Genomic DNA, 55,983 nt, shown 5'->3' on the forward strand with positions numbered 1-55,983 from the left:
CAGGGCAGCGCCAGGCCGATGCGCGTCGTACATCGCCCATTTCAAGCGGGTGTTGCCGATGTCTATGGCCAAAAAAGTCATGGGCGGGATTATCGGAGTTTTCCGGAGGATAGCGTCAGCCATGGACGACAACTGAGTGAGGACGTGAACGCAAGAATGGCGCAAATGTCAAAAATCCGGGAGCGCTCCTGCCCGGCAGCGCGCGCTGCCACTGTTAGGCGTTACATTGGCCTTTCCGTTTTTCCACCCACCAACAGGAGTCACCCATGGGACTTTTCAGTTTCATCAAGGAAGCCGGCGAAAAGCTGTTCGGCGGCAGCGCCGCACAGGCAGCCGAGCCTGCGCAAGACCTGAATGCCAAGGCGGCCAAGGCCATCGAGACCTATATCGGCACGCAGAACCTGGGCGTCAGTGACGTGAAGGTGCAGTTCGACGGCTCGCAGGGCAAGGTCACGGTGCTGGGCACGGCACCTACCCAGGCGGCCAAGGAAAAGGTGACGCTGTGCTGCGGCAACGTCTCCAGCGTGCAGTCCGTGGACAACCAGATGACGGTGACCAACCCCGAGCCCGAAGCCCAGTACCACGACGTGGTGCGCGGCGACACGCTGTCGGCCATTGCCAAGAAGTTCTATGGCGATGCCAACAAGTACCCGGTGATCTTCGAGGCCAACAAGCCCATGCTGAGCCACCCCGACAAGATCTACCCCGGCCAGAAGCTGCGCATTCCGGCAATCTAAGCCCCCCCTGAGCGGCGTCGCCGCTTCCCCCTGAGGGGGACGACACCCTCGCGGCGGGGCGGCCCTTGCTCGGTGTCTCTGACCTGGCTCATGCCAGTTCTGGATGCCGCGAATTAGACCTACCCCGCTCCGAGAAAGGCCGCAATAGCGGCCTTTCTCAAGGAAAGATTCAGTATTTACCGCTCAACAGCGCACCGAACCCCGGAACGGCTGTCGGCAAGCCCAGGCGCTTGAGCATCATGAACGTCGTGGCCACCGAGGAAGACAGTACCGGCAGGCCCACGCGGTCCTCGATGGGCTGCACCGAGGCCAGCGAGGGCATCTGCACGCAGGCCGAGGCGATGACCGCGTCGGCATTGGCCGTGTTCAGGCGCCGCGTGATTTCGATGGGTGCGCGCGCATCCTGGGCGCCCACCTGCAGGTTGTCGGCAATCTCCAGCGAGATGCTGTCCACCACTTCGATGCCTTCGTTCTCTATGTAGTCGATGACCAGCTGCGTCAGCGGCTTCATGTAGGGCGCCAGCAGCGCCACCTTCTTCGCGCCGATGGCGTGCAGGCCATCGACCAGGGCGCCGGCGCTGGTGACCACAGGCGCGGGGCCGCCGTTGTCCACGGTGCGCTGGTGCAGGCGCGTCTCGGAGACACGGTGGTAGCCGCGCCCCATGCTCATGATGGCCACCAGGCAGGCATAGCCGAGCACATCGACACGCGCATCCGACAGTTCCAGCGCGCAGCGGTCGCTGTCGCCGTCCATGGCAGCCAGCTCCTCCTTGGTCACATGCTTCATGCGCATGCGGCTGGAGTGAAAGGTGAAACGCTCGGGAGCCAGGGCCTCGCGGGCCCGCAGGATGGCGGGGATCTCGGTCTCCATCGTGGTGTTGGAGCTGGGCACGATCTGCCCGATACGGAAATGGGTTTTGGCTGTCATGTCAATCCATCGTGATGTGGTTGGCCTTGATGACCTTGCCCCAGTGGTCCGTCTCGCGCTGGACCAGGGCGGCCAGCGCCTGCGGGCCGAGGAATCGCGGCTCCACGCCCTGCAGGGCCGCGCGCTTTTGCACGTCGGGCGACTCCAGGGAGGTCTTGAGCGCGTCCGACAGCCTGGCGATGGCGTCGGGCGGTGTGCCCGCAGGCGCGAACAGGCCGACCCAGGCCTCCAGCTCGAAGCCCGGCAGGCCCGCTTCTGCGGTGGTGGGCACATCGGGCAGCATGGGATGGCGCGTCTTGCTGGTCACGGCCAGGGCCCTGAGCTTGCCCGTCTGCACATGGCCCAGCACCGAAGGCGGCGTGGTGATGAACATCTGCACCTGGCCGCCCAGCACGTCCTGGATGGCCGGGCCGGACCCCTTGTAGGGCACATGCGTGATCTGGGTCTGGGTCACCTGGGCGAACACGGCCGTGCCCACGTGCGACAGCGAGCCATTGCCCTGCGACGCATAGTTGACCTTGCCCGGGTTCTTGCGCAGGTAGGCAATGAACTCCTGCAGATTGTTCGCCGGCACCGAAGGATGGACGGCGATCACATTGGTGGCGGCCACGATCAGTCCCACGGGCACCAGCTCGGACTGGGCCCAGGGCAGCTTGGGAAACAGCGCCGGATTGCCCACGTGGTAGGCCGAATACGAAGCCAGCAGCGTGTAGCCGTCCTTGGGTGCCCTGGCCACCATCTGGTAGGCAATGTTGCCGCTGGCCCCGCCCCGGTTGTCCACCACGACCGACTGCCCCAGCAGGCGCGACATCGGATCGGACGCCAGGCGTGCCGCCGTGTCCACCACGCCTCCGGGCGGATTGGGGACCACGAGGGTGATGGACTTGGCTGGAAAGGCCTGGGCCTGGACGGTTCCTGCGCCCAGCAGGGCGGCCGCTGCCAGGCCGGCGGCCTGCAGCACAATGCGTCGATTCATGCTTGTCTCCATGTTCTCTTTGTACCGGCGCATTCTTGCGGGCCTGCTCGCGGTCGAACAGCCGTATCTCGTTGATCCATCCTTCGTCTCTGGTGGAGGATGGGAATGATCAACCTCCACCGCTTCGATCTGCTGACACTGCGCCTGTATGTGGCCGTGGTCGATGCCGGCAGCCTGACGGCGGGCTCGCGCACGCTGGGGCTGTCACTGGCAGCCGCCAGCAAGCGCGTGGCCGAGCTGGAGCAGCACTGCGGCGTGACCCTGCTGGTGCGCAGCAAGCGCGGCGTCACGCCCACGCCCGCCGGCCAGAGCATGTACCACCATGCCGTGGACGTGGTGGCCCGGCTGGAACATCTGGCCCTGGCCATGGACGACTTTCGCAGCGGCGCCACGGGCCAGTTGCGCCTGTGGGCCAACAACTCGGCGTTCGCAGGCTTTCTGCCCCGGCTGCTGGCCGACTTCATGGCGGCCCACCCGGGTGTCTCGGTGGACCTGGAAGACGCGCTCAGCGAGGAATCCGTGCGCGCCGTGCTCAGCGGCGTGGCCGAGCTGGCCATCATCGGGGAGAACACGCCCCTGGAAGGGCTGAGCACCCAGGTCTGCGATGTGGACGAGCTGGTGCTGGTCATGCCGCGCGGCCATGCGCTGGACACGGACGACGACTCCCCCGTGCCCCTGGCCACCGTGCTGGACCACGACTTCGTGAGCCTGGCCCGCTCCACCTCGCTGATGCGGCGCATTGCGGCTGAGGCCGAATCCATCAACCGGCCCGTGCGGATCCGCATCCAGGTGCGCAGCTTCGATGCCATGTGCCACATGGTCTCGGTGGGCCTGGGCCTGGCCATCCTGCCGCGCGCGGCCACCGCGCCGCACCTGGCCGCGCGGGCACTGCGGCTGCGCCCGCTGGGGGCGCTCAACACCCGGCGCCGGCTGCTGCTGGCCATGCGCTCGCAGGCCACGCTGTCGGGACCGGCCCAGGCCCTGGTGGACATGGTGGCCGCCCGGGCGGCGGCGCTGGGGTTCGCGCAGCCGCAGCTCTGAGCGACGACAGGCTGGCGCCGGCTTACTGGCGCCAGGGCAGGCCGCGCAGGCGCCAGCCGCCGACATGGCCGCGCTGGCCGTTGGCGTCCACATCGCCCTCGAAGCCTTCGAGGATGTTGTAGGCCTCGATGCCCAGTTGCGCTGCGCGCTGGGCAGCGGCCACCGAGCGCACGCCGCTGCGGCACAGCAGGACCACCTTGCCGCCTTCAGGCACGGCGGCGCGCAGCTGGCTGTCGAAATCGGGGTTCATGGCCATGGACGGCCACTGCTTCCAGGCCACGGCCACGGCGCCGGGTACGCGGCCCACCCACTCGCGCTCGGCATCGGTGCGCACGTCCACCAGCGCGGCTTCGCCGGATTGCAGCCATTGCCAGGCAAGTTCGGGAGGAATGTCGCCGGCATAGCCCTGTGCGGGCTGGACGGTCAGGGGAATGGCTGCGGGAACGGGAGCGTTTGCGGACATGGATGGGCTTTCTTGATAGGACGCGGTTGTGTGCCCGGCAAGAATAACCGTCCAGCCCGACCGGCGCCGCCTCGCCGGTGCCCGAGTCGCCTATTCCCAGGGCGGCAGCAGCCTGTCGCGCAGCACCTGGCGCTGCGCCTCCCAGCCCGGCATCACGCTGGCCACCGTGGCCCAGAAGCGCGGACTGTGGTCCATGTGGCGCAGGTGGGACAGCTCGTGCACGACCACGTAGTCGATGACCTCGGGCGTGTGCTGCATGAGCCGCCAGTTCAGGCGGATGGCCCCTGCGGTGTTGGCGCTGCCCCAGCGCGTGCGCGCGCTGGTCAGGCGCAGGCTGGTCCATTGCACGCCCAGCAGCGGCGCATGGCGCTGCAGGCTGGCCGTGAACCAGGAGCGGGCCTCGCGCAGCATCCAGGCCTGCACGCAGGCACGCACCTCGGCAGCTGATGCGTCTGGCGCCAGGGGCAGGTGCAGGGACTGGCTGCCGTCGGCCGCCTGTTCGCGGTGGACCTGGCGGGTGCGCAGCGGCTGGGCTTCGCCACCGGTGAGAAGCAGTGCCAGGGGACGCCCCAGATAGTCGATCTCGCCGCCGTGCTCCCACCGGATGCGTGCCGACTGCTGGGCCCGCTGGCGCTGCCCGGCCTCCTGGAGCTTGCGCAGTATCCAGCCCGACTTCGCATCCAGTGCCTGCCCGATGGCCGTCATGCTCACCCATGCGGGCGCGCTGACCACCAGCCCCTGCGCGCCGATGGTGAAGCCTATGGTGCGCCGGCGCGACCGCTGCAACCGAAAGTGCAGCACCTGCCCCTGGAGAACCGCCTGCTGGTTGGCTTGCGGATGAACGAAGGAACTGTGCACGGAGCCGGCGGGCGGGGTGGGTGCAGGTGCAGGTGCAGGCAAAGCCTGCGGCGCTTCGGGTTGAGCGGATCGCTCACGGCGCGGCCTCAGCCCGCCGTCCTGTCTTTCCACGGCGGGCGGCACCAACCAGTCCCAGGAACGCTGTGCCGTGTCCGCCATGCCGACTCCTGCCTCAGGCGCGGTAGGCCTCGGGGTCGAGGCGCTGCATCTCGGATTCGATCCAGTTTTCGACTTCCACCATCAGCTCCTCGTGCTTGCGGCCCACGGAAGGGATGGGCTTGCCTATGGAGACATCGACCACGCCCGGGGTCTTGATGAAGGCCTTGCGCGGCCAGCACTTGGCCGAGGTGACGGCAATGGGCACCACGGGCACGCCGGTCATGATGGCCAGGCGCGTGGCGCCGGTCTTGTACTCGCCGCGTTCGCCGCGCGGGATGCGCGTGCCTTCGGGGAACATGATGACCCAGGTGCCCTGGGCCAGCAGGCGCCGGCCCTGCTCCACGACCTTGTGGAATGCGCGCGACCCGTGCTTTCGGTCGATATGGATCATGTCCATGCTGCCGATGGACCAGCCGAAGAAGGGCACCATGAGCAGTTCCTTCTTGAACACATAGGCCAGCGGGCGCGGCATGATCGCCGGCATGAGGAAGGTTTCGTAGGTGGACTGGTGCTTGACCAGCAGCACCACGCCCTGCTTGGGGTCGGTGGGCAGGTTCTCCATGCCCTGCACGCGGTGGCGCACGCCCATGATCACGCGGGCGCTGTCCACCGACAGCTTGAGCCAGGCGCGCGCCACGGCATAGACGCGGCGCGGCCCGCCGCCCAGCCAGCGCGTGAGCAGCACGGCCAGGGTGTAGGGGATCACGGTGATGCCCATCCAGAGCATGTGGAGGGTGGAGCGGATCAGGGACATGGCGGCAGTGTGGTGCAGAAAGCGGCGCAGCGGCCGGGCGGCTGGCCCGGGCCTTGCGCCCTCAGGAATCGGAATTCACAAAGATAGCATTGTGCGCAGGACAGCAGGCCGGCGGCGCATGGACAAAGCGCCGTTCAGGCGTTCAGGGAGCCGGTGCGGCATCTGCCGGAACCAGCGCATCGGCCAGCGCGGCCAGGCTGGCATGGCGCCGGGTGCCGGCAGGCAATCCGGGCGGAAGTTCGCCGTCCAGAGACACTCCGGCGCTGACGCCCGTGCAGACCAGGTGCAGGCGTGCGCCCATGGCCGCTCCGGCCTGCAGGTGGGCCACGCAGGAACCTATGACCCACAGCTGCTGCCCCTCGACGCCGAAGCGCTCGGCAATCTGCTCGAACAGCGCCGTGCCGGGCTTGCGGCAATGGCATTCCTCGTCCGGCGCATGGGGGCAGTAGAAAACCGCATCGACGCGCGCGCCTGCCGCCGCCATTTCGCGGTGCATGCGCGCGTGCACGGCATTGAGCTCGGTCACGTCGAACAGGCCCCGACCCAGGCCCGGCTGGTTGGTGGCGACCACCACATGCCAGCCGGCCCGGTTCAGGCGCGCCACGGCTTCCAGCGCACCGCGCTGGGCCTTCCAGGCCTCGGCCGAGCCGATGAACCCCTCTTCACCGATCTGGTTGAGGGTTCCGTCACGGTCCAGGATCGCAATTTTCATGGTCGGGTCCCAAGAATGTCAGAACTCAATTGCGCGCGTCCCAAGACGAGGGACACCGAGGAAGGGCCTAGGCCGGCCGCGCCGCCCCGCACCGAGGGTGTCGTCCCCCTCCCTTGCGAAGCAAGTAGAGAGGCGCCGTGCCACGGGGGGAAGGCGCGAAGCGCCTCAGGGGGTGCTCCATTTACGCCAGTCGCGAAAGGTCCGCCACGCGGTTCATGGCTTCGTGCAACGTGGCCAGCAGGCCCAGGCGGTTGGCCTTGAGCGCCGGGTCTTCGGCGTTGACCATCACATGCTCGAAGAAGGCATCGACCGGGGCGCGCAGCGCGGCCAGGGTCTGCAGGCTGGCCGTGTAGTCGCCGGCAGCAAACTGCTGCTGCGCCTTGGGCGCCACCGATTGCAGGGCTGCGTACAGGTCCTTCTCGGCCACCTCGGCCAGCACGGCCGCGTCGACCTGGGCCTGCACGGCTTGGTCGGCCTTCTTGAGGATGTTGCCCACGCGCTTGTTGGCGGCGGCCAGGGACGGTGCCTCGGGCAGCTCGCCGAAGGCGCGCACGGCTTCCAGGCGCTTTTGCACGTCGGACAGGCGCTGCGGGCGCAGGGCCAGCACGGAGTCCACTTCCTGGGCCGAGAAGCCCTGCTCGCGCAGGTTGCCGGCCAGGCGGTCGTAGATGAAGTCGGCCAGCTGGGGCGTGGCGTCCTCGATCTTGTCGCCGAAGGCGGGCAGCACGCTGACCAGCAGGGTTTCCAGATCCAGCGCCAGGTCCTTCTCGACCAGCATGCGGATCACGCCCAGGGCGTGGCGGCGCAGCGCGAACGGGTCGCGGTCGCCCGTGGGCAGGTTGCCGATGCCGAACATGCCGACCAGGGTTTCCAGCTTGTCGGCCAGGGCCACAACCACGCCGGCGTTGCCGCGCGGCAGTTCGTCGCCCGCAAAGCGGGGCTTATAGTGGTCCTCGATGGCATCGGCCACGGCCACGTCCAGGCCATCGTTGAGCGCGTAGTAGCGGCCCATGGTGCCCTGCAGTTCGGGGAACTCGCCCACCATGTCGGTCACGAGGTCGGTCTTGGCCAGTTGCGCGGCCAGGTCGGCCTGCTGGGCCAGGCCCGTATCGCCCAGCTGGCGGGCAATGCTCTTGGCGATGGAGCGCACGCGCTCCACGCGCTCGCCCTGGGTGCCGAGCTTGTTGTGGTAGACCACCTTGCCCAGCCCGTCCACGCGCGAGGCCAGGGTCTTCTTGCGGTCCTGGTCGAAGAAGAACTTGGCGTCGGCCAGGCGCGGACGCACCACGCGTTCGTTGCCGCCGATGACGGCGCTGGCATCCTGGGGGCTGATGTTGCTGACCACCAGGAACTGGTGGGTGAGCCGGCCGGCGGCGTCCAGCAGCGGGAAGTACTTCTGGTTGGCCTTCATGGTGAGGATCAGGCATTCCTGCGGCACGTCGAGGAATTCCTTCTCGAACTCGCAGACCAGCACATTGGGGCGCTCGACCAGGGCCGTGACTTCGTCCAGCAGGGCCTCGTCCTCGATGGGACGGACACCGCCGCCCAGGCGCTCGGCAGCGGCCTGCAGCTGGCGCGCGATCTCGGCACGGCGCTCGGCGAAGCTGGCGATGACGGCGCCTTCCTCGCGCAGCTGCGCGGCGTAGTCATCGGCGGAGCGGATGACCACGGGATCGACCGCCGCCTCGAAGCGGTGGCCATGCGTGGCCGTGCCGGCCGTCAGGCCCAGGGCCTTGACGCCGATCAGCACCTCGGTGCCGTGCAGCACCACCAGGCCGTGGGCCGGGCGCACGAAATGGACGCTGCTCCAGCCGTCGGCCAGCTGGTAGCGCATGACCTTGGGGATGGGCAGCTTGGCAATGGCTTCGTCCAGCGCCTTTTGCACGCCATCGGCCAGCATCACGCCGCGCACGGTGGAGGCGTGGAACAGGGCTTCGGCCTTGCCTTCGCCCTGGCGGGTCAGGCCGGCAACGGCTTCTTCGCCGGCACCCAGGGCGGCCAGCTTCTTGATCAGGGCGGGCGTGGGCTTGCCGTCGGCGTCCAGGCCCACGGAGACGGGCATGAGCTTTTGCGACACGGCCTTGTCCTCGGCCTGAGGCAAGACTTCGGTGATGTGGGCGGCCAGGCGGCGCGGCGAGGCATAGGCCGTCAGGCGCGCTTCGCTGGAGGCCAGCAGGCCCTGGGCCTTGAGCTGCTCGAACAGCACGCCGGCAAAGGCGTCGCCCAGCTTTTGCAGCGCCTTCGGGGGCAGCTCTTCGACAAACAGTTCAACAAGAAGATTCGATGCGTTCATGGTCTGATGTTCTCTCGGTGCAGCGGTGTCCGCCTCAGGCGGCCTTCTTGCCCTGTTGTTCGGCGGCCTTGGCTAGCTCGGCCAGCACTTCGTCGGCATGGGCCTTGGGCGCCATGGGGAAGCCCAGGCGCGCACGGCTGTCCATATAGGCCTTGGCCACGGCGCGGGCCAGGTTGCGGATACGGCCGATGTAGGCGGCACGCTCCGTCACGCTGATGGCGCCGCGCGCATCGAGCAGGTTGAAGGTGTGGGCGGCCTTGAGCACCTGCTCGTAGGCCGGCAGCGCCAGCTGTTCGCCGATCAGGTGGTTGGCCTGCTTTTCGTGGGCGCTGAAGGCGGTGAACAGGAAGTCGGCGTCCGAGTGCTCGAAGTTGTAGGTGGACTGCTCCACCTCGTTCTGGTGGTAGACGTCGCCGTAGCTCAGGCCGTCGGTCCAGGTCAGGTTGTAGACGTTGTCCACGCCCTGCAGGTACATGGCCAGGCGCTCCAGACCATAGGTGATCTCGCCGGTGGCGGGCTTGCAGTCGATGCCGCCGACCTGCTGGAAGTAGGTGAACTGAGTCACCTCCATGCCGTTGAGCCAGACTTCCCAGCCCAGGCCCCAGGCGCCCAGCGTGGGGTTTTCCCAGTCGTCCTCGACAAAGCGGATGTCGTTCTTCTTGAGATCGAAGCCCAGGGCCTCGAGCGAGCCCAGGTACAGCTCCAGGATGTTGTCGGGCGCGGGCTTGAGCACGACCTGGAACTGGTAGTAGTGCTGCAGGCGGTTGGGGTTGTCGCCGTAGCGGCCGTCCTTGGGGCGGCGGCTGGGCTGCACGTAGGCGGCCTTCCAGGGCTCGGGGCCCAGGGCGCGCAGGAAGGTGGCGGTATGCGAGGTGCCCGCGCCCACTTCCATGTCATAGGGCTGGAGCAGCGCGCAGCCCTGGTCGGCCCAGTAGGACTGCAGCTTGAGGATGATTTGTTGGAAAGTGAGCATGACTTGTTTCAGGCGTCGCACGCAGGCCGGGGCCGCGCCGGTGAATGAGAGGCGGCTCGCGCCGCGCAAACGACGATTTTAAGGCGCCGCCCGGCCCTGCGCCGTGGCGCGGGCCTGCGGCCCCACGGCAGACGCTCCACAGGGCGATCTGCATCAAAAAACGGAGCAGGCGACACATGCCGGCAAAGGCCGTGGCGCGCGAAGCCCCGAAAGCCCGCCTTGCACGACGCATCCGGATCATTTTTTGACAATTCACCGGGGCAGCGGCCGGTGGCCGTTCTCCCCGCCGCCATGCACGCCGCCTAGAATGGCCCATTGACCTTTTTTGTCGTGGACCACCACCGTTTCGGAGCCTGCCATGAACCTGATGAACATCATCACCAAGCAACTGATAGAGATCATCGAGTGGACCGATGACTCGCGCGACACGCTCTCCTACCGCTGGCCCGACGACGACAAGGAAATCAAGAACGGCGCCCAGCTCATCGTGCGTGAGTCGCAGCAGGTGCAGTTTGTCTCGGCCGGCCAGTACGCCGACCTGTTCAGCCCCGGCAAGCACACGCTGACCACGCAGAACATTCCCATCCTGTCCACCATCCAGGGCTGGAAGTACGGCTTCAACTCGCCGTTCAAGTGCGATGTCTACTTCATCAACACGCGCCTGTTCACGGGCAACAAGTGGGGCACCTCCAACCCCGTGATGGTGCGCGACAAGGACTTCGGCGCCGTGCGCCTGCGCGCCTTCGGCACCTATGACTTCCGCATCGTCGAGCCGGCCAAGTTCCTCAAGGAAGTGGCGGGCACGGACCAGAACTTCCGCATCGACGAGTTCGCCGACACCATGCGCTCGCGCATCATCAGCGTGTTCACCGAGTCGCTGGCCAAGGCCCAGGTGCCTGTGCTGGACGTGGCCCAGCGCTATGGCGAGCTGGGCGATGCGCTGCTGCCGCTGATCAACCCGGCCATGACGGACAAGTACGGCCTGGAGATCACCAGCTTCGTGCTGGAGAACGTGTCCGTGCCGCCCGAGGTGGAGCAGGCCATCGACAAGCGCTCCAGCATGACGGCCATCGGCAACCTCAACGACTACGTCAAATACCAGATGGGCCAGGCCATGACCACGGGCGGCGAAGGCGCTGCCGCAGCCACCCTGCCCGCCACCATGGCCATGGGCTTCGGCATGGCGCAGGAGATGATGAAGAGCATGCAAAGCGGCGGCGGTGCCGGTGGCGCACCGGCCGGCCAGGGCCAGGCGTCCGACCCGTTCTCGCCCGCTGCCGCACAGGCGGCCCAGGCCCCCGCAGCGCCCGCCGCCGGTGGACTGCAGGTGCTGACCCCGGCACAGGCGGCCCAAGTGCTGGGTGTGAGCGAGGCCGATGTGCTGGCCGAGATCCAGGCCGGCAACCTCAAGGCACGCCAGATCGGCAGCCAGTGGCGCATTGCGCAAGCCGCACTCGATGACTTCCTGCGCGGCTGACATTTCCGTGTCTTGACCCTTTGCGGCGCCAGGCCCTGCCTGACGCCGCGTCCCGTTTTCCAGGACCGATGCCGTGAGCGCGCCCTCCTCCAGTTCCTCCAGCACCTCGACTTCCCCCGCCTCCGGTTCCTGGGAGGCCGCAGCCGCCGCGCCGGCCATGGTGCGCAAGCACCCCTGCCCCGAATGCGGCGCCAACCTCGAATGGAATGCCCAGGCCCAGGCGCTCAAGTGCCCGTACTGCGGCACCACGGTGCCCTGGAGCGAGGAAACGCGCGAGGAACTGGGCCGCGATGTGGTCGAGCAGGACCTGGCCGAGGCGCTGCGCAACCCCAAGTCCGGCCGGGGCTGGGGCACGGAGGACCGCTACGAGGTCCAGTGCCAGAACTGCCGCGCGATCTCGGTCTTCGTGAACCGCACCGTGGCCCAGCGCTGCGACTTCTGCGGCTCGCCCTCCATCGTCGCCCATGAGGACCAGGGCGATGCCATCACACCGCAGAGCATCCTGCCCTTCAAGATCAGCGACGGCCAGATCCGCGACCGCATCCGCCAGTGGTACGGCAGCCGCTGGTTCGCGCCCAACCGCCTGAAGTCCGCCGCGCTGACCGACACGCTGCACGGCGTCTACCTGCCCTACTGGACCTTCGACGCCCACGCCAGCGCCGACTGGCAGGCCGAGGCGGGCTTCTACTACTACACCACCGAGTCCTACCGCGACAGCAACGGCAACGTGCAGACGCGCCAGGTGCGCCATGTGCGCTGGGAGCCGGCCTCGGGCAGCCTCGCCCATTTCTTCGACGACGAGCTGGTGCCCGGCACCGTGGGCGTGCACGCCAACCTGCTGCGCCAGGTGGAGCCCTTTCCCACGACCACCGACCTCAAGCCCTACACGCCCGAGTTCGTGCGCGGATGGACCGTGGAGCGCTACCAGATCGACTTGGGCAAGGCCGCCCAGGTCAACGTGCAGGACATGGACGAGCAGCTGCGCGCCCTGTGCGCGCGCCAGGTGCCCGGCGACACCTACCGCAACCTGCAGATGCAGCGCGAGTACCAGGGCCGCACCTTCAAGCACATCCTCGTGCCGGTCTGGCTGGTGGGCTACACCTACGGCAGCAAGACCTTCCAGATCATCGCCAACGGCTACACGGGCCAGATTGCGGGCGAGCGCCCCTACAGCGCCCTCAAGATCACGCTGGCCGTGCTGGCCACGATCATGGTGCTGGCGCTGCTGTGGGTGATGTTCGGCAAGTAGGCCGGCTGCCGCTCACCACGCGCTCCAGACCTCCTCGGCCAGACCGAACGCCGTGCTGGCGCCGGACCCGCCCGTGACAGCGACCACGCGCGTGGCCTCGTCGGGCGCATGCACCACGCAGGGCGCGTCCTGCGCACTCGGGTAGACGCCCACCCAGCGCTCCACCACCTGCGCATCGCGCAGGTTGAGGGCCTCGTTCATGTGGCGCAGCATCAGCCGGTCCACGGCTTCGCTGGCAAAAGGCGGGGGCGCTGCGCCGTAGTGGTGGGAGTCGCCCACCACCAGACTGCCGTCGGCGCTTTGCACGGCGATCAGGTGGATGCCGTGGGCCAGGCTTTCGCCCTCCTCCCGCTCCAGTTCGGCGCGCAGCGCGGCGGCTTCGGGCAGGGCGCTGTAGCCCTCGTATCTGACCATGCTCAGGTCACCCATGACCGAGCCCTTGAGCCGAAAGCCCGGCTGCGGCCGCACGCGCAGCATCTGCAGCTGGCACAGCTGGATGCGATGCGGCGCCCACAGGCCGGCGAACAGGCCGCCCGGGTCGGCGTTGTTGCAGACCACCACGCGTTCGCCGTGGTAGCTGGCGCGCGTGCTGCGCACCCGGGGCGCGGCCACCTCGAGCACGGCCTCGCCAAAGCGGAAATCCACGCCCATGGCCTGCTCCAGCCACTGCGCCAGCCGGGCAATGGCCGTGCGCGACTCCACGCGCAGTTCATGCGGGCTGTAGAGCACAGCGGACAAATCCCCAGTACGCAGTGCAGGATGGCGCTCGGCGGCCTGGGCCGGCGTGAGCAGCTCGCAGCGCTCGCCCATCGCCGTGCTCAGGAAGGCATGGAGCACGGCCTCGGCGCTGGGGCGGCGCGCCGTCAGCCACAGGCCGCGGTGCACGACCTCGATGCCGGCCTGCGGCGCAATCTCGGCCCAGGTGTCGCGCGAGCGCATGGCACGCCGCCAGTGGGCACCGGCCTGCTGCCCCGTGACGGTCACAAAGCCGAAGTTGCGGATGGAGGCGGAGATGCAGGCCGCGTCGCGCTCGATGACGAGCACGCTGCGGCCACGGCGCGCAGCCGCATAGGCGTGGGCCAGGCCGACAATGCCGGCCCCCACCACGATCAGGTCGTAGTTCTTCATGAGAAAAAAACGGAGGGAGGAAGAGAGAGGGAATCAGCGCTGGCGCCAGCGCTGCGTGCGCCGCTGCACCCAGGCATCCAGCGCCGCGATCAGCAGCCGGCCCGTGGCGGCGGTAGCAAAGATCAGCGTGGCCATGGCGGCGGCGGGCGCGGTGTCGCCCGCGTCGTCCATGGCCAGCACGGCCACCGAGGCCAGCGTGGTTTCGGGCGAGTAGAGGAACACCACGGCCGACACCGTGGTCATGGCGTTGACGAAGAAGTAACCGGCCACCTGCATCACTACGGGCAGGCATACCGGCAGGTGCACGCGCCACAGCAGCGTCCAGAAGGCCACGCCCAGAGAATCGGCCACGCGCTCGTATTCGGCATCGAGCTGCTGCAGCGCGGCCAGTTGCGTGATGTGCGCCACCGAGAAGAAATGCGCCACCGAGCACAGCACCAGGATGGCCATGCTGCCGTACAGGAAGTGCAGCGGATTGCCCTGGGCATTGAAGAACAGGATGTAGCCCAGGCCCAGCGCCAGCCCCGGCACGGCCATGGGCAGCGTGGCCACGGCATGCAGCCACTGGCGCGTGCGCGCCCAGCGCTGTGGCTTGGCGACCAGGTAGGCGGTCACAAAACTCAGCACCGCCCCCACCACCGCCGTGGCCAGCGCCATGGACAGCGAGTTGCCATAGCTGGCCCAGCCGCCGCCGTCCATCATGTCGAAGCGGTAGTTCTTGAACGTCAGCGTGAGGTTGTAGGGCCAGTAGCTGACCAGGGAGGCCAGCACGGCCGTACCCATGACGGCCAGCAGCGCCAGCGCCACCAGCGCGCAGTACGCAAGCAGCGCGCGGTCCAGCGGCGCATGGGGCTGGGGCACCAGCGGCACGGAGCGCACGCCCATGGTCGCCGCCTGGCGCGCACGCAAATGGCGCTCTGCCGCAAAGGCCAGGCCGGCCGGCACCAGCAGCAGCATGGCCACCACGGCACCCATGGACAGCTTTTGCTGGCCTATGACCTGCTTGTAGATATCGGTGGCCAGCATGGCCGTGTTGCCGCCAATGACCTTGGGCACGCCGAAGTCGGTCACCACGAGCACGAAGACCACGATCCACGAAATCATCAGCCCGTAGCGGCTGGCCGGCAGCGTGACCTGGCGGAAGCTGCGCCAGCGGCTGGCGCCCAGCGTGGCGGCCGCCTCGTACAGGCGCGCATCGCCCGAGGCCAGCGTGGTGCACAGGATCATCAGCGCATGCGGAAAGGTCCAGAGCACCGAGCCCACGATGATGCCGAAGGGCCCGTAGGCCGAGCCCCCCTGCAGCCAGCCCTTGAGCAGGCCCTGGCTGCCGAACAGGTAGATCAGGCTGATGGCCATGAGCAACGAAGGCGCCAGGAGCGGCACCAGGGCCAGGCCCCGGAACCAGCGCGCCAGCGGCATGCAGCTGCGCACCACGCCATAGGCATAGACATAGGCCAGCAGCACGCAGACCGTGCTGCTCACGGCCGACAGCCACAGGCTGTTGAACAGCGATTGCGCCACGCCCGGCATGCGCGCATAGGTGATGAACTGGGCCAGGCCCGTGAAGCGGCCCGTGTCGTCCCAGAAACTCCTGCCCAGCAGGCTGGCGACCGGCAGGGCGATGGTGGCCAGCAGCCAGGCCAGTGCGCCCAGCACCAGGGCGCCCAGCCACCAGCGCTCCCAGCCTGCGCTGCGCCCCCGCGGACGCACGGGCCCTGCAGGCGCGCTGCGGCGGGCGGAAACGGAGCGGTCCACCGGCACGGGCACGGAAATGGCCGTGTCCATGGGATGCGCGCTCATGCGGCCTTCCTCACGTCTGGCGCCGCCAACGGCTGCAGCGCAGCGGCGGGCAGCTCCATCAGCACCTCGCCCTGCAGCCAGTCGGGCAGGCCCACGTCGTGGCGCAGCGGCCACTGGGCGTCAACCTGGCATTGCAGCGTGGGGCTGAACAGGCGCACCAGGGCCATCGATCCCAGGAACGAGGTCTCCACCACGCGGGCGCGGAACAGGTTGGCCAATGCCGTGGGCTGGGCCGGGTGCAGCACCACGCTCTCGGGCCGCACGCCCACTAGCAGCGCGTCGCCACGCTCGAAGCCGGCCAGCGCACAGCGCAGGCTGGCCTCGCCGATGCGCACCTGGTCCGCCGATTGGGCCGTGGCCGGCAGCAGGTTCATGCGGCCCACGAAGCCGGCCGCGAACTGGCTCACGGGCCGGGCATAGAGCTGCTCGGGCGAGCCCTGCTGCTCGATGCGGCCCTGGTGCATGAGCACCACGCGGTCGGCCATGGACAAGGCCTCTTCCTGGTCGTGCGTGACCATGATGGAGGCAATGCCCAGCTGGCGCTGCAACTGGCGGATCTCGCTGCGCAGCTCGGTGCGCACCTGGGCATCGAGCGCGGACAGCGGCTCGTCCAGCAGCAGCAGGCGCGGCCGGGGCGCCAGCGCACGGGCCAGCGCCACGCGCTGCTGCTGGCCGCCCGACAGCTGGGCCGGGTAGCGCTGGGCCTGCGCGCCCAGGCCCACCAGGGACAGCATCTCGGCCACACGCTCGCGCGCCTGCGTCGCAGGCTGCCCGTTCAGCCCGAAGGCCACGTTCTGCGCGGCCGTGAGATTGGGAAACAGCGCATAGCTCTGGAACACCACGCCAAAGCCACGGCGTGCGGCCGGCCAGCGCGTGATGTCATCGCCCTGGAACAGCACCCTGCCCTCGTCAGGCATGTCGATACCGCAGACGATGCGCAGCAGCGTGGTCTTGCCGCAGCCCGAAGGGCCGAGCAGGCTGACGAACTCGCCCGCCTCCACGTTCAGGTCAATGCCGCGCAGCACCTGCTGCTCGCGGTAGCGCTTGGCGATATGGTCTATGCGCAGCATGGCGTGGCTCCGGCTTACTTTTTCTCTGCCTTGGCTTCGTAGCGGCGGCTCCACTCGGCCAGGATGCGGTCGCGGTTATCGGCGGCCCAGTTGAAATCGTTCTTCGCCAACCGTTTTTCCAGATCGGCGGGAATGAACTCCAGCTTCTCCTGCGCCTCGGGCAGGGCCAGCACGGCGAAGTTGGCGGCGTACAGCTTGTTGGCCTCTGGCGTGACGGCCCAGTCGGCCAGCGCCTTGGCGGCTTCCTGCTTCTTGCTGGTCTTGAGGATGGCCGTGGCCTCCACGTCCCAGCCCAGGCCTTCCTGCGGGAAGACGATGTCGATGGGCGCACCGTCCTTCTTGGTCTTGCTGGCGCGGTACTCGAAGCTCAGGCCCACGGGAAACTCGCCGGCCCCCGCCTGGCGGCAGGGCTTGGAGCCGCTGTGCGTGTACACGCCCATGTTCTGGTGCAGGCCGTCCATGTAGGCCCAGCCTTTTTCCTCGCCCATGATCTGCAGCCAGGCCGCGACCATCAGGTAGCCCGTGCCGCTGGAGGCCGGGTGGGGCATGGTGATCGTGCCCTTGAACTCGGGCCTGACCAGGTCGGCCCAGCTGGCGGGCACGGGCAGCTTGCGCTTGCCGGCCTCCACGGTGTTGAAGCAGATGGCCGAGGACCACAGGTCCATGCCCACCCAGGTCGGCTGGGCGCGCGGATCGCGCATGTTGGCGCGCACCTTGTCCAGGCCCTTGGGCGCATAGGGCTGCAGCATGCCCTGCTTGTCCAGCAGCATCAGCGAGGTGGCGGCCACGCCCCAGATCACGTCGGCCTGGGGATTGGCCTTCTCGGCCAGCAGGCGGGCCGTGATGATGCCCGTGCTGTCACGCACGAACTTGAGTTCGATCTCGGGATGGGCCTTCTCGAAGCCGCTCTTGTAGGCCTTGATCTGGTCGGCCTCCAGCGCGCTGTAGACCAGCAGCTCGGTCTTGGCCGCGTGGGCCAGGGAGGCGAAGGAGGCGACGGTCAGCGCCGCAGAGGCAATGGCGAGGCGGCGGCCCAGGGAGGCAAGGGTGTGGCGCATGGCGTGGCAGTTCCGTTGTGGGTTCGTGGACAGGTGGCAGGTTCACCACCTCTGACACCCACTTTAGGAAGCGCAGGTGAAACGCCCGTGTCACACAACGGAAATTTGGCGAAGCGGGTATTGGCGGATTTGGGTGCCCTCCGCCCCCTCGGCGCCCCCCCGCCCCGCTCCCATTTTCTTCAGCGGCGCAGCTTTACCCTGCCCGGGCGCTCAGCCTGGGCCGTCTGCGGCTGCAGTGCATCCAGCAGCCGGTCCTGCAGGCGCGCGCGGTGGGCAAGGTTCTCATCCAGCCGCGCGGCCAGCGCGTCGATGTGCTCGCGCATCAGTTGCTCGGCGCGCGCCATGTCGCCGGCCGCCAGCGCATCGACGATGGCCTCGTGGTCGGCATTGGAGTGCTGGGCCTCGGTCTGCGACTGGTACAGCGCAGACACCAGGGTGGTGCGCGCCGACAGGTCGGCCATCATGGCCGTGAGAAAGCGGTTGCCCATCTGCTCGGCCAGGCAGACGTGGAAGTCGGCCAGCAGCACGCTGCGCTGGCCGGCGTTGTCGGCCTCGGCGATGGCGCCCCGCTCCTGTGCCACATGCTCGCGCAGCGTGCGTATGGCCGCCTGCAGCGGCCGGCCCGCGTCGCGCAGCATGCCGGACTCCAGCACGCGGCGCGCGGCATAGGTTTCCTGGGCTTCCTCGAACGAGGGCTCGACCACGTACCAGCCCTGGCGCGAGCGCACCTCGACGAAGCCGCGCGCCTGCAGCTGCATCAGCGCCTCGCGCACCATGGTGCGGCTCACGCCGAAGACCTCGGCCAGTTCCTTTTCGCCCAGGCGTTCGCCAGGGCGCAGCTTGCGCTCGACGATGGAGCGCATCACGCGCTCGGCGATCAAGGCCGGCCCGGTGGCCGGCACATCCTGTGGCTCGGACATGGCAGCCTGCTCAGGCCGCGGCCGGAATGCGGCGCGGGCGCAGCGTGGCCATCACCCAGTACACGCTGCCGCCGATCAGCACGCCGAAGAACCAGCCGTAGGTGCCCCACCAGACCGGCAGCAGGCTGGTGAAGTTGGGCAGGATGGTGGAGAACACGCTGCCGATGCCCGTGGCGATGAGCGCGTTGACGTTCCAGCCGCCCTCGTAGCGGTACTCGCCATGTTCGTCATACAGCGCGGCCACGTTGATGTTGCCCTTGGCCACCAGGTAGTAGTCCACCAGGATGATGCCCAGCAGCGGCCCCATGGTGGCGCCGATGGCGTTCACGAAGTGGGCAGCGCCGCCCTCCCATGGTGCAAAGGGGTAGAGAGCCAGGGCGATCAGTGCGGCGATGTATCCGCCGCGCTTGAAGTCGATGCGCTTGGGAAACACGTTGGAAATATCGAAGGCCGCCGAGACGAAGTTGGCCACCACGTTGATGCCCAGCGTGGCCACGGCAAAGGTGACGGCGGCCAGCAGGGCCAGCACCCAGCTGTCGAACTTGGCCGAGATCTGCTCGGGGTGCAGCAGCACCTCGCCATAGACCTTGAAGGCCGCAATCGTGGTGATGCCGGCCACCAGCGAGAAAGCGATCAGGTTCACGGGCAGGCCCCAGAGGTTGCCCTTGGCGACCGCTTCCTTGTTCTTCGCATAGCGCGAGAAGTCGCAGAAGTTCAGGTACAGCGCCGCAAAGTAGGTGATCCAGGTCGCGCCCACCGCCATCAGCGCCCAGAAGCTGCCCGGCGCGCCGCTCACCCCCGCATCCTTGGTCTTGTCCAGCAGCACATCCATGGGAATGCCATGGTCGAAGCTGAAGCCGCCGGCCTTCACGCACAGGCCGATGGCCAGCACCAGCATGGCGATCCACACGGCAGGCCCCGCCCAGTCCTGGAATCGCCGCACGGTCTCCATGCCCCTTTGGATGATCAGCAGCTGCAAGGCCCAGATGACCACGTAGCAGATCACCTCCAGCCCCGAATGGCCCAGCCAGTGCGTGGTCTGGTGGAAGGACAGCAGGGCGTCATTGCGCACCATCAGCGCCACCATGGCGCCCGAGGCCGCCGCCGTCTGCGCGCCATACCAGAAGCAGGCCACGATGGCGCGCACCAGTGCAGCCAGATTCGCCCCCCAGACCCCGAACGAGGCACGCGCCAGCACCGGGTAGGGCACGCCGGTCTTCTCGCCCGCATAGCCCACCAGGTTCATCAGAAAAAAGATGACCAGGGAGCTGATGCCGATGGCGATCAGAAAATTGACGAAGCTGCCGCACAGCAGAAACAGGCTGGCCGCCAGGTAGTAGCCCCAGAGGCTGTGCACGTCCGAAGTCCAGACGTTGAAGATGCTGAAGGCGCCCCAGCGGCGGTCCCTGGTGGGCGCCAGATCTTCGTTGTAGAGACCTGGCGAGGGGTTGCGGATGTCCATTGATGCGCTCCTTGACCACGAGTAATCACTGACACAAGACCAGCCGAAAACCATGATCAGCTGGCACACAAACTGGCACGCAAACTGGTATGCAAGAAGTGTGCCTTTGGGCGCAGGAGTTTTTTCCCGGGACATACCCGGCCACCGCAGGCCTTCGGGCTGCGGCGACATGGTGAAATATGGAGCCGGACCTACCCTCCCTCCAACCCCGCCATGTTCGTCACGCAGCTCAAGTCCTTTTTCTGGGTCGCCCGCCTTGGCAGCATCACGCAAGCCGCGCGCCAGCTCGCACTAAGCCAGCCCACCGTGACCACCCAGATCCGCGCACTGGAAGAGCACTACGGCGTGGAGCTGTTCCACCGCCAGGGCGGGCGCCTGTCCATCACCGATGCCGGGCTGCGCCTGCTGCCCCAGGTCGAGCAATTGCTGCTGCAGACCATCCAGCTGGAGTCGGCGCTGCGCCATTCGGGCGATGCCAGCCAGGGCCAGCTGCGCATCGGTGCGACGGCGCCCTACTACGTGCTGGACATCGTCAAGCGCTACCAGCAGCGCTTCGAGCGGGTGGAAGTGGCCATCGTGGGCGGCAACTCGCGCCAGATGGTGCAGGCGCTGGTGGACTACCAGGTGGACCTGGCGACCTCATCGCACCTGGAAGGTGATCCGCGCCTGCTGCGCGTGGAACTGGGCCAGGACCCGCTGGCCCTGCTGGTGCACCGCAGCCACCGGCTGGCGCAGCGCACCATGGTGCAGGCGTCCGATCTGGTGCAAGACACGCTGATCCTGCGCGAGCGCGGCTCCATGACGCGCCAGCTCACCGAACAGATGCTGGCCGCCGCCGGCCTGGCACCGCGCCACGTCATGGAAATCGCCAGCCGCGAAGCCATCCGCGAGGCCGTGATCCGCGACATGGGCATCAGCGTCTTCGCCCGGCATGAAGCCTCGGCCCACCCCGACATCGTCGTCCTGCCCTTCGCAGGCCCCGTGCCGCGCCTGCCCGAGTACCTGTACTGCCTGCGCGAACGCCGCCAGGCCCGGCTGATCGCCGGCTTTCTGGAGGAGGCCGTGCCGGGCGGGGTGCTGCCGGACCAGATGTGAACCGGCTCAGGCCAGCTCGGCATCCGCCAGCAGCGGCTGCCTGAGGTCCTTGTCAGACAGCGACAGCTCCACATCGAGCTGCGGCCATTGCACGCCGATGGTCGGGTCGTCCCAGGCAATGCCGCGATCGGCCTGGGGCGCGTAGAAGGCCGTGGCCTTGTAGAGGAAGTCGGCGCTGTCGCTGAGCACCATGAAGCCGTGGGCAAAGCCTGGGGGCACCCACAGCTGGCGGTGGTTGTCTTCCGTCAGCTCGGCGCCCACCCATTGGCCGAAGGTCGGCGAGCCCTTGCGGATGTCCACGGCCACGTCGAACACGGCGCCGCGCACCACGCGCACGAGCTTGCCCTGGGCATGGGGCGGCAGCTGGTAGTGCAGGCCGCGCAGCACGCCTTTCTTGCTGCGGCTGTGGTTGTCCTGCACGAACTGGTGGTCCGTGCCCGTGGCCTGGTTGAAGGCCTGCTGGTTGAAGCTTTCGAGGAAGAAGCCGCGATCGTCACCAAACACCTTGGGCTCGATCAGCATCACCTCGGGGATGGCCAGGGGTGTTGCCTTCATGCGTGCACCTTTTCCTTGAGGATCTGCAGCAGGTACTGGCCGTAGCCATTCTTGGCCAAGGCCTGGCCCAGCGTCTCGAGCTGGGCGCGATCTATCCAGCCCTGGCGGAAGGCGATCTCCTCGGGGCATGACACCTTCAGGCCCTGGCGCTGCTGCAGCGTGGCGATGAACTGGCCTGCCTCCAGCAGGCTGTCGTGCGTGCCCGTGTCCAGCCAGGCATAGCCACGGCCCATGAGCTCCACATTGAGCTGGCCCTTGTCCAGATACAGGCGGTTGAGGTCGGTGATTTCCAGCTCGCCGCGCGCCGAGGGCTTGATGGACTTGGCCAGCTCAACGACCTGGTTGTCGTAGAAATACAGGCCCGTGACCGCGTAGTTGCTCCTGGGCTGCTTGGGCTTTTCCTCCAGGGAAAGAACCCGGCCCTGGGCATCGAACTCGGCCACGCCATAGCGTTCCGGGTCCTGCACATGGTAGGCAAACACCGTGGCGCCTTCGCTGCGCGCGTCAGCGCGTTCGAGCAGGCGGGGGAAATCGTGTCCGTAGTAGATGTTGTCGCCCAGCACCAGGGCGCTGGGGGCGCCGGCCAGGAAGTCTTCGGCAATCAAAAAGGCCTGGGCCAGGCCATCCGGGCTGGGCTGGACGGCGTACTCCAGCTTCAGGCCCCACTGCGAGCCGTCGCCCAGCAATTGCTCGAAGCGCGGCGTGTCCTGCGGGGTGCTGATCACGAGGATTTCGCGGATGCCCGCGAGCATGAGGGCGCTCAGCGGGTAGTAGATCATGGGCTTGTCGTAGACCGGCAGCAGTTGCTTGCTGATGGCCAGCGTGGCCGGGTGCAGGCGGGTGCCGGAGCCGCCCGCGAGGATGATGCCTTTGCGTGTCTGGTTCATGTCCTGGATCCTGGGGTTCTTGCTGAAGCGCGCAGCCACGCTCAGATGATTTCCTGCAGCATGCGGTCCACGCCGGCCTGCCAGTGCGGCAGGCGCAGGCCGAAGGTCTGCTGCAACCGGTCGGTGTTCAGCCGGGAATTGTGCGGACGCTGCGCCGGGGTGGGAAAGGCGCTGGTGGGCACGGCAGCTATGCGCTGCACCTTCCAGGGCCGGTCGGGCGCGAGTTCGCGGGCGCGGGCGATCACGTGGCTGGCATAGGCGTGCCAGGTGGTCTCGCCACCGGCAACCAGGTGGTACAGGCCCTGGTCGCCGGGTTGGCGCTGCAGCTGGCGAATGGCATGGGCCGTGACGTCGGCGATGAGGTCCGCGCCCGTCGGTGCGCCCCATTGGTCGTCGATCACGCTCAGCGCCTCACGCTCCTGGGCCAGGCGCAGCATGGTCTTGGCGAAGTTGCCGCCGCGCGCCGCATAGACCCAGCTGGTGCGAAAGATCAGGTGGCGGCAGCCCGAAGCCTGGATCAGTTGCTCGCCTTCGAGCTTGCTGCTGCCATAGACGGACAGCGGCGCCGTGGCCTCGGTCTCCGTGCGCGCGGCGCTGCCGCTGCCGTCGAAGACGTAGTCCGTGCTGTAGTGCACCAGCAGCGCACCGGTCTGCGCCGCCTCGCGGGCCAGCACCTGGGGTGCCAGCGCGTTGAGCAGCCGCGCCTGGTCAGGCTCGCTTTCGGCCTTGTCCACGGCCGTGTGGGCGGCGGCATTGACGATGACATCGGGACGCAGAGCGCGCACGGTGCGTGCAAGCTCATCGAGGCGCGAGAGATCGCCGCACAGGCCCTGGCCACCGGCGTCGCCCTGGCGGTCCAGCGCAATCAGTTCGCCCAGTGGCGCCAGGCTGCGCTGCAGCTCCCAGCCCACCTGGCCATTGCGGCCCAGCAGCAGCAGCTTCATGCGCCGGCTCCCTCCGTGTACTGGCGGCTGACCCATTCGCGGTAGGCGCCAGACTGCACATCAGCCACCCATTCGGGGTTGTCCAGGTACCACTGCACGGTCTTGCGGATGCCGGTCTCGAAGGTCTCGGCGGGCTTCCAGCCCAGTTCGCGCTCGAGCTTGCGCGCGTCGATGGCATAGCGCCGGTCATGGCCGGGCCGGTCCTTCACATAGGTGATCTGTGCGCTGTAGCTGGTGCCATCGGCCTTGGGGCGCAGCTCGTCGAGCAGCGCGCAGACCGTGTTCACGATCTCGACGTTGGGCTTCTCGTTCCAGCCGCCCACGTTGTAGGTGTCGCCCAGCTTGCCGGCCTCCAGCACGCGGCGGATGGCGCTGCAGTGGTCGCGCACATAGAGCCAGTCGCGCACCTGCATGCCGTCGCCATAGATGGGCAAAGGCTTGCCGGCCAGGGCGTTGACGATCATCAGCGGGATCAGCTTCTCGGGAAAATGCAGCGGGCCGTAGTTGTTGCTGCAGTTGGTCGTCAGCACGGGCAGGCCGTAGGTGTGATGCCAGGCGCGCACCAGGTGGTCGCTGGCGGCCTTGCTGGCCGAGTACGGGCTGTTGGGCTCGTAGAGGTGGTCTTCGGTGAAGGCCGGTGCCGCAGGCGCCAGGCTGCCGTAGACCTCGTCGGTGGACACATGCAGGAAGCGGAAGGCCGCCTTGGCCTCGGCATCCAGCGCGCTCCAGTAGCCACGCACGGCTTCGAGCAGGCGGAAGGTGCCGACCACGTTGGTCTGGATGAAGTCCTCGGGGCCATGGATGGAGCGGTCCACATGGCTCTCGGCCGCGAAGTTGACCACGGCGCGCGGCCTGTGCTCGGCCAGCAGACGGGCCAGGGTCTGGCCGTCGCCGATGTCGGCCTGCACGAAGACATGGCGCGCATCGCCTTGCAGGCTCTCCAGGCTTTTGAGGTTGCCGGCGTAGGTGAGCTTGTCCACGTTGAGCACCGGCTCATCGCCGGCAGCCAGCCAGTCCAGCACGAAATTGGCGCCGATGAAGCCAGCGCCGCCTGTGACAAGAATCATGGTTCAACCTTGCAAAATTTCATTGTTCTTGGGGCGGGGATCCGGCAGCAGCTTGGGGTGCTGCCTCCCGCCCAGCCTGGGCATTGTCGGCGCTCACCAGTAAAAAAGCCCGCAGGAGGCGGGCTTTTTCCTTCAGGACACGCCTTTTACACACCAGGGCGTGTTCACTGGCCCTGCCAGCGGCGCAGCACCAGCGAGGCGTTCGTGCCGCCAAAGCCGAAGCTGTTGGACAGCACGGTGTTCAACTGGGCATCGCGCGTGCGGGTGACCAGGGGCATGTCGCCCAGTGCCGGATCGGGCGTGTCCACGTTGACCGAGCCTGCGATGAAGCCCTTGTTCATCATGATCATGCAGTAGATGGCTTCCTGCACGCCGGTCGCGCCCAGCGAGTGGCCGGTCAGCGACTTGGTGGAGGAGAACGGCGGCACCTGGTCGCCGAACAGCGCGCGCATGGCGCGCACTTCCTGCATGTCGCCCACAGGCGTGGAGGTGCCGTGGGTGTTGATGTAGTCCACGCCGCCTTCGATGCCTTCAAGGGCCTGCTGCATGCAGGCGATGGCGCCGTCGCCCGAGGGCGCGACCATGTCCTCGCCATCGCTGGTGGCGCCAAAGCCCACGACTTCGGCCAGGATGTTCGCACCCCGGGCCTGGGCATGCTCCAGGCTTTCCAGCACCACGGCACCGCCGCCGCCTGCGATCACGAAACCGTCGCGGTTGGCGTCATAGGCGCGCGAAGCCTTTTCGGGTTGGTCGTTGTGCTTGCTGGACATGGCACCCATGCCGTCGAACAGCAGGGCCATGCCCCAGGACAGCTCTTCGCCGCCACCAGCAAACATCACATCCTGCATGCCCCAGGCAATCTGCTGTGCCGCAGCACCGATGCAGTGCGCCGAGGTGGAGCAGGCCGAGGTGATGGAGTAGTTGATGCCCTTGACCTTGAAATTGGTCGCCAGGCAGGCGGACACCGTGGAGCTCATGCAGCGCGTGACCTGGTAGGGCCCGACGCGGCGAATGCCCTTTTCGCGCAGCGTGTCGGCCGCCTCGATCTGGTTGGCCGGCGACCCGCCGCCCGAGCCCATGATCAGGCCGGTACGCGGATGGCTGACCTGCTCGGGAGCCAGGCCGGCCTGGGCGATGGCATCTTCCAGCGCGATCTGCGCATAGGCAGCGGCATCGCCCATGAAGCGCAGCTGCTTGCGATCGATACGTGCCTCGACGTCGATCTCCGGCACACCGGCCACCTGGCTGCGCATGCCCAGTTCGGTGAACTTCGGCATGGCCTTGATGCCCGTGCGCCCCTCGCGCAGCGAGGTCTCCACGGTATCGAGGTCGTTGCCGATGCACGAGACAATGCCCGCGCCGGTGATGACTACGCGACGTTTGGTCATGCTGCCGTTCCCTGGCCTTCACCCTCGCGCAGGAACAGGCCCACGCGCAGGTCATTGGCGACGTAGATTTCCTTGCCGTCGGCCAGCAGGCGTGCATCGCCGATGGCCATGTTGAGCTTGCGCTTGATCACGCGCTTGATGTCGATTTCGTAGGTCACGAGCTTGACGTCAGGACCCACTTCGCCCGTGAACTTGACTTCGCCGGCGCCCAGCGCACGGCCCCGGCCCGGAAGGCGCAGCCAGGTCAGGTAAAAGCCGATCAGTTGCCACATGGCGTCCAGACCCAGGCAGCCGGGCATGACGGGGTCGCCCCGGAAATGGCAGTCGAAGAACCAGAGATCAGGCTTGATGTCGAGTTCGGCGACGATCTTGCCCAGGCCGTGGGCGCCACCATCCGTGTCGATGTGCGTGATGCGGTCGAACATCAGCATGGGAGGCAGTGGCAGACGCCCGCTGTCTGCGGAAAACAGCTTGCCTTCGCCCGAAGCGATCAGTTGCTCATACGAAAAAGAATCGGCCATTGTCTAACTTGCTCCACGGCGGCACTGACGCCACCTCTATCTCTGAATGGGTGCGGCCCGCAGCGGACCATGCAGCCGCGCATTATCGGGGCTGAACGTTGCCAGACTGCAACAAAACCCCGAGGCCGCATCAAAACTCTGCCACAAAAGCCACGCCGACCCAGGTCGCGGGACTTGGCTACAGCCCCTGAACCGAGGCCCTGCGGCGGCCGATCCAGGCCACCAGCAGCACCGCCGCAGCAGCGGCGCACAGCGGGACCAGGCCTGCTGCATTCACCCAGCGCGCAAACGGTGTCAAGGCCTCGCGGCCCTGCACACTGGCCTCAAGCACCGCGCGCTCGTAAGGCACCAGCGCGTGCGTCACCACGCCCCGGTGGTCGATGGCCACCGTGGCGCCGGTATTGGTGGCGCGCAGCATGGGGCGCTCGAACTCCAGCGCCCGCATGCGGCTGATGGCCAGATGCTGGTCGATCGCCACGCTGTCGCCAAACCAGCCGATGTTGCTGAAATTCACCAGCACCGTGGGCGCCGTCGCTGCATTGCCGAAATGTGCACCCAGCTCTTCGCCAAACAAATCCTCGTAGCAGATGTTGGGTGACAGCCGCTCGCCAGCCCAGGCCATGGAAGGCTGGCCCAGCGCGCCGCGGTTGAAGTCGCCCAGCGGTATGTTCATCATCTGCGTGAACCAGCGAAACAGCGGCGGGATGAACTCCCCGAAGGGCACCAGATGGTGCTTGTCGTATTGGTAGTCCTGGATCTGGCCAGGCTGCCAGCCCACGACCGAGTTCGTATAGCCGGCCTCTTCCGAGCCCAGCGGAATGCCCAGCAGCGCCGCCTGCCGGCCTCCCTTCTTCAGATACGGTTCGCGCAGCAGGTCCAGGTATTCCTCGGGCAACTGCTGGGGCAGCAGGGGCACGGCCGTCTCGGGTGCGACCACCAGCTGCGCCGTGGCCGCGCGCAGCTCCCGCCCGTACCAGCCCAGGGCCAGCGGAATGCCGCTGCCGGCCTCGAACTTCTCATCCTGCGGGATATTGCCCTGCAGCATGGCCACGCTCAGCGCTGGCCGTTCGGCCGATGGTGCATTGATGGCGGCATCGCGAAGCCACCACAGCCCGCCCCAGGCCAGAACCAGGGCCGCCACAGTGGCCGCGCACCGTGCAGGCCGAAGGGCTTGTCCGCCCCGCGAACCGGCCGCCAAGGCGGCCAGCCAATATGCCAGCCAGGACGCCACCGCCCCCGTGCCGTAGACGCCGATCCAGCGCGGCAGCACCGACAGGGGCCCTTCGACGTGGGCATAGCCCCCCGCGCCCCAGGGAAAGCCGGTCCACAGCCAGCCACGCGCCAATTCGGCCAGCAGCCAGACGGCGGCGAACAGCAAGGCGCCGCCCGCCGTGCTGGTGGGGCGCAGCTTGTGCCAGCCCCAGGCGGCCACCGCGTAGTAGCTGCCCAGGAAGGCCGCAAGCGCCAGCACGGCGGCAACGGCCAGCGGCGCAGGCAGGCCGCCATAGACATGCATGGAGATGAACAGCCACCAGAAGGTGGCCACCAGCCAGGCGGTGGCATAGAGCATGGCCCGCCCCGCCGCCTGGGCCGGGCGCTGTGCCGTCTGCAGGGCGCGTGCCAGCACGGCCAGCGACAGAATCTGCAGCCACCACAGCGGGCGGCCATAGCCGCCGACCAGGCTCAGCGGCCCGTCGCCCTGGCCGCGCGCCCAGGGCCAGGCCAGCGACAGGGCCTGGGCTGCACCCGCAAGCAGCAGCAGCACGCCCACGGCGAGCCGGCCCATGCGCCGGCCGTCTTGCGAAAAAGCGGAAGAACTGGACAGGGGCATCGGCCAGGTACGGGAGAGATGTCGGTGGGGATAGAAAGGGGCAGCCTCAGCTGCGCAGCAGACTGTCGGCTGCGGGATCGCGCACCACCTTGAACCAGCGCACGGCGCCGCCCTTGGTGTGCAGCACGGTGAATTCCAGGCCGGCCAGATGGATCTGCTCGCCGCGCTTGGGCACATGGCCCATTTCGTGGGCGATCAGGCCTCCGATGGTGTCGAACTCATCTTCGGGATCGCGGGCATGCAGGGCGACCTCGAAGGCTTCGTTCACATGCTCGATGGTGGTGTCGCCCGCCACGCGGTAGCTGTTGTCGGCCAGGGCGAAGATGTCGCCCTCGTCCTCGGGGATGTCGAACTCGTCCTCGATCTCGCCGACGATTTCCTCCAGCACATCCTCGATGGTCACCAGGCCTGCCACGCGGCCGAACTCGTCGATGACCACGGCCAGATGGTTGCGGTTGCCCCGGAACTCGCGCAGCAGATCATTCAGGCCCTTGCTCTCCGGCACGAAGGCGGCGGGGCGCAGCAGGGCGCGGATGTTCAGGTCCGGTGAACGCTGCAGCTTGAGCAGGTCCTTGGCCAGAAGGATGCCGATGATGTTCTCGCGCTCGCCCTGGTAGACCGGGAAACGCGAATGTGCAGTGGTGATGACCTGGTGCAGCAGTTCATCGAACGGAGCGTCGATGTTGACCAGGTCCATGCGAGGGGCTGCGACCATGACGTCGCCGGCCGTCATGTCGGCCATGCGTATCACGCGTTCGAGCATGACGCGGGACTCGGGGCCGATGACCTGGTTGTCCTCGGCGTCGGCCAGGGTCTCGATCAGCTCGTCAGGAGAATCAGGGGCCGGGTGGATGAACTCGGCCACCTTTTGCAGGAAGCTTCGCTTGCTTTCCTTCTCGGAAGAGCGCGCAGGATGGGGGTCGGACACTGTCTTGGAGTGCAGGACGTGCGGTAGTGAAACAAGCCGCAAGGATAGCGGATTGCTCCGTCACCCCTGCATGCGCTGCGCCAATTCCCTTTGCGGCGTTTTGCGCCTATTCGCCGGCCTGGTGGCGGCCATCCTGCACGCCACGGCGGATTTCCTGCACGTCGGCCAGGAAATCCCAGAACTGCTTGGCCTGCTTCTTGAGCTGGTAGTCCACCTCGCCGATGTGCTCGGTCATCAGCGACGCCATGTGCGTGTCGATGCCGGCGGGCGGCAGCTGCAGGTAGGCCTCGGACTCGGAGCCATCGCGCTTGATGGTGGCGCCAGCCTTGCGCGCAATCTTGAGCATGGCCGTGTTCTCCGACAGCGCGTGGATGAACATCATGGACACGCCCTTGGTGCGTGCATGGATCACCGCGCGGTTGAACAGGCGCCCGCCGTAGCCGCGGCCGCGTGCCTGCTTGAGCACGGAAACGCCGAATTCGGCGCAGCTCTTGTGCTCGGGATGCGAGGCAAAGGCCAGATGCGCCATGGCGATCAGCTCGAGCCGGCGGTTGTAGATGCCGAAGATGTCGTCGCGCTCGAAATCAAGCTGCATCGCATAGCGGCGAACCTGCTCGTCGCTGGCGGCATAGCCGAAGCGCAGGTAGCGGTCGCCGTCATCGAGCTTGAGCAAATGCGCCACCACGCGTTCGCGGTGGGACGGGCCCAGCGAACGAATGGGCACCATGGACGCGGAGCGCCCATCGGGACGGTGCGGCTGGCCTGCGCTCGCACGCAACATGTCCCGGCCGGCCTGCCAGGACGCCTTCAACCAGTCTTTGGATGCATTCATGGCTCAAATATAGGTAAAAACCCGAGGTCGAGCAACGAAGATATTGCAATGCAACAAAACCGTAAGGTTTTGGCATGCAAACCAATTTCCCCTCCCTGCAACACCCGACGGCCTGGCGCCTGTCGAGCCCGAAGGCTACAAAGGCACGGCCGTGGTCACCTTGACGCGATCCATCACGAAGCTGGTCTTGCAATCCTGCACGCTGGGATGCTTGAGCAAGGTGTCCATGACGAAGCGCGTGTAGTGCTGCATGTCGGCCACGACCACACGCATCAGATAGTCCATCTCCCCGGTCAGCGACACGCACTCCACCACTTCGGGCCAAGTCTGCACGCTGGCGCGGAACACGTCCATGGGGTTGCGCTTGCTGGTCTCGGTGTACTTCTCCAGGCGCACGTTGAGATAGGCGGTCAGCCCCAGGCCCACGGTCTCCGGCTGGACCAGGGCCACATAGCGGTCGATCACGCCGCTGTCTTCCAGGCGCTTGACCCGGCGCAGCACGGCACTGGGAGACAGGCCGACCTGCTCCCCGATGACGTCATAGGTTTCCCGGCCGTTGGCCTGCAGGCGGCGCAAAATGGCCCGATCCAGTTTGTCGATGGTGTGCGTGGCGCTCATGGCGGTGGACTCGTAAATAAGTACGGATTTCTTCAGGGTTAACCCGAATTAACCAGTTAAATTGCGATAAACAAAAGAATTCCGCAATTTTCATGCATTCCGCATTTTCCCACCAAGGGCAAACGGCAAAAAGCTGAAGCCCCTCCCGCCTACAGTGACAGCACTGATCGCAAGCCCGCAGGCCATGCCTGGGGCGCCCGAAACACTGTCCTGCACAAAAAGGCCGGAGACCCCCATGAAAGCCCCGCTGAACCTGGCCCAGTTCCCCGCCCGCGCACAGACGGCCCGGCGCGCGCAGGACATGGGCGCGTGCGGCCTCAGCGGCAGTCGGCGCTGCCTATACTGCGGGGATCGCCTCCATTTCGCTTCACGCCATGACGCCCCGCCACGACGCCACCCGCGCCATGCCACGCCATGCCCGTGCATCTGCGCCAGTACGTGCACCTGCGGCAGCCGGCCCGCAGCCGTCGGCCCGGATGGCGCGGCGCAGCCTGCTGGCGGCCCTGGCCGCCCTGCCCTGGCTGCCGGCTTCGGCACAGCCCCAGCCGCCCCCGACAGCCTCGACAGCCTTGACAGCCCCGGCGCGCGACGCGAAATCCGACGCCCTGACCCTGATCGTTCCCTATGCAGCCGGCGGCCCCCTGGACCGCACGGCGCGTCCTCTGGTCGAGGCCAGCTCCGCGAAGCTGGGGGCCATCCACATTCTTTACGTGCCGGGCGAAGGCGGCGCCAAGGGCTCGAACATGGTGGCCCAGGCCACGGCCCAGGACCGCTTGCTGCTGATGGGCGCGGCCGCCACGCACGCCGTGCTGCCCTGGCTGCAGCCCCAGCTGGGCTACGACCCGCTGCGCGACTTCCAGCCGCTGGTGCTGGTGGCGCGCATGCCCAATGTGCTGGTGATGCGCAGCGATCTGGCGCGCCAGTGGCGCATACGCACGGCGCTGGACCTGCAGCGCTTTCTTGCCAAGCACCGCCAGCCGCTGCGCTATGCCTCGGGCGGGCCGGGCAGCAGCGGGCACCTGTCGGGCGAGATGTACCAGATGCTCACGCGGCTGCCGCTGCTGCATCTGCCGTTTGGCGGAACGCAGCCGGCGCTGTCGGCCCTGCTCGACGGATCGGCCGATCTGCTGTTCGACAGCCTGGCGTCCTCGCTGCCGCACATCCGTGCAGGCCGGCTGCAGGCCCTGGCCGTGACCACGCTGGAACGCGTGCCGCTGCTGCCCGAGGTGCCCAGCCTCAACGACACGGTACCGGGCTTCAACCTCGCCAACTGGTTCGGCCTGTTCGCGCCTGCCGGCTGGCCCGCCGACCTGGCCCAGCGCCATGCCGCCGTGTTCTCGAAGGCCATGCGCAGCAGTCCGGTGCAGGAAACGCTGACCGCCATGGGCGTGCTGCCCGAAGACCTTCAGCTGCAGGAGTTCGCGCGCTTTGTGCGCTCCGAGCACAGCAAATACGGCCTGCTGGTGCAGGCCGCCCGAATCCGCCAGCTCTGAGCCGCGCAGGTGCCTTGCCTGCCCCCGGCCCGGGGCAGCAATGACAAGATCCCTGGAGAGCACCATGATGAGCACCGCAGCGACCCCCACCTCGTCCCACGTACCCGCCCACGCCCCCGGTGTGGCACCCGTGGTCTACGGCCAGGCCGACCGCCCGCCGCGCGGCGACTACAGCCGCGCCAGCGACGACTACACCTGCGCGCAGGACTACGACGCCTACACCGAGGCCGACCACGACACCTACCGGCGCCTGTACGAACGCCAGTCCGCCCTGCTGCCGGGACTGGCCAGCCAGCACTTCATCGACGCCCTGCCCTCGCTGGGCGCCAAGGACCGCATTCCGCGCTTCGAGGAAGTCAACGAGCGCCTGCGCCGCGCCACGGGCTGGGAGATCGTCGGCGTGCCGGGCCTGATTCCCGAGGTGCCCTTCTTCTCGCTGCTGGCCAACCGCAAATTCCCGGTCACGGACTGGATCCGCAAGCCCGAGGAGTTCGAGTACATCGTCGAGCCCGATGTCTTCCATGACCTCTTCGGCCATGTGCCGCTGCTGTTCAACCCCGTCATCGCCGACTACATCCAGGCCTATGGCCAGGGCGGGCTCAAGGCCGCCGAGCTGGGCGCCTGCGAGATGCTGTCGCGCCTGTACTGGTACACCATCGAGTTCGGGCTGATCCGCGAGCAGGGCGGCCTGCGCGCCTACGGCGCGGGCATTCTGAGTTCTTCGGGCGAGCTCAACTACTCGGTGCGCAGCCCCGAGCCGCAGCGCCTGCCGCTGTCGCTGGAGCGCGCCATGCGCACGCTCTACAAGATCGACACCTACCAGCACACCTACTTCGTGATCGACGACCTGCAGCAGCTGTTCGACCTCACGGCCGCCGATTTCGAGCCGCTGTACCGCCAGCTGCGCGATCAGCCGACCATCGCGGCCGATGCGCTGCTGCCCGGTGAAGTGGCCCTGCAGACTTCCGCGTCCTGAAGCCGCTCGCGCAGCTCCAGGCAAAAGCGCCAGACGCGCTCGTCGAACACCAGCTGCACATGGGCCACGTCGTCCAGGCGGTGCGCGTGCTGCCCTGGCAGCGTGGCCACGGGGAAGGGAAAGACGATGTTGTCGCAGCAGCTCCACCAGCAGCTGAAGGCCACCTCGGGCGGCGGCGGCCCCAGGCGCTGCAGCCAGGAACTGTCCTCGCGCATCTGAAGCGCCGGCAGGCCATGGGCGAAGCGCGCCATCCAGGTGCCGCGGTGCGGCGTGGCCAGGGTCACCACATGGGCAGCCAGTTGCCGGCGCTCCTGCGCGGACAACCGGCCCAGCCAGGCACGCACCACCAGCCCGCCCATGCTGTGGGCCACGATCAGCGGCGCCTGCCCCGTGGCCTGGGCCATGCGGCGTGCGCAGGCATCGAGGTCGGCCACCATGGCGTCGATGGATGCGCCGTGCGCCGGCTCCAGCGTCATGGCCGCGCAGGCAATGCCGCGTTCCTTGAGCCGCCGCAGCCATGGCGCCCAGACCGCGCGATTGCAGAAGAAACCGTGGACCAGCACCATGCCGACCTGGCCTGTGACCGGGCTTGCGTTTTGTCCTGCGGCCGGGTCACCTGGCCAGCCATCGGCCTCGGCATGGACCCGGAAGGGCAGGCGCCAGCCAAACACCTGCACGGCCAATGCCCACTCGGCGAGCCAGGCTGCCGCCACCGTGCGCCATGCGGGCACGGGTGCGCCGGCCTTGCGCACCACGCGGCGCATCAACACCATCTGCAGGCCCAGATGCAGGCCCGGCCAGCACAGGCCCGGCAGCGCTCCTGCCAGCGCCAGCCCGCGCGATTCCGGCCACCACCATGCCAGCCAGGCCATGGCGCCGGCCAGCGTGCCCAGCGCCACCATTTGCAGAATGCGTGCGTTCACGGCAGCCCGCCCTCCCTGAAAAAAACGCCAACGTAGCACAGAGCGGCCGCACTTTCGTGGGGGACGGCGGCCCCTGCCTAGGACAACCCCGCGTAGACCGCAAAGCACCCGCCTGACCAGAATCAGCCGCAGCGGTGGCCGGCCGACCGGCGCCTGCCCCTTTGCCGTTCCCCTGTCTCACCAGCAACCCAAGGTACCCTGCATGGACGCTGCGCCCTGGCTCAAGAACTATCCCGCCGATGTGCCCCACGAGGTGCATCCCGAGCAATACCGCTCGCTCACACATCTGCTGGAGGAGGCCTTCACCCAGCATGCGGACCTGCCCTTCTCGGTGTGCATGGACCGCTGGATGAGCTACCGCGAGCTGGACCAGCTGTCCACGCGCCTGGGCGCCTGGCTGCAGGGTCTGGGGCTGGAGCCCGATGCGCGCGTGGCCATCATGCTGCCCAATGTGCCGCAGTTCGCCGTGAGCATGGCGGCCGTGCTGCGCGCCGGCTACACCTGTGTCAACGTCAATCCGCTGTACACCCCGCGCGAGCTGGAGCACCAGCTCAAGGACTCGGGCGCCACGGCCATCATCATCCTGGAGAACTTCGCCCACACCCTGGCCGACGTGATCGAGCGCAGCGCCATCCGCCATGTCTGCGTCACGGCCATGGGCGATCTGCTGGGCGGCATGTATGGCAGCTGGATCACCTTCGCCGTGCGCCACCTGGCCAAGATGGTGCCGGCCTACAGCCTGCCGCTGGACGGTGAGGGCGGCACCGTGCGCGAGGTCACGACCTTTTCCCAGGCGCTGGCGCGCGGCGCCCAGAAAGAGCTGCGCCCCAGCCAGGCGGGACTGGATTCGGTGGCCTTCCTGCAATACACGGGCGGCACCACCGGGCTGTCCAAGGGTGCCGTGCTCACCCACCGCTGCATCGTGGCCGCCACGCTGCAGGCGCATGCCTGGTTCACGCCGGCCCTGCACGGGCGCGTCAGCGCGCAGGACACGCACATCATCGCGGCGCTGCCGCTGTACCACATCTTCGCGCTCACGGTGAGCCTGTTTGCCATGCGCATGGGCGCCAGCCTGAGCCTGATCCCCAATCCGCGCGACATCCCCAAGTTCGTCAAGGTGCTGCAGAAACGGCCCTTCCACATCCTGCCGGCCGTCAACACCCTGTTCAACGCCCTGCTCAACAACGCCCAGTTCCGCGAGCTGGACTTCTCGCAGCTGCGCGTGTCGCAGGCCGGGGGCATGGCCGCCAGCGAGGGCACGGCGCGCCAGTGGCAGCAGGTCACGGGCAGCGTGATGATCGAGGGCTGGGGCATGAGCGAGACCTGCGCCATCGGCACCAACAACCCCGTCACCGCCACAGCCTTCAGCGGCACCATCGGCCTGCCGCTGCCGGGCATCTCCATCGCCATCAAGGACGACGAAGGCCGCGATCTCCCGGCCGGCGAGGCCGGCGAGCTGTGCATCAAGGGCCCCAACGTCATGCGCGGCTACTACAACCAGCCCGACGAAACCGCCAAGGCCTTCACGGCCGACGGCTACATGCGTACCGGCGACATCGGCGTGATGGACCAGGAAGGCTTCACCCGCATCATCGACCGCAAGAAGGACATGATGGTGGTCAGCGGCTTCAACGTCTATCCGAACGAGCTGGAGAACGTGATCTCCATGTGCCCCGGCGTGCTCGAATGCGCGGCCGTGGGCGTGGCTGACGAGCGCCAGGGCGAGGCCATCAAGGTCTACGTGGTGCGCAGCGACCCGGCACTGACCGAGGACCAGGTGATGCGCTTTTGCCATGACCAGCTCACCGGCTACAAGCGCCCGCGGCAGGTGGAGTTCCGCGACGAACTGCCCAAGACCAATGTGGGCAAGATCCTGCGGCGCGCCCTGCGCGATCCCGCCTGAAATCCGGACAGCCGCAGCTGTAGCCCACGCGTCAGCCGTGGCTGCCTGCGGCTGTTAGCCTCGGGCAAAAGCTGCCCACCTCCTCATGACAACCTCCGCACCAACCAGCGACAGCGCCGCGCTGCCCCCCGGCATGACCGTGCTGGAGCGCGGCTGGCTGTCGGCCAACAACATCGTCTTCGCGGCCGACCCTGCCGATCCGCAGGACGACGGCGCGGCCGTGGTCGATACCGGCTACGTCAGCCATGCCGATCAGACCGTGCTGCTGATCGAGCAGACGCTGGCGGGCCAGCCGCTGGCGCGTATCCTCAACACCCATCTGCACAGCGACCACTGCGGCGGCAATGCCGCACTGCAGGCGCGCTGGCCGCAGGCCCGGACCTATGTCGCGCCGGGCCAGGCCGAATTCGTGCGCCACTGGAATCCCGAGGCGCTGAGCTACACCCCCACCGGCCAGGAATGCCCGCCATTTGCGCTGACCGGCGTACTGCAGCCCGGCGCCAGCGTGCGGCTGGCCGGGCGCGACTGGCAGATCCATGCCGCGCCGGGGCATGACCCGCACTCCATCATCCTGTTCGAGCCTGCCAGCCGCACACTGATCTCGGCCGATGCGCTCTGGGAAAACGGCTTCGGCGTGGTGTTTCCCGAAATCGAGGGCCTGCAGGCCTTCGAGGAAGTGGCCGCCACGCTGGATGTGATCGAGGCCCTGGCACCGCTCACCATCGTCCCCGGCCACGGCGGCGTTTTCACGGGCGTGGCCGCGGCGCTGGACACGGCGCGCCGCCGCCTGGACGGCTTTGTGCGCGCCCCCGAGCGCCATGCCCTCTACGCGGCCAAGGTGCTGCTCAAGTACCGGCTGCTGGACTGGCAGCGCGTGCGCACCACTGAACTGCTGGCCTGGCTGGACGCCACGCCCTACTTCGGCATGCTGCATACAGGCTATTTCAGCCACGAGACCGCCGAGCACTGGAGCCGCACGCTGGTGGATGCGCTGGTGCAATCGGGCGCGGCGCAGCGCGAGGGCGAATGGGTTCACAACGCCTGAACGAAACAGATCTGCGATAGGCGCAAACCACGCCAATCACATCACCGGCCGCAAGCACTGCGCAGCTGCGGCACCACGGGCAGCATCTTCATCGACCGCGTGCGCAACCTGGGCAGCCCGATGCGCGACACCTTCAACATCGAGGACATCGAGATCGTCAAGGGCGCCTCGGGTTCCGAGTACGGGCGCAGGCGCCCTGGCGCCCGCCAATCTCTACGATCCCGGCGTCAGCGATGCGATCACGGGCCAGGACATCCGCTATGCCGGCCAGATCAACGAAGGCCACACCAAGACCCTTGCGCTGTACGCCTTCATGGCCTGGGAGCTCAGCGCGAACCTGAGCCTGCAGCTGAACGTCTACAACCTCGCCAACCAGCGTTACATCGCCAGCCTGAACAGCGCGCGGCGCGCACCATATCCCGGGCGGGGCGCGCTCGGCCAGGCTGGTCGCCGCGCTGAAGTTCCGAGACAGGGCTGTTGCTGGGCGGCAACGGCCATCCATTCACTTATCAGACTATTCTTATATTTTTATTAGGAATCATTACCATTCTCAATCCAGGCAAAACTGCCTGATCCAGCCAGCACCGGCAAGCCAAGACAGCTCTCCAGCCGCCCGCGCAACGCCGGCCAGCAAGCCAGCATGTTCACTGCCCATCCCGCTTTCCGTTCAACCATGGCGAACTCCAACTCGTACATCAAAAGCCGCAAACACGACAGCGCTGGCCGCTCGCCGTCGGCCGGCATCATCGCTGCAGCCGCGGCCCTGGCCACCCTGGGCATGCCGGCCGTGGCCCAGACACAGACGCCCAGCGCCAGGACCGCGCCCAGCCTCAAGGAAGTGACCGTCGAAGGCTCGCGCAGCACCGGCTACGAACCCGCACAGGTCTCCTCCCCCAAGTTCACGCAGCCGCTGGTGGACACGACGCAGACCATCTCCGTCATCAAGGAGCAGGTGCTGCAGGAACAAGGCGCCACCACGCTGACCGAGGCGCTGCGCAACGTGCCCGGCGCCGGCACCTTCTACGCGGGCGAGAACGGCAACACCAGCACGGGTGATGCCATCTACATGCGCGGCTTCGACACCTCCAACAGCATCTATGTGGACGGCGTGCGCGACGTGGGCTCCATCTCGCGCGACGTGTTCAACACCGAGCAGGTGGAAGTCACCAAGGGCCCGGCCAGCACCGACTACGGCCGCAGCGCGCCCACCGGCGCCATCAACATGGTCACCAAGCAGCCCAGCCTGGCCGACAGCTTCGGCGCCTCGCTGGGCGCGGGTTCGGGCAGCTACAAGCGCTCCACCGTGGACTGGAACAAGAGCCTGACCGGCATGGGCGGTGCGGCCTTCCGGCTCAACGCCATGGTGCAGGACGCCGGCGTCGCCGGCCGCGACCGCGTGGCCAATGACCGCTGGGGCATCGCACCGTCGTTCGCCTTCGGACTGAACACCGACACGCGCACCTACCTGAACGTGCTGCACGTCAAGCAAAGCAATGTGCCGGACGGCGGCGTGCCCACCATCGGCCTGCCCGGCTACAGCAACACCGATGCGCGCCTGAACGCGGGCCGCCCCGTGGACCCCAGCCGCTTCTACGGCACCAGCGCCGACCACGACGACGTGACGGCCGACATGGTCACGCTGCGCGTGGAGCACGACTTCACGCCCGACACCACGCTGCGCAACACCACGCGCTGGGGCCGCACCAAGCAGGACTACCTGCTCACGGCCTTCATGACGCTGTCCAGCAACAACAGCAGCAATCCCGCCGACTGGACCGTGGCACGCAGCCTGCCGACCTTCAAGAACCAGGTCAACGACATCGTCACCAACCAGACCAACCTGACGACCAAGCTGGCGACAGGCAGCGTGCGGCACGAGCTGAGCACCGGGGTGGAGATCACGCGCGAAAAGCAGAGCAACTACGGCACGGGCACCACGGGCGCCTGGCCCAATGCCAGCCTCTATGACCCGCAGGTGCCCAACTCCGGCCTGAACTGGTCGCGCAACGGCGCCGACAGCAAGGGCTCGACCGACACCTTCGCGCTGTACGCCTTCGACACGCTCAAGTTCAACGAGCAATGGCAGGCCAACGCCGGCCTGCGCCTGGACCGCTACAAGACGCAGTACGACGCACGCGCCGTCTGCGGCGGCCGCAGCGGCCCGGCCTGCGGCAGCAATCCTGCAGGCACCGTGCTGCCCAGCGCCGTGGGCCTGGAGGCCTCCGACACCCTGCTGAGCTGGAAGATCGGCGGCCTCTACAAGCCCGCGCCCAATGGCAGCGTGTACGTGAACTACGCCCTGTCGCAGCAGCCACCGGGCGGTGCCAACTTCACGCTGTCCACGGCCGCCAACAACGCCAACAACCCCAACATGGACCCGCAAAAGGCCAAGACCGCCGAACTGGGAACCAAGTGGGAGCTGATGGACAAGCGCCTGCTGCTGACAGGCGCGCTGTTCCGCACCGAGATCACCAACGAGATCGTCACCAACCCTGACGGCACCGTGGGACAGACCGGCAAGAAGATCGTGCAGGGCCTGGAGCTGGGCGCCACGGGCCAGATCACGCCCGCCTGGGGCGTGACTGCCGGCTACACGCTGCAGGACACCAAGGTGGACACGGGCGCCACCGTGGCGCAGGACGGCTCCAGCGGCCTGACCTATACGCCCAAGAACGCCTTCTCACTGTGGACCAGCTACCAGTTCCCGTTCGGCCTGACGCTGGCTGGCGGGGCGCGCTACTCGGGCGGACTCAAGCGTGGCACCGACGGAGCCGTGGGCACGCCCAACTTCACCGATGCCTACTGGGTCTTCGACGCCATGGCCAGCTACCGCATCAACAAGAACGCCGACATCCAGCTGAACTTCTACAACCTGTTCGACAAGGAGTATGTGGGCGCCATCAACAAGAGCGGCTACCGCTATTTCCCGGGCACGCCGCGCTCCGTGCGCGTGACGGCGAACTTCCGCTTCTGAGTGGATGCAAGACGGGCGGCCGCGCCGGCCTTGCAGCGCGCAGAGCGCCGACAATCCCAGTACCGCCCCGGCCCCGCCGGGGCTTTTTCCATGCGAGGAGGACCCGCACCATGATGCTGCACATTCCCGACGTGCTCACGCGCCAGCAGGTCACTGCGATCCGCACAGCCATCGACGCCGCCGACTGGGTGGATGGCCGTGCCACGGCGGGCAGCCAGGGCGCCCGGGTCAAGCGCAACCGCCAGTTGCCCGAAGACTCGCCCGTGGCACTGGAGCAGGGCCGCACCATCGAGCAGGCGCTGGCGGCCAATGCGCTGTACTTCAGTGCCGCCCTGCCCGCGCGCACCATGTCGCCGCTGTTCAACCGCTATGCAGACAGTGAAACCTATGGCCTGCACGTGGACGGTGCGGCACGGCGCCTGCCAGGCGCGCAGCAGTGGATGCGCACCGATGTGTCCTGCACCCTCTTCCTCTGCGATCCCGAGGACTACGATGGCGGCGAGCTGGTCGTGGTGGACACCTACGGCACGCACGAGGTCAAGCTGCCGGCCGGCGACCTGATCCTCTATCCCTCCACCAGCCTGCACCGCGTGGAGCCCGTCACCCGGGGCGAGCGCGTGTGCGCCTTCTTCTGGGCGCAAAGCATGGTGCGCGACGACACACGCCGCGCCATGCTGTTCGAGATGGACCAGACCATCCAGCGCCTGCGCGAAAAACTGGGCGAGACCGATGAAACCCTCAGCCTCGCGGGCCAATATCACAACCTCCTGCGCATGTGGGCCGAGACCTGAGGGATGGGATCGCTTCAGGGCTTGTGCTTTTCCGCGCAGCCGATCAGGTGGTTGTAGCTGTTGGACATGCACTGGTACATGGCCTTGGAGCGGCCCGTGGAGGCCTGGCAGTCGGCCACGGTGGCGTGCGTGCGCGCCTCGCGGAACTTGCCTGCGGTTGCATCGAACTGCGCCTGCGTGATGTAGCCGCCCTTGAGGTTTTTCTGGCCGTTCTCGACCATGGTGTCCACCTGGCTGCGGATGTTGTCCACGGCGGCGGCGCAGTTCAGCGGCACCTCCTTGGAATCGACCTTGCTCAGGCCCTTGGCCACGCCGTCCGCCAGCTCGCGCACCTGCTTGGGCAGCTTCTTCGTGCCGTCGGGATTGCGCTCTTCGCCAAACCGGCCCGAGCCTGCGCCCGAGCTGCCATTGGGCGAGACCTTGATCTGGCCGGCATCGGCCTGGTCGACGGGCAGCTGCGAACCGTAGTGCGTGCGCCCTTCGGCATCCACCCATTTGTAGACGGGCTGCGCTGCCGCCGTGCACGCCCATGCAAGACCCAGCGCGACCCAGGCCGCGCGGCTCCCTGTTGTTGTCATTCTTGAAACCCCTGCGGTATCCGGGGCCGCGGCATGCGGCCCGCCAGTCGGTAACCAAGTGTAGCGCCGACAGGCATCGCCGCACCCCGCAGGAATGTCAAGTGCGGCTCAGGGCAGGTCCTTGCTGGGGTCGGGCGTGGCCGCATCACGCGGGCCGATGGTGCCCAGGCGGCTCTTGAGCGACTGAGGCTGGCCCGTGATCAGCGCCGCGTAGTTGGTGGTGTTGGACAGCACCTTCTTCACATAGTCGCGCGTCTCGGTGAAGGGCACGTTCTCGGCCCAGATGGCGGCGTCGAGCACCGGGCCGTTGCGCCAGTTGCGCGGGCGGCCGGGGCCGGCGTTGTAGCCGGCCGCAGCCAGCGCCATGGAGCCGTCGAAATCGTCCAGCGCCAGCTTCAGATAGGCGGTGCCTATGGTGATATTCACATCGCGGTCATTGATCATGGACGGAGAAAAGTCCGTCATGCCGATCTTGCGCGCCGTCCACCGGGCCGTGGCCGGCATGACCTGCATCAGGCCCGAGGCGCCTACGCCCGAGCGCGCATCCATGATGAAGCGGCTTTCCTGGCGGATCAGTCCATAGACGTAGGCCGGGTCCAGCCCGATGGAGCGCGAGCGCGCCAGCACCGTGTCGTGGAAGGGCATGGGAAAGCGCTGGCTCCAGTCGGCAAAGCTGCGGGTGCGCTCGCTGGTGTTGATGCAGCGGTCCCAGACCTGCTGCTGGCAGGCCAGGTCGGCGGCGGCCAGCAGTTCGCGGTCGTTCATGCCGCCGGCCTGGTGCAGGTTGGTGGCGTAGTTCCATTCACGCACGCCTTCGCTGCGCAGGCCGTTCTGGATGGCGTAGAGGCCGCGCACCAGGCTGGGGTTGGCGCGGGCGGCGGCCTTCTCCTGTGCCGTGGGCGGCGCAGGCGGCGGTGGGGCCGTCACGCGCTGGCCGATATCCTCCAGCGCCAGCTGTTCGTAGAAACTGCCGGGGCCGGCCATGTCCTCCAGCAGCTGGCGCGCCTCGGAGCGCTCCTGCTCGCTGGGGCGGCCCGACAGCAGGGCGCGGGCCTTCCAGTAGGTCCATGTGTGTTCGGTGCGCTCAGGTCCCATGGCGTCGATGGCGCGGCGCACCGTGCGCCAGTCGCCTGCACGCAACGCGGCACGCACCTTCCAACCCAGCAGTTCGTCGCTGAGATCGCCGTCCTTGCGCACCTTGCCGAAATAGGCCGCAGCCTCGGGCTGCAGCTTGAGCGCGGCCTGCTTGCCGATCACGCCCCAGGCCCAGTTGTTCTCCTCGGCCGTCAGCCGGGCACCCCAGCCGCCTTCCAGCTGGGTGGCCGCCGCCGCCGGGTCGCTGGACGCCATGCGGATCAACGCCAGCAGCGCCAGTTCCTTGGGCACGGCACCGCGCACGCGCGTCTGCCCGGCCAGGTACTTCGCCGGCGAGGCGAACACCTGCGCCACCTGGGGCAAGGCCTCGGGAGCGACGATGGCCACGGCATCGCGCGTGGCCTTTTGGCGATTGGCCTCGGCCGCCTGGCGCGCCTTGCGCCAGACTTCGGGTTCGCTGATCTGCTTGGCCGCGTACAGCTCGCCGGCGGCGTAGGTGCAGCCGTCGTCGGCGTCGCGCTGGGCCCACCACAGGTCGCGCACCTGCTGGCCCAGGTTGGCAGCAGGCTGGCCCTTGATGCTGTCGATCAGCAGGGCGTAGCAGCTGACGGAGCGGTCATCGCGCATGCGAAACGCACCATGCACCTGGTCGAACATGCCCCAGTCCCGGCGCTGCCCCAGCAGCAGCAGCCAGTCGTTGCGCAGCCGGTCTTCATGGTAGGTGCCGGGCCAGCGCTTGAAAAACCCCAGAATCTCATCGGCACTGGCTTCATCCAGCCGGGCCTTGAGTTCCCAGTACGCGGCCCAAGGTTCGAGCACATGGCCACGCGCAGAAGGCAGCAGCTGCGTGAGCTTGGCCTTGTCGCCTTTGCGGAAGGCCTGCTGCATTTCCAGCAAGACATCGTCGCCACGGTTTTGCGCCAGCGCAGGCGTGGCTGCGGTGGTCCAGAGGGAAGCCGCCAAAAGCGGTGTCAAAATCTTCAGCCAGTGCATGGAGGAAATTATCTGATGGACAAAGCAGCCCTGCGCCGCAGCTTGATAGACCAGCGCCTCAATCTTCCCGACCGACTGCAGCGCGCCGACGCGCTGCAACAGGTCATGCGCTTTTGGCTGATCCAACGGCCCGACACCGTGATCGGCGCCTATTGGCCGATCAAGGGAGAGTTCGATCCGCTGCCCGCGCTTCACCGCTGGAAGGAAGATGGCGAGCTACAGGGTACCCCACAAAGGCGCCGAATCGGACTGCCGGTGATTGACAAGCAGCGTAAGACACTCAGCTTTCACGCCTGGTACCCGGGCTGTCCCATGGAAGAGGATGCCTACGGCATTCCCAAGCCCAAGGACACCGAAACCCTGACCCCCACCCTGCTGTTCGTGCCCTGCGTGGGCTACGCGGCCGGCGGCTACCGCCTGGGCTATGGCGGGGGTTTCTACGACCGCACCCTGGCCGAACTGCAGCCCAAGCCCTTCACCGTGGGCCTGGGCTACGGCTGCGGCTATGTGGACGAGTTCGAGCCCGAGCCGCATGACCTGCCGCTGGACGCCATCCTGAATGACCACGGAGTCGTCTGGCCGGTGTAGAACAAGCACCCCCTGAGGCGCTGCGCGCCTTCCCCCTCTCTGCCCGCTTCGCGGGGGAGGGGGACGACACCCTCACTGCGGGGCGACCCTTGCTCGGTGTCCCTCGCTTTTGGCCGCGCCGGTTTTTAGCGCTGTGCTTCTTTAGTTTGCTGTCTCGCGCTGCGCCTGCCATTGATGCCAGCCGCGGGCTCGCAGGTCGCAGGCGGGGCAGGTTCCGCAGCCGTAGCCCCAGTCGTGCAGCGTCTCGCGCGTGCCCTGGTAGCAGGTGTGGGTGTCGCGCTGGATGAGGTCCACCAGGGTGTCGCCACCCAGGTCGTGGGCCATTTGCCAGGTCTGGGCCTTGTCTATCCACATAAGCGGGGTTTCGATGCGCAGGCGCCGCTCCAGGCCCAGGTTCAGGGCGAGCTGCATGGCCTTCATGGTGTCGTCACGGCAGTCGGGGTAGCCGGAGTAGTCGGTTTCGCAGACGCCGGTGACGATGACCGACAGGCCGCGACGGTAGGCCAGCGCGCCGGCCAGGGTCAGGAACAGCAGGTTGCGGCCGGGCACGAAGGTGTTGGGCAGGCCGTCGGCCTGCATGGCGAAGGCCACGTCCTCGGTCAGGGAGGAGCCGCCGATCTGCTGCAACACGTCCAGCGAGAGAACATGGTCGTCACCCAGGCGCGGTGCCCATTCGGGAAAGTCCCTGGCCAGCCGCTCGCGCACCTGCTGGCGCACCTGCATTTCCACGCTGTGGCGCTGGCCGTAGTCGAAACCCAGGGTCTCGACGCGCTCGTACATCGACAGTGCCTGCGCCAGGCAGGTGGTCGAATCCTGGCCGCCGGAAAACAGGACCAGCGCAGCCGTGTGGCGCCCCGCTGGCGCCTGGGGGGAAGAGCTATCGTTTTGCATGGCACGCATTAGAGCGCGCCCAGGCAGCGCCCGGCTCCTACATGGGTTTTCCTGCCATGCTTGCTAAGCTGTAGGGCCTATCGCGGAGGTTGCGGCCATGCTCACGCTCTATATCGGCAACAAGAATTACTCATCCTGGTCCATGCGCCCCTGGGTGCTGATGCGCCAGGCCGGCATTGCTTTCGAAGAAGTCATGCTGCGCTTTGACAGCTTCGACGAGCAGTCCGCCTTCAAGCAGCGCGCCCGCGCGCTGTCTCCCTCGGGCCGCGTGCCCGTGCTCATGGATGAAGGCATGGCCATCTGGGACAGCCTGGCCATCTGCGAGTACCTGGCCGAGAAATTCCCTGAAAAACACCTGTGGCCGACCCTGGCCCTGAACCGCGCCCGCGCGCGCAGCCTCTGTGCCGAGATGCACAGCGGCTTCGGCGCGCTGCGCTCGCTGTGCCCCATGAACATCGAGGCCCAGTTGCCCGAGGTCGGCGCGCGGCTGTGGGCCGAGCGCGCGGACCTGCGCGACGATGTCCAGCACCTGTCCGAGCTGTGGCAGCCGCTGCTGTCCACGGCCAGCGGCCCCATGCTGTATGACCAGTTCAGCATCGTCGATGCCTTTTTCGCGCCCGTGTGCATGCGCCTGACGACCTACGAGCTGCCGCTGGCCCCGGCCATCGACGCCTACGTGCGCCGCGTGCGCGCCTTGCCGGGCGTGCAGGACTGGGTGCAGGGCGCACTGGCCGAGCACGATTTCCGGCCGTTCGAGGAACCCTACCGCAGCGCGCCTGCGGCCGGCTGAGCGGCGCACCAGCAAAAGTCGGAGCACTGCTGCGCTGGGGTGGGCGCGGCCTGCGCAATGCCGCGGTTGCGGAGCCATTGCAGCGGCCGTCCGGCTGGTGCTGCTTGAGTGTGTCTCCAGACGGAATCCGAAAGAAAGCATGCGCTCGGCACTCCATCGGTGCGTGGAGGCAGCCCGCCATCATGTCACCGCCCAGGCCCTACCATTGCGGCATGAGCGAATTTCAGGTGTACATGGTGGGCGGCGCGGTGCGCGACCGTCTTTTGGGGCGGGCCGTGCATGACCGCGACTGGGTGGTGGTCGGCGCCACGCCCGAACAAATGTCCGCGCGCGGCTTTCTGCCTGTGGGGCGGGACTTCCCGGTCTTCCTCCATCCCGAGACGCACGAGGAATACGCGCTGGCGCGTACCGAGCGCAAGAGCGGCCTGGGGTACCGGGGTTTCGTCGTGCAGGCGGCGCCCGATGTCACGCTGGAGCAGGATCTGGCCCGGCGCGACCTGACCATCAATGCCATGGCCGCTCCTGCGGACTGGGATGGTGAAAGCGCCATCACCGATCCCTACCACGGCCAGGCCGATCTTCAGGCCCGGGTGCTGCGCCATGTGACCGGGGCCTTCCGCGAAGACCCGGTGCGCATCCTGCGCGTGGCGCGCTTCGCGGCACGTTTCCACGAATTCACGGTGGCGCCGGAAACCATGGCCCTGATGCGGGAGATGGTGGCCGCCGGCGAGGTGGATGCCCTGGTGCCCGAGCGCGTGTGGCAGGAGATCAGCCGTGGCCTCATGGAGCGCCGCCCCTCGCGCATGTTCGAGCTGCTGCGCGAGTGCGGTGCGCTGTCCGTGCTGCTGCCCGAGCTGGAGCGGCTGTGGGGCGTGCCCCAGCGCGCCGAGTACCACCCCGAGGTCGATACCGGCGTGCACGCCATGATGGTGCTGGACATGGCCGCACAGCTCGACGCCCCCCTGCCCGTGCGATACGCCTGCTTGGTGCACGACCTGGGCAAGGGAACGACGCCGGCCGATGTGCTGCCGCGCCACATAGGCCATGAGCAGCGCAGCGCCCGGCTGGCCGAGAAAGTGGGCGAGCGTCTGCGCGTGCCCACGGACTGCCGCGAACTGGGCGACGTGGTGGCGCGCGAGCACGGCAACATCCACCGCAGCGGCGAACTCAACGGCGCCGCCATCGTCCGCCTGCTGGAGCGCTGCGACGCCATCCGCAAGCCCGCGCGCTTCGAACAGGCCCTTGCGGCCTGTGAATGCGACGCGCGGGGGCGCCTGGGTTTCGAGGACCGGCCCTACCCCCAGCGTGCCCGCCTGCGCGATGCGCTGGCCGCAGCGCTGTCCGTCTCCACCTCTGACATCGCCGCCCAGGCCGCTGCGCGCGGCAAGCAGGGCAAGGCCATCGGCGAAGCCGTGCAGGCGGCGCGCGCACAGGCCGTGGCAGATTGGCTGGCGCAGGCGGCCTGAGCGCAAAGGCCGCCACACACGGGAATCAGGCTAGCGCCACGGGCAGGACCAGTCGCAGGCACACGGGCTGCTCGCCTCCTGCCGTCAACAAGGCCACGCTGCCGCCCAGCCGCTCGGCGATGCGCCGCACCAGGTACAGCCCCAGCCCGGCGCCGGGCCGGTGCTGGGCGTTGCGGCCACGGTAATACCTTTCGAACAACTGGTCCTGGTCCGCCTGGGCAATGGGCTCTGCCGGATTCGAGACCTGGATCTCCAGACCCTCGCCCTGCCTGATCACGTCCAGGCGGACCGATTCGCCCTCGGGCGTGTGGCGGTCTGCATTGGCCAGCAGATTGCGCAGCGCGATGCGCAGCAGGCCGGCATCGGTGATCAATTGCTGCGTGCCCCCGCCCAGTTGGCAGACGATGCGGCCGGGCGCAAAGTCCAGGCACAAGCCATCCACCAGCGCATGCAGGTCGCAGGGCTGCAGGCGTGGCTCGGCATGGGGCTGGGGGTCGGCCATGCGGTCGTCGGCCAGGCAGTCGTCCACCAGGGCCAGCAGGCGCTGGGCGGCTTCGCGGATGTTGCGGCTGCGTGCCAGCGTCTTGTCGGGCGGTGCCGCCAGATTGCGCGCCAGTTGCTGCGCACTGGTCAGGATGATGGCCAGCGGCGTGCGCAGCTCGTGCGAGACCATGGCGACAAAGTCGCGCTGCTCCTGGCGCACCCTGCGCTCCAGCGCCAGCGCCTCGCTGAGTTCGCTTTCGCGCAACTGTCGCTGCCGCAGTTCCGCCTCCAGCCGGACCTGCTCGCGCTCTCGAATGCGGCGCCTGCGCTCGTATCCGCCGATGATCCAGCCACTGAGCAGCAGCATGTGCGCCATGGTGCCCAGCGCGGACGCATGCGTGGACACCAGCGCGGTCAGCGCGTTCATGGGCAGCCAGCCCAGGTTGCGCAGGAAAGAGATCAGCACGCCGGCATAGAAGATGCCGAACGCCAGCATGAAGAACCGTGCCGGGGCATGGCCGCGCCGCCACAGCCAAAGGGCGAATGCGAGAAAACCCACGGTCAGCGGCAGGGTCATGGCCTGCACCGGGACCATGCCCGCCGAGTAGTGCCCCGACACCACCAACAGCATGCAGCACAGGCTGAACAGCCACAGCAGCGGCACGATCTGGCGCACCAGCCGCGGATACAGCGATGCCAGCTCCAACTGCCTGCAGGCCAGTTGCATGGAGATCGCCAGGGCGCCGGCAATGCCGCATCCCAGCAGGCGGTCGCTCCAGAAACCCGGCAGGCCCGTCAACTGCTGCACCAGCCCCAGCGATACCACCTCATTGAGCACGCAGACGCTGAGATAGGCCAGAAACAGGCCGCTCACCGGAGCCCGCGTGCCCAGCCAGAACACCAGTTGCACGCCAATCAACAGCAGGTACAGCCCGAAGTACAGGCCGAACGAGAGGGCCTCGCGCCGCGTATGGTTGTCGAACGCCAGTCGCTGCCACAGATCGATACGGGTGACGAGCGCGTTGCGCGCACGCAGGCGCACCAGCAACTCGTATGACCCGGCGGCAGCAGGTTCGAACTGGAATGCGGGACTGCGGTAGTCCACCGGCCAGGCGTGACGCGAAATCTCTTCGCCACTGCGCCCCAGCAGCTGCCAGGGGTCGCCAGGCCGGCGCACATGGACCTCCACCTCATCGAGCAGGGCATTGCCCAGCAACAGCATCCAGCTGCCGGGCTGCTGCACCTGCAGCGGCATGCGCAACCAGACCGCCGCCTGCGTGAAGCTGGCGTTCAGGTGCCCTGGCATCGCCTTCCACCCGGGCGCCAGGTCGGCCTGCCGGACATCGAGCAGGCCCGAAGCGTCATCGAGCCGCTGCCACTGCCCTGCGGTCTCCTGCATGGGCACATCGGGGTCCAGCACGAGGGTCCGGGCCTGGAGCAGCAGTGGGCACAGCAGCCAGGCCAGCACGATGAGGGTTGCACGGTAATATCGCATCTGAAGTCCACCACGGGGCCGCCAGCGTACACCAGCTGTCTGCGCTGTCACCCGCCTGCCCTCCTCCCAGTCCATGCTTGATGTGATCCTGCTCGAAGACGAGCCCGTGCTGCGCCATGAACTGGGCGAGTTCCTCGAATCCCTGGGCTATGCACCGCAGTGCGTGGCCAGCCTGCAGGAGTTCGACCGCCATTTCGATGCGCGGCGCCACCGGCTGGCCATCATCGACATCGGCCTGCCCGACGGCAACGGCCTGGCGCTGATCCAGCGCCTGCGCCAGCAGGGCCAGCAACTGGGCATCATCGTCTTCAGCGCGCTCAACAGCAGCGCCAACCGCATCGACGGCCTGGAGATCGGCGCCGACCACTACCTGGGCAAAGGCTGCGATCTCGACGAGCTGGAAGCCACCCTGGCCGCCCTGGTGCGGCGCCTGGGCCTGCAGCAGCGCCAGGCGCCGTGGCTGCTGCAGCTTGGCCCCAGCCGCCTGCAGCCCCCCGCCTCGCCCCCTGTGGCGCTGTCACACCAGGACCTGCTGGTGCTGCACTGCCTGATGGGCAAGGCAGGGGCCAGCGTCAGCCGCCGCCAGATCGTGCAGGCGCTGGGTGGAGACTATCTGGTCTACGACCAGCGCCGCCTGGACACCCAGATGCGCCGGCTGAGGCGCAAGGTGCAAGAGGCCAGCGGCCAGCAGCTGCCTGTCAAGACGCTGCGCAACAGCGGCTATTGCTTCTATCTGCCGGGTGAAGTGCAGGCCTGAGGAAGGGCCTGAAGGCGCCCGGTCCTTGTGGCCTGGCAACCATCAGACGACCGAGCGCACCCAGCGCACGATCTCGCCGGCAGGCAGCGCGCCGGAGACACGGGCGATCTCGCGTCCTTCCTTGAACACCACCATGGTCGGGATGCTGCGGATGTTCCAGGGCGCGGCAGCGTGGGGGTGCGCCTCGGTATCGAGCTTGGCCAGCTGCACGCCGGGCGCCAGCGCCTGCGCCGCCTGCTCGAAGGCCGGCGCCATCATGCGGCAGGGGCCGCACCAGGGCGCCCAGAAGTCCACCACCACCGGCGCCTGGCTGCGCCCCACATGCCTGGCAAAGCTTTGCGCATCCAGCGCCACGGGCTGGCCGGTGACCAGCGGCTGGTGGCAGCTGCCGCAGTCAGGCGCGCTGCCGAGCTGGTCGGCCGCAATGCGGTTGGTGGTGTGGCAATGGGGGCAGACGAAATGCAGCTTGTCGGACATGGGCGGCCTCTTGTTCGGAAGTCATGGGGCAATGCCTGCATATACGGGCGGCGCGCCCGTGCTTCAAGCCATGCTCAGACCAGCTTGGCGATCAGGGCGGCAATCACGCTGAGCAACACGGTGCTGGCAATGGGCAGAAAAATCACGCGGCCGAACAGGCGAAAGCGGAAGTCGCCCGGCAGGCGGCCCAGGCCTATGCGCTCCAGCCAGGCGTGCAGGCCATTGAACAGCAGCAGGGCCAGGAAGATGACGAGGAGCCAGCGGATCATGGCGCCGAGTGTACGGCGGCGGCGCGTCATGGGCGGGACACATGGGCGCCCTACATTGGGAAAGTCCCGTGGCGGGAGGCTTCGGGACCATTCGCGACAAGCCCCCTTCTTCCATGGCTCCATGCCGCAACAAGACAACCCCACCATGCAACACACATCCAGGCGCCTTCTTCTCGCCATCCTGCCTGCCGCTCTGCTGGCGGCCTGCGCCAGCGCTCCGGCCCCCACCACGGCAGCCGCAGCGTCGGGCGCCATCGACAACAGCGCCCTGCAGCGCAGCGATTTCCGCACCCATCAGGCCACCTATGGCCTGGTATATCGCCTGCCGGCCGATGCCACGGCCATCATGGACAGCCAGGTCACGCCCGTGGTGCACGAGCAGTTGCTGCGCCTGAAGCTGGTGGCCGAGGCCAACACCTTCAACCTGCCCCATGTCACCGTAGTGCATATCCACAGCGCCGACCCGTCCACGCCGCGCAAGATGCTGGCCGCCCTGCCGGCATTGCCGCCCGTGCTGCAGGACGTGCACCTGAAGAATTTCTACACCACCGAGGCCGCCAAGGGGGCCGGCAAGCCCTGGTGGCTGGACCTTGGCATCGTCAAGTCCGGCCCGGCCTACGAGGCCATGATGGACTTCAACACCCGCGCCACCGCCGCCATGGCGCCGCTGCGCGACGGCCCGCTGCCGCGCGTGACGGGACCCGTCTATGCCCGGATGAACGACTCGGCCAAGGCCATGGTGCAAAGCGTGGGTGTCAGCGGCATCAACCAGGTGCAGGCCGGCAAGGAGGTGCGCAGCCACAACCCGCACAACACCCTGGTCTACAGCGAAGCCACCTTCACGCCCGAGATCGAGCGCGCCATGGGCGAGACGGCCGCGCGCCTGAACCGCATCCTGCCCGGCGGCCTCACGACCACGTTCGAGAACCTGTCCATCGTGGAGCTGGGCTTCTCTGGCAACGTCACGCGCGAGATCTACCGCATCAACCTCAAGGACCAGACGGTCCACGACGTCAGCAACGGCCGCAGCGTCCAGCGCTGAGGCAGGCGGGCCCCGGCCCGCTACAGGCGGTGCGTGCGGTCGCCGCGCACAAAGCCCATGGCGTCCCAGGGCTCCACGCCCTTGGCCAGGCCGATGACCTTGAACAGCTCGCCCATCTCGTGCTCCATCATCAGCTTGGTGGCCATGGCGCGCGGGCCCTGGGCCAGGGCGTCGAGCTTGGGGCCCAGGCCGCAGTTGATGAGGAAATGGGCCTGCGAGGTATAGCCCAGCACCTCGAAGCCGGCCTCCTGCGCGGCCACGGCCGTGCCCGTGAAGTTCACATGGGCCGTGATGTCCTTGAGGCCGACATCGGCCAGCGGGTCGTCGTCCACCTTGTGCAGCCGGTGGCACACCAGGGTGCCCATGTGGCGCTGCGGGTGGAAATACTCGGATTCGCCAAAGCCGTAGTCGATGAAAAATGCCGCGCCGCGCGCCATGCGCTCGCCCAGCGTGCGAATGAAGGCCTCGCCCTGCGGGTGGATTTCGGTCAGGTAGTCGTGCTCGCCCTCGATGTCCATCGGCGGGCGCAGTGGCGTGGGCCTGTCTTCCCAGCCCAGGCTGCCGTCCGGCTGCAGCACCACGCCGCGCTCATGCCAGACACCTGCCTTGCGCACCAGCAGCTGCACGGGCATGGCATCCAGCACCTCGTTGCCGATGACCACGCCTTCGAGCCGCTCGGGCAGGGCATCGGCCCAGTGCACCAGGCTTTCGTACTTCACCAGCCTGAGCTGCTGTCGCGCACGCAGCGTGCCCGACAGGTCGACGATGGTGTAGCGGTCCGGCCGCACGCCCAGGGCCGCCAGCTCGTCCAGCACCTGCAGCGCCAGCGCGCCCGTGCCGGCGCCAAACTCCCAGACTTCGCGGGTGTGCGTGCGCTGCAGCGCCTCGGCCACCTGGGCGGCCAGCAGCTGGCCGAAGACCGGGGACATCTCGGGCGCGGTCACGAAATCGCTGCCCGACGATGGCATCAGCCCGAACTTGGCGGTGTCATTGGCGTAGTAGCCCAGGCCCGGCTCGTACAGCGCCAGGGCCATGAAACGGTCGAAAGCCAGCCATCCGCCCGAGGACGCAATCTCTTGCGCAATACGGGTTTGCAGGGCGGCCGTTAAAATTGAGGGTTCTGTCGTCACGATCCGTACATTGTCCTCGAATGTCCACACCTGCCCGAACACGCACAGTTTTGGTGACCGGCGCGGCCCGCCGCCTGGGGCGCGACATCGCGCTCGCGCTTGCCAGCGCCGGCTGGCAGGTGGCCGTGCACTACCGCGATTCCCACGACGAGGCGCTGGAGACGGCCGCCACCTGCGCTGAACTGGCCGGCGACAGCGCCGCCCTGGATGCCGATTTCTTCAACGAGGACTCGGTGCGCTCCCTGGTGCCGCGTGCCGTTGCGCACTTCGGCCACCTGGACGCCGTGGTCAACAACGCCTCTCTGTTCGAGCATGACGACGCCGGCAGCTTCAGCTACGTGGCCCTGGAAGCCCACCTGCGCAGCAACACCGGCGCGCCCATCCTGCTGGCCCAGGCGCTGCATGCCCATATCGAGGACCGCGTGGCGGCCGGCGAGGAGCATGCCAGCGGCGCCGTGATCAACATGCTGGACCAGAAGCTCTGGAACCAGAACCCCGATTTCCTCAGCTACACGCTGTCCAAGGCAGCGCTTGAGGCCGCAGGCACCATGCTGGCGCTGGCCCTGGCGCCGCGCGTGCGCGTGGTCGGCGTGGCCCCGGGCCTGACGCTGACCAGCCACATGCTGAGCCAGGAGCGCTTCGAGGCCCTGCACCGCCTCAGCCCGCTGGGCCGCTCGTCCAGCGCGGCCGACGTGGCCGCCACCGTGTGCTTTGCGCTGGACAACCAGTCCATCACGGGCACCACGCTGCTGGTCGATGGCGGCCAGCACCTGCAGCGCTTCGAGCGCGACTTTTCCATGATGTAGGCGCCTGCCCGCGCCCATCCCCACACTCCACGGCTTTTCCCCATGAACTCCGCCACCGGACAACAGATCCTGACGCTCACGGGTTTGCGTTTCGACGCCAACCTGGGCATCCTCGCCCACGAAAAACAGATGCCCCAGCCCATCCAGGTCGATGCCGAGCTGAGCCTGGGCACGCAGCCGCTGGCTCCGCGCGACGACGACATCCTGCATGTGCTGGACTACCGCAAGGTGCGCCAGATCATCATCGATGAATGCACGGCCGAGCATGTGAACCTGCTGGAGAGCCTGATCGGCAAGCTGGCCCAGCGCCTGATGCAGCTGCCCGGCGTGATGGGCGTGCGCGTGAAGATCGCCAAGCTCGAAATTTTTGACGACTGCGAAGTGGCCATTCGCGTCGAGACAGGACAATGGTGAACCCCATGAACGCAGTGACCGACAACCCCTGGCTGGCCGAAGAAGCCGCCGCCGACGCCCCCGCAGACACCGCAGGCGGCAACCGCATCAAGATCGAGCGCGAGCAGATCAAGCTCGAAAAGCGCCTGTGCCGCGAGGTGGGCCGCGCCATCACCGACTTCAACATGATCGAGGAAGGCGACAAGATCATGGTCTGCATGTCGGGTGGCAAGGACAGCTACACGATGCTGGACGTGCTGCGCAAGCTGCAAAAGCGCGCGCCCGTCAAATTCGAGCTGGTGGCCGTGAACCTCGACCAGAAGCAGCCCGGCTTCCCCGACCATGTGCTGCCCGAGTACTTCAAGAGCATCGGCGTGGACTACCACATCGAAACGCAGGACACCTACAGCGTGGTCAAGCGCGTCGTGCCCGAGGGCAAGACCACCTGCGGCCTGTGCTCTCGCCTGCGCCGCGCCATCCTGTACAAGGTGGCCGACGAGCTGGGCTGCACCAAGGTGGCCCTGGGCCACCACCGCGACGACATCGTGCAGACGCTGATGCTCAACATGTTCTACGGCGGCCGCATGAAGGGCATGCCCCCGAAGCTGGTCTCGGACGACGGCAAGCATGTGGTGATCCGCCCGCTGTGCTACGTGCCCGAGAAGGACACCGTGCGCTGGGCCCAGTACCAGAACTTCCCCATCATCCCCTGCAACCTCTGCGGCAGCCAGGACGGCCTGCAGCGCGTGGCCGTGGGCGAGCTGCTGCGCGAGTGGGACAAGAAATTCCCGGGCCGCGTGGAAAGCATGTTCCGCGCCATGGGCCACATCGTGACCACGCACATGATGGATCCCGAGCTGCACGACTTCAAGAACGCCAAGGCCACCGGCATTGCCGACCCCAACGGCGACATGGCCTTCGACCATGAAGAGATGCCAGTGTCCGCATCGCTGCCCGGTCTGCAGGTGGTACAACTGTCGTCCTGACGGCTGAACCTATAACAATCGCCCCACTCCAACCAAGGCCCGTGCAAACGGGCCTTTTTTCGACCAAGGAGTACACCATGAAGCTGCGCTGCATCCATGTCCTGGCCATCGTGGCCACGGCCTTGCTTACGGGCTGCGCCAGCGTGCGCGAAGTCCAGAGCACCGTCCAGAGCTATTCCACGCTGGGCGCCCTGCCCGCGCCGCCCACCTACCGCCTGGAGGTCCTGCCCTCGCAACGCGAGGCGCAGACGCATTTCGCTGCCATCGAATCCCAGGCCCAGCAGGCCCTGGGCCGCGTGGGCCTGCAGCGCGACGACTCCCGGGCCAGCCTGATCGTGCAGATCGGCGCCGACGCCCGCTATGCGCGCGACTACGCCGCCTGGCCCTACTACGACCGCTGGGGCGGCCCGCGCTGGGGTTGGGGCCTGGGCTACGGGCGCGGCTGGGGCATGGGCTTTGGCGGCAGCTTCATGTTCGACGGCCCGCCGCTGGAGTACTACCGCGCCGTCAGCATCGTGATGCGCAACGCCACCACGCAGCAGATCGTCTACGAGACCTCGGCCCAGCGCCAGGATGTGTGGACCGACGACCCGGCCATCTTCGGCATCCTGTTCGACGCCGCGCTCACCGGCTTCCCCAACCCGCCCAAGGGCTCGCGCGTGGTGCGCACCACCATCGGTCCGGTGCAGCAGGGTGGCGCGCCAGCGCAGCAGCCGGCCCAGGGGGCACCTGCGGCGCAGGCAGCACCGGCCACGCCACCAGCACCCGCCCGGTAAGCCATCGTGTCCTCAGAAGCAAAGGCCTGCATCCGCAGGCCTTTTTTGGGTCCATCGCTGTCATTCGTTCCTGGGAACATGAGAACGCTGTAGGTCATGTGGACAGCGCCTTGCAGCGTTGGTAACTCATAAGTTACCA

Annotated in this window: 53 protein-coding genes (1 of these 53 only partly in view); 20 read left to right on the plus strand and 33 right to left on the minus strand. The window is 67.6% G+C overall.

The features are described 5' to 3' along the window. Positions 1-81, minus strand: partial view of a type III pantothenate kinase gene (locus AAN986_RS24610; protein ID WP_016446468.1) — the 5' end (the start) only. Its footprint begins 732 nt before the window's first position; 81 of the gene's 813 nt are visible here — the first part of the coding sequence; the start codon lies at positions 79-81; its stop codon lies beyond the left edge, outside the window. A gap of 185 nt (positions 82-266) precedes the next feature. Here AAN986_RS24610 and lysM point away from each other — a divergent pair, with 185 nt between their 5' ends. After that, entirely contained in the window at positions 267-737 is a 471-nt protein-coding gene (gene lysM / locus AAN986_RS24615; RefSeq protein ID WP_016446469.1) for a peptidoglycan-binding protein LysM, read from the plus strand. 169 nt (positions 738-906) lie between these two features. Here lysM and AAN986_RS24620 read toward each other — a convergent pair whose 3' ends face one another. Next, entirely contained in the window at positions 907-1,665 is a 759-nt protein-coding gene (locus AAN986_RS24620; protein ID WP_016446470.1) for a maleate isomerase, read from the minus strand. Position 1,666: 1 nt separating this feature from the next. Continuing rightward, positions 1,667-2,641 carry a tripartite tricarboxylate transporter substrate binding protein gene (locus AAN986_RS24625; protein ID WP_017405951.1) on the minus strand — a complete coding sequence of 325 codons (975 nt, stop codon included), beginning with the start codon at positions 2,639-2,641 and terminating at the stop codon, positions 1,667-1,669. 105 nt (positions 2,642-2,746) lie between these two features. On the opposite strand from AAN986_RS24625, the gene AAN986_RS24630 reads away from it, so the two are divergent. Next, positions 2,747-3,682: a LysR family transcriptional regulator gene (locus AAN986_RS24630; protein ID WP_017405952.1), complete on the plus strand. Its 936-nt coding sequence runs from the start codon at positions 2,747-2,749 to the stop codon at positions 3,680-3,682. A 22-nt stretch (positions 3,683-3,704) separates the two neighbouring features. Here the strand turns inward: AAN986_RS24630 and AAN986_RS24635 are convergent, their stop codons facing one another. The 6 genes from AAN986_RS24635 to glyQ form a co-directional block, all read right to left on the minus strand. Further along, positions 3,705-4,145 carry a rhodanese-like domain-containing protein gene (locus AAN986_RS24635; RefSeq protein WP_017405953.1) on the minus strand — a complete coding sequence of 147 codons (441 nt, stop codon included), beginning with the start codon at positions 4,143-4,145 and terminating at the stop codon, positions 3,705-3,707. A gap of 90 nt (positions 4,146-4,235) precedes the next feature. Next, on the minus strand, positions 4,236-5,162 hold the full coding sequence (locus AAN986_RS24640; RefSeq protein WP_047217734.1) for a SprT family zinc-dependent metalloprotease: 927 nt from the start codon (positions 5,160-5,162) through the stop codon (positions 4,236-4,238). Positions 5,163-5,175: 13 nt separating this feature from the next. Next, positions 5,176-5,916 (minus strand): lysophospholipid acyltransferase family protein, encoded by a 741-nt coding sequence (locus tag AAN986_RS24645; protein WP_016446474.1) that lies wholly within the window; start codon positions 5,914-5,916, stop codon positions 5,176-5,178. Between the two features lie 142 nt (positions 5,917-6,058). Then, positions 6,059-6,628 (minus strand): HAD-IIIA family hydrolase, encoded by a 570-nt coding sequence (locus tag AAN986_RS24650; RefSeq protein ID WP_047217735.1) that lies wholly within the window; start codon positions 6,626-6,628, stop codon positions 6,059-6,061. 181 nt (positions 6,629-6,809) lie between these two features. Next, positions 6,810-8,921, minus strand: coding sequence for a glycine--tRNA ligase subunit beta (gene glyS, locus AAN986_RS24655; protein ID WP_047217736.1), 2,112 nt, complete (start codon positions 8,919-8,921; stop codon positions 6,810-6,812). A 34-nt stretch (positions 8,922-8,955) separates the two neighbouring features. Beyond that, positions 8,956-9,894 carry a glycine--tRNA ligase subunit alpha gene (gene glyQ / locus AAN986_RS24660; RefSeq protein ID WP_016446477.1) on the minus strand — a complete coding sequence of 313 codons (939 nt, stop codon included), beginning with the start codon at positions 9,892-9,894 and terminating at the stop codon, positions 8,956-8,958. Positions 9,895-10,252: 358 nt separating this feature from the next. On the opposite strand from glyQ, the gene AAN986_RS24665 reads away from it, so the two are divergent. Beyond that, positions 10,253-11,371, plus strand: a complete 1,119-nt coding sequence (locus tag AAN986_RS24665) for an SPFH and helix-turn-helix domain-containing protein (RefSeq protein WP_047217774.1) — start codon at positions 10,253-10,255, stop codon at positions 11,369-11,371. Between the two features lie 73 nt (positions 11,372-11,444). Next, complete coding sequence (locus AAN986_RS24670) at positions 11,445-12,620, plus strand: zinc ribbon domain-containing protein (RefSeq protein WP_013804246.1); 1,176 nt, start codon at positions 11,445-11,447, stop codon at positions 12,618-12,620. 12 nt (positions 12,621-12,632) lie between these two features. Here the strand turns inward: AAN986_RS24670 and AAN986_RS24675 are convergent, their stop codons facing one another. The 6 genes from AAN986_RS24675 to AAN986_RS24700 all read right to left on the minus strand — a co-directional run bounded on the left by AAN986_RS24675 (position 12,633) and on the right by AAN986_RS24700 (position 20,058). Next, positions 12,633-13,748 (minus strand): TIGR03364 family FAD-dependent oxidoreductase, encoded by a 1,116-nt coding sequence (locus AAN986_RS24675; RefSeq protein ID WP_047217737.1) that lies wholly within the window; start codon positions 13,746-13,748, stop codon positions 12,633-12,635. A 33-nt stretch (positions 13,749-13,781) separates the two neighbouring features. Continuing rightward, positions 13,782-15,548, minus strand: coding sequence for a putative 2-aminoethylphosphonate ABC transporter permease subunit (locus AAN986_RS24680; RefSeq protein WP_047217738.1), 1,767 nt, complete (start codon positions 15,546-15,548; stop codon positions 13,782-13,784). Continuing rightward, positions 15,545-16,618, minus strand: coding sequence for an ATP-binding cassette domain-containing protein (locus AAN986_RS24685; RefSeq protein ID WP_047217739.1), 1,074 nt, complete (start codon positions 16,616-16,618; stop codon positions 15,545-15,547). The genes AAN986_RS24680 and AAN986_RS24685 overlap by 4 nt, the downstream gene beginning before the upstream one ends. A gap of 14 nt (positions 16,619-16,632) precedes the next feature. Then, entirely contained in the window at positions 16,633-17,676 is a 1,044-nt protein-coding gene (locus tag AAN986_RS24690) for a putative 2-aminoethylphosphonate ABC transporter substrate-binding protein (RefSeq protein WP_047217740.1), read from the minus strand. Positions 17,677-17,855: 179 nt separating this feature from the next. Further along, positions 17,856-18,596 carry a GntR family transcriptional regulator gene (locus AAN986_RS24695; RefSeq protein WP_047217741.1) on the minus strand — a complete coding sequence of 247 codons (741 nt, stop codon included), beginning with the start codon at positions 18,594-18,596 and terminating at the stop codon, positions 17,856-17,858. A 10-nt stretch (positions 18,597-18,606) separates the two neighbouring features. Next, complete coding sequence (locus tag AAN986_RS24700; protein ID WP_047217742.1) at positions 18,607-20,058, minus strand: NCS1 family nucleobase:cation symporter-1; 1,452 nt, start codon at positions 20,056-20,058, stop codon at positions 18,607-18,609. Positions 20,059-20,271: 213 nt separating this feature from the next. On the opposite strand from AAN986_RS24700, the gene AAN986_RS24705 reads away from it, so the two are divergent. Next, the gene (locus AAN986_RS24705; RefSeq protein WP_047217743.1) at positions 20,272-21,153 is read left to right on the plus strand and encodes a LysR substrate-binding domain-containing protein; all 882 of its coding nucleotides are present in this window, start codon (positions 20,272-20,274) and stop codon (positions 21,151-21,153) included. A gap of 6 nt (positions 21,154-21,159) precedes the next feature. Here the strand turns inward: AAN986_RS24705 and rfbC are convergent, their stop codons facing one another. From rfbC to AAN986_RS24755, 10 genes are all read right to left on the minus strand, one after another. Next, complete coding sequence (gene rfbC / locus AAN986_RS24710; RefSeq protein WP_047217744.1) at positions 21,160-21,708, minus strand: dTDP-4-dehydrorhamnose 3,5-epimerase; 549 nt, start codon at positions 21,706-21,708, stop codon at positions 21,160-21,162. Next, positions 21,705-22,595 (minus strand): glucose-1-phosphate thymidylyltransferase RfbA, encoded by an 891-nt coding sequence (gene rfbA / locus AAN986_RS24715; RefSeq protein ID WP_012203207.1) that lies wholly within the window; start codon positions 22,593-22,595, stop codon positions 21,705-21,707. The genes rfbC and rfbA overlap by 4 nt, the downstream gene beginning before the upstream one ends. A 41-nt stretch (positions 22,596-22,636) precedes the next feature. Further along, positions 22,637-23,539: a dTDP-4-dehydrorhamnose reductase gene (gene rfbD / locus AAN986_RS24720; protein WP_047217745.1), complete on the minus strand. Its 903-nt coding sequence runs from the start codon at positions 23,537-23,539 to the stop codon at positions 22,637-22,639. Then, positions 23,536-24,606 (minus strand): dTDP-glucose 4,6-dehydratase, encoded by a 1,071-nt coding sequence (rfbB, locus tag AAN986_RS24725; protein ID WP_047217746.1) that lies wholly within the window; start codon positions 24,604-24,606, stop codon positions 23,536-23,538. The genes rfbD and rfbB overlap by 4 nt, the downstream gene beginning before the upstream one ends. A gap of 164 nt (positions 24,607-24,770) precedes the next feature. Further along, positions 24,771-25,994 (minus strand): beta-ketoacyl-ACP synthase I, encoded by a 1,224-nt coding sequence (gene fabB / locus AAN986_RS24730; protein ID WP_012203204.1) that lies wholly within the window; start codon positions 25,992-25,994, stop codon positions 24,771-24,773. Then, complete coding sequence (fabA, locus tag AAN986_RS24735; RefSeq protein WP_016446492.1) at positions 25,991-26,515, minus strand: bifunctional 3-hydroxydecanoyl-ACP dehydratase/trans-2-decenoyl-ACP isomerase; 525 nt, start codon at positions 26,513-26,515, stop codon at positions 25,991-25,993. The genes fabB and fabA overlap by 4 nt, the downstream gene beginning before the upstream one ends. A 178-nt stretch (positions 26,516-26,693) precedes the next feature. After that, positions 26,694-28,346 (minus strand): apolipoprotein N-acyltransferase, encoded by a 1,653-nt coding sequence (gene lnt, locus AAN986_RS24740; RefSeq protein ID WP_016451848.1) that lies wholly within the window; start codon positions 28,344-28,346, stop codon positions 26,694-26,696. 46 nt (positions 28,347-28,392) lie between these two features. Next, positions 28,393-29,274: a transporter associated domain-containing protein gene (locus tag AAN986_RS24745; protein ID WP_016446494.1), complete on the minus strand. Its 882-nt coding sequence runs from the start codon at positions 29,272-29,274 to the stop codon at positions 28,393-28,395. Between the two features lie 106 nt (positions 29,275-29,380). Further along, entirely contained in the window at positions 29,381-30,106 is a 726-nt protein-coding gene (locus AAN986_RS24750; RefSeq protein WP_046985773.1) for a GNAT family N-acetyltransferase, read from the minus strand. A gap of 135 nt (positions 30,107-30,241) precedes the next feature. Next, positions 30,242-30,724: an Lrp/AsnC family transcriptional regulator gene (locus AAN986_RS24755; RefSeq protein ID WP_016446496.1), complete on the minus strand. Its 483-nt coding sequence runs from the start codon at positions 30,722-30,724 to the stop codon at positions 30,242-30,244. Between the two features lie 374 nt (positions 30,725-31,098). Between AAN986_RS24755 and AAN986_RS24760 the strand changes: the two genes are divergently transcribed. Next, positions 31,099-32,217 carry a tripartite tricarboxylate transporter substrate binding protein gene (locus tag AAN986_RS24760; RefSeq protein WP_223275136.1) on the plus strand — a complete coding sequence of 373 codons (1,119 nt, stop codon included), beginning with the start codon at positions 31,099-31,101 and terminating at the stop codon, positions 32,215-32,217. Positions 32,218-32,281: 64 nt separating this feature from the next. After that, positions 32,282-33,193 (plus strand): phenylalanine 4-monooxygenase, encoded by a 912-nt coding sequence (gene phhA / locus AAN986_RS24765; RefSeq protein WP_133072448.1) that lies wholly within the window; start codon positions 32,282-32,284, stop codon positions 33,191-33,193. Here phhA and AAN986_RS24770 read toward each other — a convergent pair. After that, entirely contained in the window at positions 33,127-34,116 is a 990-nt protein-coding gene (locus AAN986_RS24770; RefSeq protein ID WP_016451849.1) for an alpha/beta fold hydrolase, read from the minus strand. The genes phhA and AAN986_RS24770 overlap by 67 nt on opposite strands. A 202-nt stretch (positions 34,117-34,318) precedes the next feature. On the opposite strand from AAN986_RS24770, the gene AAN986_RS24775 reads away from it, so the two are divergent. From AAN986_RS24775 to AAN986_RS24790, 4 genes are all read left to right on the plus strand, one after another. Beyond that, positions 34,319-36,019 carry a long-chain-fatty-acid--CoA ligase gene (locus tag AAN986_RS24775; protein WP_016451850.1) on the plus strand — a complete coding sequence of 567 codons (1,701 nt, stop codon included), beginning with the start codon at positions 34,319-34,321 and terminating at the stop codon, positions 36,017-36,019. An 85-nt stretch (positions 36,020-36,104) separates the two neighbouring features. Then, positions 36,105-37,064 carry an MBL fold metallo-hydrolase gene (locus AAN986_RS24780; protein WP_133072447.1) on the plus strand — a complete coding sequence of 320 codons (960 nt, stop codon included), beginning with the start codon at positions 36,105-36,107 and terminating at the stop codon, positions 37,062-37,064. Positions 37,065-37,737: 673 nt separating this feature from the next. Continuing rightward, positions 37,738-40,038: a catecholate siderophore receptor Fiu gene (locus tag AAN986_RS24785; RefSeq protein ID WP_133072466.1), complete on the plus strand. Its 2,301-nt coding sequence runs from the start codon at positions 37,738-37,740 to the stop codon at positions 40,036-40,038. Positions 40,039-40,148: 110 nt separating this feature from the next. Then, positions 40,149-40,829 (plus strand): Fe2+-dependent dioxygenase, encoded by a 681-nt coding sequence (locus AAN986_RS24790; RefSeq protein WP_016446503.1) that lies wholly within the window; start codon positions 40,149-40,151, stop codon positions 40,827-40,829. A gap of 14 nt (positions 40,830-40,843) precedes the next feature. Here AAN986_RS24790 and AAN986_RS24795 read toward each other — a convergent pair whose 3' ends face one another. Both AAN986_RS24795 and AAN986_RS24800 read right to left on the minus strand, forming a co-directional pair. Continuing rightward, a complete protein-coding gene (locus tag AAN986_RS24795; protein WP_047217751.1) occupies positions 40,844-41,407 on the minus strand; it encodes a DUF4124 domain-containing protein in 564 nt (187 codons plus the stop codon). A 108-nt stretch (positions 41,408-41,515) separates the two neighbouring features. Beyond that, on the minus strand, positions 41,516-43,495 hold the full coding sequence (locus AAN986_RS24800) for a lytic transglycosylase domain-containing protein (protein ID WP_047217752.1): 1,980 nt from the start codon (positions 43,493-43,495) through the stop codon (positions 41,516-41,518). 15 nt (positions 43,496-43,510) lie between these two features. Between AAN986_RS24800 and AAN986_RS24805 the strand changes: the two genes are divergently transcribed. Then, positions 43,511-44,083 (plus strand): 5-formyltetrahydrofolate cyclo-ligase, encoded by a 573-nt coding sequence (locus AAN986_RS24805; RefSeq protein WP_012203191.1) that lies wholly within the window; start codon positions 43,511-43,513, stop codon positions 44,081-44,083. A gap of 141 nt (positions 44,084-44,224) precedes the next feature. On the opposite strand, the gene queC is transcribed toward AAN986_RS24805, so the two are convergent. Then, on the minus strand, positions 44,225-44,974 hold the full coding sequence (queC, locus tag AAN986_RS24810) for a 7-cyano-7-deazaguanine synthase QueC (RefSeq protein WP_197065135.1): 750 nt from the start codon (positions 44,972-44,974) through the stop codon (positions 44,225-44,227). 97 nt (positions 44,975-45,071) lie between these two features. On the opposite strand from queC, the gene AAN986_RS24815 reads away from it, so the two are divergent. Together AAN986_RS24815 and AAN986_RS24820 are read left to right on the plus strand one after the other, a co-directional pair. Next, positions 45,072-45,764 carry a glutathione S-transferase family protein gene (locus tag AAN986_RS24815; protein WP_016446508.1) on the plus strand — a complete coding sequence of 231 codons (693 nt, stop codon included), beginning with the start codon at positions 45,072-45,074 and terminating at the stop codon, positions 45,762-45,764. Positions 45,765-45,976: 212 nt separating this feature from the next. Then, positions 45,977-47,230, plus strand: a complete 1,254-nt coding sequence (locus AAN986_RS24820; RefSeq protein ID WP_047217754.1) for a multifunctional CCA addition/repair protein — start codon at positions 45,977-45,979, stop codon at positions 47,228-47,230. Positions 47,231-47,255: 25 nt separating this feature from the next. Here the strand turns inward: AAN986_RS24820 and AAN986_RS24825 are convergent, their stop codons facing one another. Beyond that, entirely contained in the window at positions 47,256-49,208 is a 1,953-nt protein-coding gene (locus tag AAN986_RS24825) for a sensor histidine kinase (protein ID WP_047217755.1), read from the minus strand. Positions 49,209-49,281: 73 nt separating this feature from the next. On the opposite strand from AAN986_RS24825, the gene AAN986_RS24830 reads away from it, so the two are divergent. Continuing rightward, a complete protein-coding gene (locus tag AAN986_RS24830) occupies positions 49,282-49,965 on the plus strand; it encodes a response regulator transcription factor (protein WP_016446511.1) in 684 nt (227 codons plus the stop codon). A gap of 42 nt (positions 49,966-50,007) precedes the next feature. On the opposite strand, the gene trxC is transcribed toward AAN986_RS24830, so the two are convergent. Both trxC and AAN986_RS24840 read right to left on the minus strand, forming a co-directional pair. After that, a complete protein-coding gene (trxC, locus tag AAN986_RS24835; protein WP_349335504.1) occupies positions 50,008-50,442 on the minus strand; it encodes a thioredoxin TrxC in 435 nt (144 codons plus the stop codon). 74 nt (positions 50,443-50,516) lie between these two features. Further along, a complete protein-coding gene (locus AAN986_RS24840; RefSeq protein WP_012203183.1) occupies positions 50,517-50,711 on the minus strand; it encodes a DUF2905 domain-containing protein in 195 nt (64 codons plus the stop codon). Positions 50,712-50,856: 145 nt separating this feature from the next. Here AAN986_RS24840 and AAN986_RS24845 point away from each other — a divergent pair, with 145 nt between their 5' ends. Next, entirely contained in the window at positions 50,857-51,753 is an 897-nt protein-coding gene (locus AAN986_RS24845) for a hypothetical protein (protein ID WP_349335505.1), read from the plus strand. 20 nt (positions 51,754-51,773) lie between these two features. On the opposite strand, the gene AAN986_RS24850 is transcribed toward AAN986_RS24845, so the two are convergent. Further along, positions 51,774-52,787 (minus strand): SAM-dependent methyltransferase, encoded by a 1,014-nt coding sequence (locus AAN986_RS24850; protein WP_349335734.1) that lies wholly within the window; start codon positions 52,785-52,787, stop codon positions 51,774-51,776. 116 nt (positions 52,788-52,903) lie between these two features. Between AAN986_RS24850 and AAN986_RS24855 the strand changes: the two genes are divergently transcribed. The 4 genes from AAN986_RS24855 to AAN986_RS24870 all read left to right on the plus strand — a co-directional run bounded on the left by AAN986_RS24855 (position 52,904) and on the right by AAN986_RS24870 (position 55,844). Then, complete coding sequence (locus AAN986_RS24855; protein ID WP_026062653.1) at positions 52,904-53,689, plus strand: SDR family oxidoreductase; 786 nt, start codon at positions 52,904-52,906, stop codon at positions 53,687-53,689. Positions 53,690-53,731: 42 nt separating this feature from the next. Continuing rightward, positions 53,732-54,103 (plus strand): dihydroneopterin aldolase, encoded by a 372-nt coding sequence (locus tag AAN986_RS24860; protein ID WP_016446516.1) that lies wholly within the window; start codon positions 53,732-53,734, stop codon positions 54,101-54,103. Next, on the plus strand, positions 54,097-55,068 hold the full coding sequence (gene ttcA, locus AAN986_RS24865; RefSeq protein ID WP_016446517.1) for a tRNA 2-thiocytidine(32) synthetase TtcA: 972 nt from the start codon (positions 54,097-54,099) through the stop codon (positions 55,066-55,068). Before AAN986_RS24860 ends, ttcA begins: the two co-directional genes overlap by 7 nt. 77 nt (positions 55,069-55,145) lie before the next feature. Further along, positions 55,146-55,844, plus strand: coding sequence for a DUF4136 domain-containing protein (locus AAN986_RS24870; RefSeq protein ID WP_016451861.1), 699 nt, complete (start codon positions 55,146-55,148; stop codon positions 55,842-55,844). Positions 55,845-55,983 lie beyond the last annotated feature (139 nt).

This window comes from Delftia sp. DS1230, assembly GCF_040112715.1.
GTDB classification, from domain to species: Bacteria; Pseudomonadota; Gammaproteobacteria; order Burkholderiales; family Burkholderiaceae_C; genus Comamonas; species Comamonas tsuruhatensis.

Coding starts and splice junctions, on each gene's coding strand:
- lysM (WP_016446469.1), top strand. CDS start 267: ATGGGACTTTTCAGTTTCATCAAGGAAGCCGGCGAAAAGCTGTTCGGC.
- AAN986_RS24620 (WP_016446470.1), bottom strand. CDS start 1,665: ATGACAGCCAAAACCCATTTCCGTATCGGGCAGATCGTGCCCAGCTCC.
- AAN986_RS24625 (WP_017405951.1), bottom strand. CDS start 2,641: ATGAATCGACGCATTGTGCTGCAGGCCGCCGGCCTGGCAGCGGCCGCC.
- AAN986_RS24630 (WP_017405952.1), top strand. CDS start 2,747: ATGATCAACCTCCACCGCTTCGATCTGCTGACACTGCGCCTGTATGTG.
- AAN986_RS24635 (WP_017405953.1), bottom strand. CDS start 4,145: ATGTCCGCAAACGCTCCCGTTCCCGCAGCCATTCCCCTGACCGTCCAG.
- AAN986_RS24640 (WP_047217734.1), bottom strand. CDS start 5,162: ATGGCGGACACGGCACAGCGTTCCTGGGACTGGTTGGTGCCGCCCGCC.
- AAN986_RS24645 (WP_016446474.1), bottom strand. CDS start 5,916: ATGTCCCTGATCCGCTCCACCCTCCACATGCTCTGGATGGGCATCACC.
- AAN986_RS24650 (WP_047217735.1), bottom strand. CDS start 6,628: ATGAAAATTGCGATCCTGGACCGTGACGGAACCCTCAACCAGATCGGT.
- glyS (WP_047217736.1), bottom strand. CDS start 8,921: ATGAACGCATCGAATCTTCTTGTTGAACTGTTTGTCGAAGAGCTGCCC.
- glyQ (WP_016446477.1), bottom strand. CDS start 9,894: ATGCTCACTTTCCAACAAATCATCCTCAAGCTGCAGTCCTACTGGGCC.
- AAN986_RS24665 (WP_047217774.1), top strand. CDS start 10,253: ATGAACCTGATGAACATCATCACCAAGCAACTGATAGAGATCATCGAG.
- AAN986_RS24675 (WP_047217737.1), bottom strand. CDS start 13,748: ATGAAGAACTACGACCTGATCGTGGTGGGGGCCGGCATTGTCGGCCTG.
- AAN986_RS24680 (WP_047217738.1), bottom strand. CDS start 15,548: ATGAGCGCGCATCCCATGGACACGGCCATTTCCGTGCCCGTGCCGGTG.
- AAN986_RS24685 (WP_047217739.1), bottom strand. CDS start 16,618: ATGCTGCGCATAGACCATATCGCCAAGCGCTACCGCGAGCAGCAGGTG.
- AAN986_RS24690 (WP_047217740.1), bottom strand. CDS start 17,676: ATGCGCCACACCCTTGCCTCCCTGGGCCGCCGCCTCGCCATTGCCTCT.
- AAN986_RS24695 (WP_047217741.1), bottom strand. CDS start 18,596: ATGTCCGAGCCACAGGATGTGCCGGCCACCGGGCCGGCCTTGATCGCC.
- AAN986_RS24700 (WP_047217742.1), bottom strand. CDS start 20,058: ATGGACATCCGCAACCCCTCGCCAGGTCTCTACAACGAAGATCTGGCG.
- AAN986_RS24705 (WP_047217743.1), top strand. CDS start 20,272: ATGTTCGTCACGCAGCTCAAGTCCTTTTTCTGGGTCGCCCGCCTTGGC.
- rfbC (WP_047217744.1), bottom strand. CDS start 21,708: ATGAAGGCAACACCCCTGGCCATCCCCGAGGTGATGCTGATCGAGCCC.
- rfbA (WP_012203207.1), bottom strand. CDS start 22,595: ATGAACCAGACACGCAAAGGCATCATCCTCGCGGGCGGCTCCGGCACC.
- rfbD (WP_047217745.1), bottom strand. CDS start 23,539: ATGAAGCTGCTGCTGCTGGGCCGCAATGGCCAGGTGGGCTGGGAGCTG.
- rfbB (WP_047217746.1), bottom strand. CDS start 24,606: ATGATTCTTGTCACAGGCGGCGCTGGCTTCATCGGCGCCAATTTCGTG.
- fabB (WP_012203204.1), bottom strand. CDS start 25,994: ATGACCAAACGTCGCGTAGTCATCACCGGCGCGGGCATTGTCTCGTGC.
- fabA (WP_016446492.1), bottom strand. CDS start 26,515: ATGGCCGATTCTTTTTCGTATGAGCAACTGATCGCTTCGGGCGAAGGC.
- lnt (WP_016451848.1), bottom strand. CDS start 28,346: ATGCCCCTGTCCAGTTCTTCCGCTTTTTCGCAAGACGGCCGGCGCATG.
- AAN986_RS24750 (WP_046985773.1), bottom strand. CDS start 30,106: ATGAATGCATCCAAAGACTGGTTGAAGGCGTCCTGGCAGGCCGGCCGG.
- AAN986_RS24755 (WP_016446496.1), bottom strand. CDS start 30,724: ATGAGCGCCACGCACACCATCGACAAACTGGATCGGGCCATTTTGCGC.
- AAN986_RS24760 (WP_223275136.1), top strand. CDS start 31,099: ATGACGCCCCGCCACGACGCCACCCGCGCCATGCCACGCCATGCCCGT.
- phhA (WP_133072448.1), top strand. CDS start 32,282: ATGATGAGCACCGCAGCGACCCCCACCTCGTCCCACGTACCCGCCCAC.
- AAN986_RS24775 (WP_016451850.1), top strand. CDS start 34,319: ATGGACGCTGCGCCCTGGCTCAAGAACTATCCCGCCGATGTGCCCCAC.
- AAN986_RS24780 (WP_133072447.1), top strand. CDS start 36,105: ATGACAACCTCCGCACCAACCAGCGACAGCGCCGCGCTGCCCCCCGGC.
- AAN986_RS24785 (WP_133072466.1), top strand. CDS start 37,738: ATGGCGAACTCCAACTCGTACATCAAAAGCCGCAAACACGACAGCGCT.
- AAN986_RS24790 (WP_016446503.1), top strand. CDS start 40,149: ATGATGCTGCACATTCCCGACGTGCTCACGCGCCAGCAGGTCACTGCG.
- AAN986_RS24795 (WP_047217751.1), bottom strand. CDS start 41,407: ATGACAACAACAGGGAGCCGCGCGGCCTGGGTCGCGCTGGGTCTTGCA.
- AAN986_RS24800 (WP_047217752.1), bottom strand. CDS start 43,495: ATGCACTGGCTGAAGATTTTGACACCGCTTTTGGCGGCTTCCCTCTGG.
- AAN986_RS24805 (WP_012203191.1), top strand. CDS start 43,511: ATGGACAAAGCAGCCCTGCGCCGCAGCTTGATAGACCAGCGCCTCAAT.
- queC (WP_197065135.1), bottom strand. CDS start 44,974: ATGCAAAACGATAGCTCTTCCCCCCAGGCGCCAGCGGGGCGCCACACG.
- AAN986_RS24815 (WP_016446508.1), top strand. CDS start 45,072: ATGCTCACGCTCTATATCGGCAACAAGAATTACTCATCCTGGTCCATG.
- AAN986_RS24820 (WP_047217754.1), top strand. CDS start 45,977: ATGAGCGAATTTCAGGTGTACATGGTGGGCGGCGCGGTGCGCGACCGT.
- AAN986_RS24825 (WP_047217755.1), bottom strand. CDS start 49,208: ATGCGATATTACCGTGCAACCCTCATCGTGCTGGCCTGGCTGCTGTGC.
- AAN986_RS24830 (WP_016446511.1), top strand. CDS start 49,282: ATGCTTGATGTGATCCTGCTCGAAGACGAGCCCGTGCTGCGCCATGAA.
- trxC (WP_349335504.1), bottom strand. CDS start 50,442: ATGTCCGACAAGCTGCATTTCGTCTGCCCCCATTGCCACACCACCAAC.
- AAN986_RS24840 (WP_012203183.1), bottom strand. CDS start 50,711: ATGATCCGCTGGCTCCTCGTCATCTTCCTGGCCCTGCTGCTGTTCAAT.
- AAN986_RS24845 (WP_349335505.1), top strand. CDS start 50,857: ATGCAACACACATCCAGGCGCCTTCTTCTCGCCATCCTGCCTGCCGCT.
- AAN986_RS24850 (WP_349335734.1), bottom strand. CDS start 52,787: ATGGCCCTGGCGCTGTACGAGCCGGGCCTGGGCTACTACGCCAATGAC.
- AAN986_RS24855 (WP_026062653.1), top strand. CDS start 52,904: ATGTCCACACCTGCCCGAACACGCACAGTTTTGGTGACCGGCGCGGCC.
- AAN986_RS24860 (WP_016446516.1), top strand. CDS start 53,732: ATGAACTCCGCCACCGGACAACAGATCCTGACGCTCACGGGTTTGCGT.
- ttcA (WP_016446517.1), top strand. CDS start 54,097: ATGGTGAACCCCATGAACGCAGTGACCGACAACCCCTGGCTGGCCGAA.
- AAN986_RS24870 (WP_016451861.1), top strand. CDS start 55,146: ATGAAGCTGCGCTGCATCCATGTCCTGGCCATCGTGGCCACGGCCTTG.